The organism is Streptomyces sp. NPDC127068 (genome assembly GCF_042724695.1).
Classification (GTDB): Bacteria; Actinomycetota; Actinomycetes; order Streptomycetales; family Streptomycetaceae; genus Streptomyces.
Map to the genome: position 1 here is coordinate 1 of NZ_JBHXEN010000043.1, position 57,671 is coordinate 57,671.

Sequence of the window (57,671 nt, forward strand, 5' to 3'; positions counted from 1 at the left end):
CGGCTGCTTCTTTTGTTTATATGAGACTGGTCCCTGGTCTGGGGGGTGCCCTTCTCGGTTGTGCACAAGTGGGGGGGGGGCGATCGCCGCCACCACCTACTCAACAACCTCAATCATGATCGAGGTCAAGCCCGTCGAACACCTTGAGCGGGAGGGCCTGTTCGCAACCGAACTGTGGGGGAGCGCCACGTGTAGACGTTGATGGTGACGGAGCGGTGGCCGTTCTCCGTGGCGACGGCTTCGCTGCCGCCATCCGCGGCCCCGCCGCTGTGGCCGTAGACCGTGGTGCCGCAACTGGACGAGATCGTCCAGCGCCCGCTGGGTCGCCTCGTACCGCGCACCCGGACCGGGACCCGTGCCCGGCCCGGCCTGAGCGGGGACGGCGAGGACGCCCGCGGCGATAGGCTGCCGCCTTCGTCGGAGCGCTGGGCCTCTCGACGCTGAACGCGCCGGCCGCCCGGGCCGCGGACACCGGCATCACCGTGTCAAGAAGGCCACCACCAGCCGCGCCGGAGCGTTGAAGGCCAAGGTCACCGCCTCGGCCGACGGCTACTACCGGTGGGTGTACGGCGGCAACTCCGCGACCGGCGCCGCCACCAGCACGGCCGACCACGTCGACGTGCGCTGACACATCCGAGGCGGAGGGCGGGCTCGCCCGCGGCGATCAGGAGCGGGCGGGCCCCTCTGCTCGCGGGGCCGGGGCAGGCGCAACGGTCCGGGCCGAAGCGGTCAGCGCGGGCGTCCCGGCTAGTTCGGGTCGCGGTTGAACTGCGCCGTCGACCAGCGGTATCCGATCGCGATCAGGCCGACGCACCAGGCGATCGCGATCCAGCCGTTGTGGCCGATCTCGGTGCCGAGGAGCAGGCCGCGGAGGGTCTCGATGGCGGGGGTGAAGGGTTGGTACTCGGCGATCGGTTGGAACCAGCCCGGCATCGTGCCGGCCGGGATGAACGCACTGGAGACGAGCGGTAGGAGGATCAACGGCATGGCCGTGTTGCCGGCCGCCTCGGGGTTCGGACTGGCCGCGCCCATCCCGACCGCGACCCAGGTGAGGGCCAGGGCGAACAGCGTGATCAGCCCGAACGCCGCGATCCACTCCAGGGCCGTGGCGTCCGTGGACCGGAAGCCCATCGCCATCCCGACCGCACCGACGAGGACCACGCTCATCACGCACTGCAACACCCCGCCGAGGACATGGCCGACGAGCAGGGAGCCCCGGTAGATCGCCATCGTGCGGAAGCGGGCGGTGAGGCCCTGGGTCATGTCGACGCAGACGGACACGGCCGCCCCGATCACGGTGCTGCCGACGGTCATCAGCAGCAGGCCGGGGACGATGTAGGCGATGTAGTCGGAGCGGTTCGCATTGCCGCCACCGATGCCGGCGCTCATCACGTCACCGAAGATGTAGACGAAGAGCAGCAGCATCATGATCGGCGTGAGCAGCAGGTTCAGGGTCCCCGACGGGTAACGCCAGGCGTGCAGGAGGTTGCGGCGCAGCATGGTCGTCGAGTCGCGTACGGCGAGGGACAGGGCGCTCATCGAACGTTCTCCTTCGGCTGGTGGGGGACACGGGCGGGTCCGGTCAGAGCGAAGAACACGTCGTCGAGGTCGGGGGTGTGAACGGTCAGTTCGTCCGCCTCGATGCCGGCGGAGTCGAGCCAGTCGAGGAGGGACCGCAGTTCGCGCTGACTGCCGTCGCTGGGGATGGTCAGCGACAGCGCCTCGTCGTTGCGGGTGATCTCGCGCAGGGCGTCAGCGGCGGACTGGTACGCGGCCGGGTCGGTGAAGCGGAGCCGGACGTGCCCGCCAGGGACGAGGCGCTTGAGTTCCTCGGCGGTGCCCTCGGCGACGATCTTGCCGTCGTTCAACACGGCGATGCGGTCGGCGAGTTCGTCGGCCTCGTCCAGGTACTGGGTGGTGAGGAGTACGGTCACCCCCTCGGCGACGAGGCCGCGGATGATGTTCCACATGTTGTGGCGGGAGCGCGGGTCGAGCCCGGTCGTCGGCTCGTCGAGGAAGATGATCCGGGGGCTGCCGACCAGCGTCATCGCGAGGTCGAGCCGTCGCTTCATGCCGCCGGAGTAGGTCGAGGCGGGCTTCTTCGCGGCCTTCGCCAGGTCGAAGCGCTCCAGGAGTTCGGCGCTGACCCGCCGGCCCTCGTTCTTGGACAGGTGGTGCAGGTCCGCCATGAGGAGCATGTTCTCCTCGCCGGTGATCAGGCCGTCGACGGCGGAGAACTGCCCGGTGACACCGACCGCGGCACGGACCGACTGCGGGTCGGCGCTCAGGTCGTGCCCGCCGACCCGCAGGTCACCGGCGTCGGCGCTGATGAGAGTGGAGAGGATCTTCACGGCGGTGGTCTTGCCGGCGCCGTTCGGGCCGAGCAGCGCGAACACCGATCCGGCCGGGATGTGCAGATCGATGCCGTCGAGGACGAGCTTCTCGCCGTACGACTTGCGGAGCCCGACGGCGGAGACCGCGATCGGCGACGGATGACCGTCACCCTGCCCGGATGTGGGCATGACAGATGAGGGCATGGTGCATTCCTTTCGGAGGGTGGGGCGCGGGGGGGTGGAAGGTGATGCGCCCGGACGTCCGGCTCCCGCTCCCTTGGGTCTGTCGATATGTGAGGGAGGTGTGGCTGCCGGGGAGGGCATGCGGGTCGATCCTCGGCAACCGGTACTGCGTAGCGCCGAGTACCACTACACCGTACCACCGAGTAGTGGAGGTGTCAGCACGGCAGCCCCGCCTTCTTCGGGGCCGAAGCGTCCACTGCCGCAAGAAGCTGGACGGGACGGCGAAGTCCTCGGTGGCCGGAGCGGGTTGGGCGGTGGTCGCCGGAGGCCACCCCCGGGATGCCGTCAATTCCTCGGCGGGCCACCGGTGCGGGCCCCGCCACCTGGCCTGGATTCCCCCTCGGTCGTTACCGGACCGCGCGCGAGTGGCATGACGGCAGTCGGCGCGCCCGTGTGACCGGGCACGTGGCGGCGTCCTCCCGTTCGCCTTCCCCGTGCGGTCGTACGGTCGCCCCGGCTTCCTCCGGTGGCCGCACGACGAAACGGCTCCCATCGCCCCGTGCCGCTCGCCCGGCCCCGGTGGCTGTCCTTCCCGTCGGAAGGTCCTCGCCATGTCTCCAGCCACCCGTCAGCGCGAGGCGTCGGGCGGCGGAGCGGCACGGCGTGTTCGCGAGCGACGGGGTGGCGACGAGGATGCCGGGGACCGCGGCCGGCAGCGCGCCCGTCGAAGGGGGGCCACGGGGAGTGACGGCAACTGGCGGGCCGGAACTCCGTAGCGGCCCGTTCGCCCGTCATTCCTCACCGGTCCGCAATTCCCGCCACAGGCAGTAGTCGTCGTGCAGCCCGCTACGGTTCCCGGGCGGTGCGTTTTCGTGTGACGGAACAGGACGGGCCGAGGGCCGGACCGGGTGCGCAGACGGGGATTCGGCACGGTTCGTTCCGTGCTCAAGTACGGGCTTCGCAGGAGTGTTTGTGCAGGTCAGAATGTGAACAGGGCTGATGCGGAAGGTGGCTGACGTATCGTATCGGGGCGGCGTGGAGGCCGACCGGCCAGCTGCCGCGGCTTGGGACACCATGTCGCCGGCACCGCTGCCGCCTTGGCCGTGATCACTCTCGGTAGCGAAGAATCCTTTCCCTGGCGACCCGCGCGAAACCCCTTGCTATTGGTATGTACCAATGCGATCCTCGGTGCAGATCACCGTCCCAACACCCCACGTATGGGCCGGTGTTGTCATGACCCTCCCGACGTCCCCTACACGTACGAGAGTGAGCGACTATGTCTGCCACCCGCCGCCGCCTCGCCGCCGCCTCGGTGGTTGTGTCCGCCGCGACATTCGTCTCCCTGGCGCCCTCACCCGCCAGCGCGCACGGCTCCGTCTTCGGCCCGGTCAGCAGGGTGAGTGCCTGCTTCGCCGAAGGCCCGGAGACGCCGAAGTCCAAGGTCTGCAAGGACCTCCTCGCCGACTCGGGTTCCCAGCCGCTCTATGACTGGAACGAGGTGAACATCGCCAATGCGAACGGGAAGCACCAGGAGATCATTCCCGACGGGAAGCTCTGTTCCGCCAACCGTGTGAAGTACCGCGCCCTGGACTGGGCCCGCACCGACTGGCCCGCCACGGCGGTGAACGCGGGTTCCTACAACTTCAACGTGCGGATCACCGCGGCGCACCTGGGCACGATGACGATGTACATCACCAAGCAGGGCTTCGACCCGACGAAGCCGCTGAAGTGGTCGGACCTGGACCCGACCCCGGTGGGCAAGTACGCCACGCCGCGCGCCAGCGACAACGGCTACTACAAGTTCACCGGCGCCCTCCCCGCCCGTACGGGCCGTCACATCGTCTACAAGGTCTGGCAGCGCCACGACAGCCCCGAGGCGTTCTACGGATGCTCGGACGTCGTCTACGGCGGCGGGGGCTCGTCCGCGGCCAAGGCTCCGAACGAGGCGAAGATCGACGCGGGCGCTTCGCGTTCGACCGTCAGCCACGCGGGCCACGGCGGGGACGAGCAGGCCCCCGCACCGGTCTCCGCCGAAGCGCAGTCCACCGGCTCCCCGATGGCCGGAGCCCTGGCCTGGGGTGCGGGCGCCGTCATGTTCGCGGGGGGCGCCCTGTACTTCGGCCGCGGTCGCCGCCAGACGAACTGACCCGGCTTCCCGACGGGGTGACACCACCACGAACGCTCCCCTGAGGACGTCGTGGTAGCGCGGACCCGTTCCGCCACGGCCTTCGTCTTGGTCCCGTGCTTCAGAGGTCGAAGCACGGGACCGGGCGGAGGCCGTGTTCGCGTCCCCGGGCTGCCGCTCCTCCGGTGAACCCCCTTCGCGGACCTCAACCGGACGGACGGGTCGGCGACCACACCCCGAACCACTGCTCGGCGCCGTACTCCTCGAACCGGTCCACCTCGGTGAAGCCCAGCTTCTCCGCGAGACGCACCGAGCGGCTGTTGGCGGTCTGGGTGCAGAGCACCACCGGCTCGCCGGGCAGCGCGTCGGCGAACCAACCGAGCGCTGCCGTGCACGCCTCGGCCGCGTACCCGCGTCCCCATGCTTGCGGCAGGAGCAGGTAACCGAGCTCGGCCTCCTCCGCACCGGGAAGGACGTGACCCGGACGCCCGCGGTCACGTCGGTCGAGCGAGACCGTGCCGATCATCGTGCCGTCGCATTCGATCACGAAGACGCCAGGGCGGCGCCCAGGTACGTCGGGCACCGTCCGTTCGAGTTCGTCGCGCGGTCGGGGGCCACCGAGGTAGGTGCGCACCTCCGGCGATGCGAACAGCTCGATGAACGTCGCACGGTCCCGGGCCGCGGACCGGCGGAGCACGAGTCGCTCGGTCTTCATCGGGGCGGGTGGCCAGGCGACGGGTCCGAGCTCGGTCATGGTGGGCAACCTAGCGCACGGCCACCGGGCGGCACCCGGCCGCGGACCGGCCGTCGGGTCGGGGCAGGTGAGGAGCGCCGCAGGCGTGACCCCGTCACCGCGTACCTTTGCTGTCCGCCGACCCACCCGCCCGAGAGGACCCCACACCCGATGTCCCTATGGCCTTCGATCGTTGCCGTACTCGGTACCCTCGCCGGTGCGCTGACCGCCGGACTCCTCCAGCACCGTTCGGCACGCACCGCACGCATCGAGGAGCGCGCCGACAGCCACCGTCAGGACCAGCTCGGCGCCGTCACCGACTTCGCGGCCGCCCTGGACGCGCACCGCTCGGCGATGTTCCACCGGGAGCGTCTCGCCCTGACCGAGGCGGGCGCCGAGCACGAACTGGAGGCTCAGACGAGGTCCCACGACACCCGGGCGGCGATCACCGCACCCCACATCCGCCTTCAGGTCCTGGTCCCGGAACTGGCCGGACCCGCCCAGCAGGCCGCAGACGCCACGTACGCGGTGCGCAAGGCCGTCGACCGGACCGAGCTGGACGGCCGGCGGCATGCGGCCAAGGAAGCATCCGCCGCCTTCATCGCCACGGCCGCCGCGCTGTTGAGCCCCGACGACCGCTGACCCGCTCGGACCTGGTCGCCGCCGGGTGCCCGGCAGCGCTGGATCAGGCGGCGCCGACCCTGACGGTGAGCGGCCGGCCCCCCCCGCGGCGCAGCGCGTCGAGGAAGAGGGCTCGCGCGGGCCCGTGCTCCGGGCGGCGGCGCGCAGCCCCTCGTCACCGGTTCCCCGTGCCACGCGATGCGGTCGACGGCCTCGGCCGTCCGGGCGTCCACGGGCAGTTCGAGCGTCTCGCGGAGCAGCCTGAGCCGGTGCCCCGTCGGGTGGTCCAGCCGCAGGACGCCGCGTCGTGGCACCACATGGCGGTGCAGCCGGCCGGTGAAGTCGGGCCCGGCGACGGGGGCGAGTTCGCCGGTGAGCCGCTCCAGGTTCTCCAGGGACGGCGCCCGCCACAGGTCGAAGGCCTGTTCGTCCGCGACCTCGTTCCAGCTTGGGTCCTGCTGGCACTGGTGGCCGTGCTGCTGTGGCTTCCCCAGGTGCAGTGGGCCCCGCAGCGTGCTCCGCAGACGAACCGCGGACACCGGTTGCCCTGGGGCTCCGGGCTCGCCCCGGCGGTCACGGCGTTCACGGGGCTCCAGGCCGTCGCGCTGCCGACGAGCCTGGCGGTGCCCGGTGCGCTGTCGGCGATGGCGCAGTCGATCGGCCATCTGCTGGCCGCCGTCGGGCCGGTGCTCTTCGGGCTGCTGCACACCGTCAGTTCCGGCTGGCGCGCCGCTCGCCCTGGTGTGCCTCGCTGCCGTCGCCCAGACGGTGGTGGCGCTGGTCGCCGGCCGCGGTGCGGTCCGCCGCCGGCCGGGTCCCGCCGGTGCCGGGGCGCACTTCCTCGCCCGGGTGACGGGACGGGGCGTACATCGAGAGGTGTACGACCTCGACGCCCCGGCGTCGGAGCGCGTCCGTGGACCCGTATGACGAAGAGCACGTCCGCGCCGAGCTCAACCGCGCGCCCCCGGTCGCGTACGAATACGGCTTCGGGGAGGGCCGGCCGACGATTCCGCCGGTCCGTCCGCATTGCCGGCAGTGCACGTCGGATTCCCCTGCCGGCGTCGGGGCGCTTCGCCGTCCGGGGCGAGGCGGGCGCACCGCCCGCGTCGGCCGCAGGCGGGTGGTCGGGCGAGGTCGCGCGTCGAGCGGTCGACCAGGTCACCGTGGTGGACGGCCGTGTCGTACCGGAGGGTGAACCGGGCTCCTCGGGCTGGGCGCGGGCGGCGGCGGTGGCGGCCGGGAGCGGTCCGCTCGCCATGAGCCGGATCCGTGCGCGTCGGCCGTCCACACCTGCCCCCGCACGGGTCGTTCACGGGCTATTCCCATTACCCGTAGCGAGATATGACGGGCAGTCATATATCACGGAGTCATGAAGGGCACGGCTCGCCTTGCGCATGTCGACGTCTCTGATTAGGTTAGCCTTACTTTAGTGAACGAGGGGGGGATACATGCTTGCCCGGAACGGGGGGAAAGCGGGCTCGACCGCGCTGGTCACCGGAGCGTTCAGCGGAATTGACGCCGTCGTCGCCCATGACGCGGACGACCCGGCGGACACCGTGAAACGCCCCGACGGCCGGGCCGTCCCCTTCACCACCGACACGGCAGGCAGACGGCCGGTGTCACGGTGCGAGGCCACCGAAAGAGAGCCGACCGACAACTCCTCCTTATACAACCGGTGTTGTCGACGTCCGCTGCGAACCGGTCCGCCGACCGGCTCCGTACGGGCGGGCACGTCCCGGCTCGACCGACACCCCGATGCGGCGACCACCGCAGCCGGACGAGAACGACCTCGCGCGGGTGAGCGCGGGAACCCCGAACAGTTCCTGGTGGGCATCACGCTCGGCTGCGACGCCGAGCCGGCCGGCATCACTGACGCCGCCGCGCCGCTGCCGGCTTCCGGCCGGACCCGGTGCACCACCCCGCAGAACGTGTTCGTCGACGGCGGCGCGACCCCGCGCGCCTGAGGAAGGAATCGCTGACGTGTCCATATCCGCGCTGGTGCGCCCGAGTCCCGTGTACCGGGCGGCCGACCTGCTGGCCGCCTACCTGCCCGGCTCGCTGTTCTTCTCCTCGTCCCGGGGAACACTGCTCGCCGACGGCGTACACGCCCGGGTCCGGGCCGAGGACGGGTCGCAAGCACGTGCCGCGGCCCAGGCGCTCGACGCGGCCGCCGCCGCGGGAGTGGTCGACCCCATCGTCGCCGGGGCGGTCGGATTCCGCCCGTCGGCCACGACCGGCCTTGTGGTGCCCTCCGTGGTGCGGCGCGCCGAAGCCCCCGCAGGCGTACGCGCCCCGGATGCGGAGTCCGGCACCTCGTGGACGGTCACGCCGCGTCCCGAGGGTGCGCGCTACGCCGACGGAGTGCGTCGTGCACTGGAGTTGATAGACCGCGGTGACCTGGACAAGGTCGTCCTGGCCCGTTCCCTGGAGCTGACCGCGGACGCCCCGGTGTGGGTGCCCGCGCTACTCGCCCGACTGGTACGGGCGGACCCGGCCGCGTACGGATTCGCCGTCGACGTCACCGCGCCCGGCGACCCCGCCCCGCGCACCCTGGTCGGGGCCAGCCCCGAACTGCTGGTGTCCCGCCGCGGCACGACCGTGGTGGCCAATCCGCTGGCCGGCTCGGCCCCCCGCTCGGGCGACGAGGCGGTGGACCGCGAACGGATCGCCCGACTCCGTGCATCGACCAAGGACTTGGGCGAACACGCCCACACCGCCGCACAGGTGGCCGAGGTCCTCGGGCGGTTCTGCGTGGACCTGGACGTTCCCGCGGAGCCCGAGGTGATCGGCACGCCGACCATGTGGCACCTCTCCACGCGGATCAGCGGACGGCTGGCCGATCCGACCGACCCGGCCAGCTCGGCACTGGGGTTGGCCGAGGCACTGCACCCGACCCCCGCCGTGTGCGGGGTGCCCGGGGCCGGAGCCCTCGCCGCCATCGCGGACCTGGAGCCGGAGGACCGCGGCTACTACGCCGGGATGGTCGGCTGGACGGGACACGACGGCGACGGCGAGTGGGCCGTGACGATCCGCAGCGCCGAGGTCTGGGACCGGACGGTGCGCCTGTTCGCCGGGGCCGGGATCGTCGCCGGCTCGGACCCCGCCGCCGAACTGGCCGAAACGGGCGCCAAATTCGGCACGCTGCTGCGTGCGCTCGGACTGGAGGACGCGGCATGACCGTGGACCACGTGGCCTGGCCGCCGGAGGTCGCCGCGCGCTACCGGGCCGCCGGCCACTGGCGCGGGCAGACCTTCGGGGCGCTGCTCTCCTCGCTCGCCACCGAGCACGCCGGCCGGACCGCCGTCGTGGGCGGGGACAGCCGGTGGACCTTCGCCGAACTGGACCAGCGGGCCCACCGGATCGCGGCCGGTCTGATCGACACCGGACTGGCGCCCGGCGACCGGGTCGTCCTCCAACTGCCCAACATCCCCGAGTTCCTGCCGGTGGTGTTCGGGATGTGGCGCGCGGGCGTACTGCCGGTGTTCGCGCTGCCCGCGCACCGCCGCAGCGAACTGCTGCACTTCGCGACGCACAGCGAAGCCGCCGCGATCATCACCGTCGGCGAACACGAGCGCCACGACCACGCCGCGACCGCCCGCACCGTCGCCTCCCAAGTGGACTCCGTACGCCAGGTGTGGGTGCTCGGATCGGACGAGTTCACCGACCTCGCGGCAACGGCGCCGCGCGAGCTGCCCGACCCCGACCCGGAGGGCGTCGCGTTCCTCCAACTGTCCGGTGGGAGCACGGGATTGTCGAAGCTGATCCCGCGCACCCACGACGACTACCTCTACAGCGTCCGCGAGAGCGCCCGGATCTGCGCCCTGCGTCCCGACAGCGTCTACCTGGCCACGCTGCCCGTGGCGCACAACTTCCCGCTCAGCTCGCCGGGCGTGCTGGGCGCGCTGTACGCGGGCGCCGCCACGGTCATGGCGCCGCGACCGGACGCCGACACCGCGTTCCGACTGATCGAGGCCGAAGGGGTCACGATCACCGGGGTGGTGCCGCCGTTGGCCGCCGCCTGGGTGCAGGCCGCGGCCCGCACCGACCGGGACCTGTCCTCCCTCGAAGTGCTGCTGGTCGGCGGGGCCAAGTGCGGGCGCGAACTCGCCGAACGGATCGGCCCCGCCCTGGACTGCCAGCTCCAACAGGTGTTCGGCATGGCCGAAGGGCTGGTCTGCTACACGCGGTTGGACGACCCCGAGGAGGTCGTGCTGGGCACCCAGGGCAGCCCCATCTCCGACGACGACGAGATCCGCGTCGTCGACCTGCACACCGACGTCGACGTGGCGCCCGGCGAGACCGGGGCCCTGCTCACCCGCGGCCCCTACACGATCCGCGGCTACTACCGGGCCGCCGAGCACAACGCCACGGCGTTCACCGCGGACGGCTTCTACCGCACCGGTGACCTGGTCCGGCGCAGCCCCTCGGGACAACTGGAAGTCGTGGGGCGGGCCAAGGAGCAGATCAACCGGGGCGGGGAGAAGGTCGCGGCCGAGGAGGTCGAGGACCATCTGATGGCCCACCCGAGCGTGCTCGACGCGGCCGTGGTCGCCGTGCCCGACCCCTACCTCGGCGAGCGGATCTGCGCCTACGTCGTGCCCGCCACGGACGTCGTGCCCACCGGGCTGGAACTGCGCACCTTCGTCCGCGAACGCGGGATCGCCGCGTACAAGGTGCCCGATCTGGTCCAGGTCGTCGAGCAGTTCCCGGTGACCGGCGTCGGCAAGACCAGCAAGCGTGAGCTGCGGGCGGCGCTGGCCGCCCTCGCGCGGAAGGAGTGAGGAGCGTGCCCCTGTCCGAGACCCGGCCGTCCGCGCTGCCCCTGACGGCCGATTGCGCCTCCGCCCCGCCCGCCCCGTCCACTCCGTCTGCGTCGACCGCACCGATTCCCGCAGGAGCCACCCGATGAACCAGCCCCTGTCACCCGAGCGGGTCCGCGCCGACGTCGCGGAGCTGCTCGGGTGCGACCCCGCCGAGATCGCACCCGAGGAAGACCTCGTCAACTACGGCCTGGACTCGATGCGGATCATGGTCCTGGTGGAGCGCTGGCGCGATGCCGGGGCGACCACCCTGGAGTTCCCCGACCTGGCCGAGCGCGCCGAACTGGGCCACTGGACGGCGCTCCTGACCGGCGGCCCGGCATGACCCGGGTCGACCACCGGCACCGCCACCTGGAACGGATCGCCGAGGTCCGGGCGGGCCGCGAAGCCGAGAAGGTGGGCTATCCGATCCGGGTCCGGGAGATCGAGGTCCTGCGCACCACGATGGTCGGCACCGGCCTGCTGCGCGTGACCCTGGGCGGAGCGGGCGCCGAGGGCTTCGAAGCCCACGCACCGGACGAACACGTCAAACTGATCTTCCCGGAGGCGGACGGCTCGCTCCGACTGCCCGAAACGAACGGGATGATGCTGAAGTGGCCGCGCCCGGCGCCCACCTCGCGCGAGTACACGGTGCGCCGCTTCGACCCGTCCACGGGCGAGATCGACATCGACATCGCCCCGCACGAACACGGCCTCGCCTCCGACTGGGCGTGCGCGGTCGAGCCGGGTGCCCTCGTGTACGTCGCGGGACCGCCCGGCGGACTGATCGTTCCGCACTCCTACGACCGCTACCTGCTCGCCGGCGACATCACGGCACTGCCCGCCATCGCCCGCTGGCTGGAAGAACTGCCCCGCACCGCACGCGGCTGGGCGTTCATCGAAGTCACCGACCCCGGCGAGGAGATCGAACTGTCCGCGCCCGAAGGGATCGACGTCCACTGGCTGCACCGGGGCGACCGTCCCGCGGGCACCGGCGACGCGCTGGAGCGGGCCGTGACCGCGGTGACCGTGCCCGAGGGCGAGCGCGTGTACCTGTGGGCGGCGGGAGAAGCGGGGCAGGTCAAACCACTGCGCCGCTGGGCCCGGGACACCTTGCAGTTGGCGAAGGCCGACCACGACATCACCGGCTACTGGAAACGCGGCGTCGCCGACTTCGACGACGACCACTGACCTCCGGCACACCGGCCGGACGCACCGGCACGGGCCGCACGGCCCCACCCGGTCGTCCCCTCAACGACGCCTCACACGGGGCGAGTTCCACCTCATCTCAAGGAGTTATGCATGTTCGTGCGCAGATCGTCGGGTCTGGCCGGTGCCTTGGCCCTGAGCCTGGCCCTCACCGGATGCGGCTCGTCCGATGACGAGAAGGGTTCGGACGCGAAGGACAAGACCCGGGTCTTCGCCGCCGACAACGGCAAGATCACCATCCCGGCGGACCCGAAGCGCGTCGTGGCCACCGGCTACGCCGTACCCGTCCTGATCGAGGCCGGCGCACCGCTGGTCGGGATCTCGTCGTGGAAGCGCGGCGAACCGATGATGAACGAGAAGGACCTGGCCGCCTACAAGAAGCTCACCAAGGTGGCCGGCGAGCAGGCCGCCGAGACCAACTACGAGGCCATCGCCGAGGCCGACCCCGACCTGATCGTCATCGGCGTGCCCGCCCCGGTGCTCGGCGACATCGACGTCAAGCGGCTGGAGTCCATCGCCCCGGTCGTCGCGATCGGCCCGACCGTGCCCTCCGCCTGGCGCGAACTGTCCCACAAGCAGGCCGACGCCGCCGGAGCGCTCAAGCAGTTCGACAGCGTGAAGGCCACCTACGAGGCCAAGGCCAGCGAGCTCGCCAAGAAGTACGAGTCGGTGCTGCCCAAGCTCAAGCTGGGCCACGTCGGCGCCTACGGCGAGGTCGCCAAGGGCAACTTCCACCGCGAGTTCGGCCGCTCCTGGGGCTCCAACATCGCGGAGGACGTCGGCGCGAAGTACTACGGCAAGGTCAAGAAGGCCGGCCCCGGTTCGCAGTCGGTCAGCGAGTACCCGTCCATCGAGGAACTCCCCGAGTCGCTCGGTGAGGCCGACGCCATCACCTACTCGGTCCAGGCCGACGGCAGCGTCCCCGAGCCCGTGAAGTACGTCATGGACTCGAAGCTGTGGAAGAACCTGCCCGCGGTGAAGGCCGGCAAGACCTTCGCGTTCCGCTACACCGAGGCCGCGACCTACGGCCAGGGTGTGCAGACCCTGGACGCGATCGACAAGGCGTTCGCGCCGCTGCTGGACCAGTGACCGTCGCAGGCCACGCGTCACGGCAGGAGGGAACCAAGCGGGCCGTGCCGCAGGTCGGCATCCTCGTCGGCGGACTGGTGCTGCTGCTGGCGATCGCCGTGCTCAGCATCGGCGTCGGCGCCCGCTCGGTCCCGCCCGCCGAGGTCGTCCGGGCCCTGGTGGACTTCCGGGGCACCGACGACCACGTGATCGTCCGGGACGTCCGGGCACCCCGCGCGCTGCTCGCCGTCGCGGTGGGCGCCGCGCTGGCGGTGGCCGGCGCCCTGATCCAGACGCTGGCCCGCAACCCACTCGCCGAGCCCGGCATCCTCGGGGTCACCGCCGGCGCCGGATTCGCCATCACCCTCGGCTCGGCCCTCGGCTGGGCCGGGGGGCAGGCCGGCGAGCTGGGCTTCGCGATCATCGGTTCGGTGCTCGCGGCCCTGCTGGTCGCCGCCGTCGGCCGTCGTTCACCGCTGCGCATGGTGCTCACCGGCGTGGCGGTGACGGCGGTGCTCAGCGGTGTCGCCCTGGGCCTGCGGCTGATGCTCCCGGACGTCTTCGACGTCTACCGCTTCTGGTCCGTCGGATCGCTGGCGGCCCGCGAACAGGCACCGCTGGCCATCCCGTTGACCGCGATCGGCGCGTCCCTGGTGGGCGCGCTGCTCCTCAGCCGGTCGCTCAACGCCCTCACCCTGGGGGAGACCGTCGCCCACACCCTGGGCGCCGGAGTGAACCGGGTCCGGGGCGCCGTCCTGGTACTGATCACCGTGCTCAGCGGGGCGGCCACCGCGGTCGCCGGCCCGATCCTCTTCGTCGGGCTGATCGTGCCGCACCTGGTCCGCCGGCTCGCGGCGGGCTCGGTGCCCTGGCTGATGCTCCACACCATGGTCCTCGGACCGATCCTGCTGCTGATCGCCGACATGGGCTCCCGGGTGCTGCTGCCCACCGGCGAGGTGCCGGTGGCCATCGTCACCGCGTTCCTCGGCGGCCCCATGCTGATCTGGGCCGTGCGCCGCTACGGGGCGGGATCGCTGTGAGCGCGCTCACCGGAGTACGGGCCGAACCCCGTACCGTCGTCCTCGGCGTGGTGATGACCGTCCTGCTGCTGGGCCTCGGCCTGCTCGGACTGTGCTACGGCGCGTCCTGGTCGTCGCCCGGTGAAGTGTTCGCCGCGCTGACCGGCGCCGAGCACTCCGTGGTGATCATGGAATGGCGTCTGCCGCGGGTACTCGCCGGGCTGGTCTTCGGCGCCGCACTCGGGGTGGCCGGAGCGATCTTCCAGAACCTCACCCGCAACCCGATGGGCAGCCCCGACGTGATCGGCCTCGACGCCGGCGCGTACACCGGCGCCCTGGTCGCCATCACCGTACTGTCCGGCACCTCCGCCCAGTTGGCCGTCGGCTCGGTGACCGGCGGACTGATCGTCGCGGCCCTGATCTACCTGCTCTCGTTCGACCGGGGCTTCTCCGGACTGCGCCTGGTGGTCATCGGCATCGCCGTCAACGCGATGGTGACCGCCTTCAACTCGTGGATCGTGCTGCGCGCCGAACTCGAAGTGGCGATCGCCGCGGTCGGCTGGAGCGCCGGCTCCCTCAACGGCGTCGGCTGGGACGACCTGTGGATACCGTTCTCGGTGATCGGCGCGCTGCTGGTCGTGATGGCCGCACAGGCCCACTCCATGCACCAGGCGTCCCTCGGCGACTCCATCGCGGTCACCACCGGCGTCGGCCTCGACCGACTGCGCCTGCTGATGGTGCTGGTCGGCGTCGGCTGCACCGCGACGGTGACCGCAGTGGCCGGACCGATCGCCTTCATCGCCCTCGCCGCCCCGCAGATCGGCCGCAGGCTCGCGGGCGCCGCCGGCGTCCCGCTGCTCCCGGCCGCACTGACCGGAGCGGTGCTGCTCCAAGGCGCCGATCTGCTCGCCCAGATGCTGCTGGCGCCCGTCGCGCTGCCCGTCGGCGTGGTGAGCACCGCGATCGGCGGCTGCTACCTGATCTGGCTGCTGACCAAGGAAGTGAGGCGAGCGTGAACGCACGCCTGACCGCGCGGGAGATCACCCTGCGCTACGGAGACCGGGTGGTGTCCACACGGCTGAGCCTCGACGTCCCCGACGGCGCGTTCACCGCCATCGTGGGCCCCAACGCCTGCGGGAAATCCACCCTGTTGCGCGCGTTCGTACGACTGCTGCGCCCCCACACCGGACACGTGCAACTCGACGGCCGGGAGGTCGGCGACTACGGCAACAAGGCCCTGGCCAAACAGCTCGGCTTCCTGCCGCAGGACCCCCTCGCCCCCGAGGACATCAAGGTCAGACAGCTGGTGGGACGCGGCAGGTTCCCCCACCAATCGCTCCTGGCGGTGTGGTCGCCGAAGGACCAGGAAGCCGTCACCGAGGCGATGGCCGCCGCCGGCGTCGCCGACCTGGGCGACCGGCTCGTGCACGAGCTGTCCGGCGGTCAACGACAGCGGGTGTGGATGGCGATGGTGCTCGCCCAGCAGACCCCCTATCTGCTGCTCGACGAACCCACCTCGTTCCTCGACATCACCCACCAGTACCAACTACTCGGCCTCCTGGCCAAGTTGCGTGACGAGGGCCGCACGGTGATCGCCGTCCTGCACGACATCAACCAGGCGTGTCGGTTCGCCGACCACCTGGTGGCCATGAAGGACGGCCGGGTGGTCGCCGAGGGCGACCCCGCGGACATCGTGGACGCCGTGCTGATCAAGGACGTGTTCGACCTGCCGAGCGTCATCGTCCCCGACCCGGTGACAGCTACGCCGATGGTCGTCCCCACACTTCAAGGAGAGTAAGTTGAGCACCCCCCGCGTGCCATCGGACGGACTGCTCGCCCTGACCAGCGCCCAGTTGGGCATCTGGAACGCGCAGCGCCTCGAACCGGATTCGCCGTACTACCTGGTCGGCGACGTGGTGGAGATATCCGGCGACGAACCGGTCGACGTCGACGCGCTCGTCGAAGCGGTCCGGGCCACCACCGAGGAGGCCGAGACCCTGCGCCTGCGGGTCTACGACACCCCCGAGGCACCGCAACAGGCGGTCAGCGACGAACCGGTCGAGCCGCCCCGGGTGATCGACCTCAGCGGTCGCCCCGACCCCCTCGCCGCGGCCCACGCGTTCGTCGACGCCGAGCGGGCGCGGGTGGCCGAGGAATGCCGGGACATGGTGGACCGGCCGCTGTACGCGCGCACCGTCATCCGACTCTCCGACCGCGAGGTCTGGTACACCCAACTCGGCCACCACCTGATCTTCGACGGCTACACCGCGGCGATGCTCGCCCGCCGCACCGCCGCCCACTACACCGCCCGGGTGCGCGACACCGACCTGCCGCCTTTGACGTTCGGACGGTTCGCCGACCTCGTCGCCGCCGACCGCGCCTACCGGGTCAGCGACCGGGCCGCCGAGGACCGCGCCTACTGGGTGGAACGGTTCACCCCGCTGCCCGACCTCGGTGACGTCGACACGGCCGCCGGCCCGCCCGACCGCACCCTGACCGCCCTGGCCGTCGTCACCCCCGAGGAGACGGCCCGCCTGCGCGCCTTCGCCACCCAGGAGGGCGTCACCTGGGGCGAGGCACTGATCGCCGGGTACGCCGCCTTCCTGCACCGCGCCCTAGGCCGCACCGACGTCGTGTTCGCGCTGCCCCTGATGTGCCGCACCGGCTCCACCGAACTGCGCACCCCCGCCATGGCCGTCAACGTGCTGCCGCTGCGCGTGGCCGTCCGCAGCGGGGACGGACTGGGCGAGCTGAGCCGCCGCGTCTCCGCCGCCATGCGCGAGATGCGCGAGCACCAGCGGTACCGCGGCGAGGACCTGCCGCGCGACCTCGGCGTGCCCGGCGCCGGCGCCCTGCTGCACGGACGCGGCATCAACCTCAAGGCGTTCGACCTGGCGATCGACTTCGCCGGAGCCACCGGCGTGATGCGCAACGTCGCCGGCGGCCCGCCCGAGGACATGGGACTCAGCGTCCTGCCCACCCGCGACGGCGGTCTGCTGTTCGGCTTCGAGGTCGACGCCCGGGGCACCGACCAGGCAGCGGTCGACGCCAAGCTCTCCGGCTTCCGCGCCCTGCTCGCCGGACTCGTCGACGGCCTGCCGGTGGGACGCATACCCCTTGTCGACGACGTGGACCGGCTGCTGGCCGACTGGTCCCCACAGGCCCTGCCCGGCACCCCCGTGGACGTACCCACCGCATTCAACGCCATGATCGCCGCCGACCCGCAGCGCACCGCCCTGGTGTGCGGCACCGACCGGCTGTCCGCAGCGACCCTGGCGGACCGGGTGCACCGAACCGCCCGGGCCCTGCGCGCCCGCGGCATCGGACCCGACGACGTCGTGGCCCTGGCCCTGCCCCGCTCCGCCCACACCGTGGTCGCCCTCCTCGCCGTCCTGGACGCCGGCGCCGCGTTCCTGCCGCTGGACTCCGCGTACCCGGCCGAGCGGCTGCGGGAGTTGGTCGACGACACCCGCCCCGCGCTGGTCCTCACCGACGGCCCGGGCCCAGTCGATGGAGAGCCCTGGGCCACCCTGGTCGCCGAGGCCGCCGCACTGTCCGGCGCCCCCCTGATGGCCGACGAACTGGCCGCCCCCCGCCACCCCGAACACCTCGCCTACGTGATCCACACCTCCGGATCGACCGGACGCCCCAAGGGAGTGCTCGGCCGGGTCGGCGGCCTCGCCAGCCTGCTGCACCACCAGCGGTCCACCGTCGTCGCGGAGGCCGAACGCGCCGCCGGCCGACGACTGCGCGCCTCCCACACCTACTCCTTCGCCTTCGACTCCGCCCTCGAACACCTGGTGTGGCTGCTCTGCGGCCACGAACTCCACGTCTACGACGCCGACACCACCCGCGACGCCGACGCCCTGCTCGCCGCGTACACCCGCGACCGCATCGACATCATGGACACCACCCCGTCGATGGCCGCACCGCTGATCGACGGCGGCCTCCTGGACCTGCCGCCCACCCTGCTGCTCCTCGGCGGCGAAGCGGTACCGCCCGCCCTGTGGCAGCGGATCGCCGCATCGGGCACCGCCGCCCGCAACATGTACGGGCCCACCGAGGCGTCCGTCACCAGCAGCACCGCCCGGATCACCGGCGACGAACCCACCGTCGGCCACCCGCTGGCCGGCACCCGCACCCACGTCCTGGACCACGCGCTCCAGCCGGTGCCGCACGGCACGGTCGGCGAACTGTACCTGGCCGGCCCGCACCTGGCCCGCGGCTACCTCGGCAAGCCCGGGGCGAGCGCCGAACGCTTCGTCGCCGACCCCTTCGGTGCGCCGGGGACGCGGATGTACCGCACCGGCGACCTGGCCCGCTGGGTGCCCGGACGCGGCCTGGAGTACCTGGGCCGCGGCGACGGACAGGTCAAGATCCGCGGCCACCGGGTGGAAACCGGCGAGGTAGAAGCCGCGCTCGGGGCGGTGCCCCACGTCACCGCCGCCGCCGCCACGATCCGCTCGTCCCGACTCGTCGGCTACGTCGTCTCCACCTCGACCTCGACCACCGCCGACGCGGTACGCGCCCACCTGGCCGAGCGGCTCCCCGACCACATGGTGCCCGCCGCGGTGGTGGTGCTGGACGAACTCCCGCTCACGCCCAACGGCAAGCTCGACCGCGCGGCCCTGCCCGCACCCTCGATCTCCGGCGGCGGCCGGGAACCCAGCACCGAGCGGGAGCAACTGCTGTGCGCGGTCCTCGCCGAGGTGTTCGAGATCGACCGGGTCGGCGTGGACGACGACTACTTCGCCCTCGGCGGCGACAGCATCACCGCGATCACCGTCAGCAGCCGGCTGCGCGCCCGGGGCATCGACCTGCGGCCCCGCGACCTGCTGGCCCGCCGCAGCTTCGCCGCCCTGGCCGCCTCCGCCGCCCGGGTCGACGACACCCCCGAGCCGCTGGACGACCCCACCGGGCCCGTACCGGCGCCGCCGATCGTCCGCGGCCTGCTCGACCCCAACCCCGACACGGCCGCCGTCGCCGGATACGCCCAGTGGACGGCCCTGCGCATCGACGCCCTCACCCACGACGACCTGGCGGCCGGCGTACAAGCGGTCCTCGACCGACACGACGCGCTCCGACTGCGGGTCATCGACGCCGACGACGGGCAGCACCTGGAGGTACTCGCCCGCGGCGCCGTCCAAGCCGTCGTCAGCGAAACCCGCGGCGAGGACGTGACCGCCCTCGCCCACCGCCTCGCCGGGGAACTCGACCCCCGCTCCGGCGACCTGCTGCGGGCCGCCCTGCTCCGCACCGACGACGACACCCCCGACCGGCTGGTCGTCGTCGTCCACCACCTCGCCATGGACGGCGTGTCCTGGCGCATCCTGCTGCCCGACCTGCACACGGCCTGCACCGGCGGCGCCCTGGACCCCGTCGGCGCCTCCTGGCGGCGGCACGCGACGCTCCTCGCCGAACAGGGGACCTCCGGCGCCCGACGCGGCGAACTCGACTACTGGCGCGCCGCACTCGACGCCGCGCCCCGGCTGGGCGCCCGACCGCTGGACCAGAAGCGGGACACCGTGGCCACCGCCCACCAGTCGGTCACCCTCGCCTCGTCCGAAGCCACCGAAGCGCTGCTGACCACCCTGCCCGCCGCCTACCGCGCCGGCGTCGACGAGGTGCTGCTGGCCGCACTGGTCCTCGCCCTACGGGCCTGGGGCGTGACCGGCGACGCCGTGACCGTCACCATGGAGGGCCACGGCCGCGAACACCTCGACCTGGCCCGCACGGTCGGCTGGTTCACCAGCGAGTACCCCGTCCGCGTACCCACCGCCGGCGACGTGGGGCAGGTACTGCGCGCGGCCAAGGAAGCCAAGCGCGGCGTCCCCGACGGCGGCGTCGGCTACGGAGTCCTGCGCACCCTCGACCCGACGGCCGGACCCGAACTGTCCGCCGTCCCGCCGCCGGACGTCCTGCTGAACTACCTCGGCCGGTTCGGCTCGCTGCCCGGCACCGGCTGGCAACTGCCCGAGCAGGACGCCTTCTCGGTCACCGAACCCGACGCCAAGGCCCTGGAACAGGTACTGGCCCTCAACTGCTTCGTCCACGAGGAAGGCACGCCCCGGCTCGCCGTCGAGTGGACCGCCGCGACCGCCGTGCTCGGCACCGAAACCGTGGCGGCCCTCCAGACCGCCTGGGCCGTGGCACTCGACGCGCTCGTCGCCCACGCACTGGACGACCCCGGCGGCCTCACCCCCTCGGACCTGCCGCTGGTCGACCTCGACCAGGCCGCAGTCGACGCCCTCGAAGGCGCCGACGGGGTCGGCCGCATCGCCGACGTCCTGCCCGCCACCCCCCTGCAGGTCGGCCTCTCCTTCCACACCCTGGTCCGCGACGACCACGACACCGACGTCTACGTCGTCCAGGCCCTGACCACCCTGGTCGGCGAACTCGACCCGGACCGGATGGCCGAGGCGGCACGCGAACTGCTGCGCCGTCACCCCGCACTACGCGTGTACCTCGCCCCCGCCGGAGACGGCGTGGTGCAGGTGATCCCCGCCGACGTCGCCCTGGAATGGCGGCGCGACGACGCCTTCCCCGAGGCGGCCCGCGCCGAGCTGGAGCGCCCGTTCGACCCGGCCCGGCCGCCCCTGATCCGCTTCCTGCTCTCCCGGGTCGGCCCCGCCGAACACCGACTGGTGATCACCAACCACCACGCCCTGCTCGACGGCTGGTCGATGCCGCTGGTCGGCCGCACCCTGCTGGCCCTCTACGCCGAACTCGGCGGCGGCCCCGCCGCCCCCGTCGCCCCGCCGCTGTCGGAGTACTTCCGCTGGCTGGCCGACCGGGACCACGAGGCCTCCCTCGACGCCTGGCGCAGCGCGCTCGCCGGCGTCGACGACGCCACCCGACTGGCACCCGCCAGCACCGAGACCGGCATCGAGCGCCCCGGCCGCGTGAGCGTCGACCTCGGCCGGGAGTTCAGCGACCGGCTGCGCGGCTTCGCCCGCGAACAGGGCGTCACCCTGACCACCGTGCTCCAGACGGCCTGGGGCCTGCTCCTCGGCCGCCTCACCGGCCGCCGCGACGTCGTCTTCGGCTGCCCGGTGTCCGGGCGCCCCGCCGAGGTCGACGGAGTCGAGTCGATGATCGGCCAGCTCGGCACCACCATCCCGGTACGCGTCCGCCACACCCAGGACCGGACCGCGCGGGACCTGCTGGCCGACGTGCACGCCGACAGCGTCGCCCTGGCCGAACACCACCACGTCGGCCTGCCCGACATCCAGCGGGCGGTCGGCATCGGCGAACTCTTCGACACCATGCTGGTGATGGAGAACTTCCCGCTGTCCAGCCGCAAGCGCACCCCCCTCGCACCCGGCCTCGACCTGGCCGGCGTGGACATCACCGACGCCACCCACTACCCGCTCACCGTCATCGTCATCCCCGACGACGCGATCACCATCGGCCTCGGCTACCAGCCGCGCGCCTTCGCCGAGGACACCGTCCGCGACTACGGCCGCTGGCTGCACCACCTGCTGCACGAAATCGTCGAGGACCCCGACCGGCCGGCGCTCCGCATCCCCGCACTCGACCCCGACGAGCGCGCGCGGATGCTGCGCACCGGCACCGAGGTCGTGCCCGCGAAGCAACGCGGCCACTGGCTCACCGAGTTCGCCGCCTGGGTGCACCGCAAGCCCGACGCCGAGGCCCTGGTCTGCCGCGACCGCAGCCTCACCTACGACGAACTGGACCGCCGCGCCAACCAGTTGGCCCACGCGCTCATCGCCCGCGGAGTACGCCCCCAGGACCCGGTCGCGGTCCTGCTCGGCCGCGACGTCGAGATGACGGTGGCCCTGTTCGCCGTGGCCAAGGCCGGCGCCGTGTACGTACCGCTGGACCCGAGCTACCCGCAGGACCGACTGGCGTACATGTTCGACGACATCGCCCCGGCCGCCGTGGTCACCAGCGGCGCCGCACTGCCCGTCGACCGGGAGGTCCCCGTCCTGCGGCTGGACGACCCCGCCACCCTCGCCTCCGCACCGGACACCGACCCGGCCGAAGCGCGCGCCACCCTCACCGAGGACGCCCTCGCCTACGTCATCTACACCTCCGGCACCACCGGGCGCCCCAAGGGCGTCGGCGTGACCCACCGCGGCGTGCCCGACCTGATCGCGCTCCAGGAAGAAGTCGTCCAGGTCACCGAACACGACCGGTACCTGCACTTCGCGTCGACCAGCTTCGACGTCGCGTTCTGGCAGACCATGGTGCCGCTGCTGTCCGGCGGCACCTCCGTCATCGCCCCCGAGGAGGTCCGCGTCTCCGGCGACGAACTCCTCGACTACATCGTCGAACACCGGGTCACCGGAGTGAACCTGCTGCCGTCGTTCCTGGCCGCGATGCCCGACGACCGCACGGTCCACCCCGACGTGTTCTTCGTCGTCGGCGCCGAGCGACTCGACCCCGAACTCGCCCGACGCTGGGGCCAGGGCCGCAGGGCGCTGTTCAACGCCTACGGACCCACCGAGGTCACCATCAACTCCACGCTCTGGCGGTACGACCCGGACGACCCCGGACCGCTGCCCATCGGCCGGCCCGACCCCAACGTCCGCGCGTACGTGCTCGACGGGGGCCTCCAGCCCGTCGGCGTCGGCGTGACCGGCGAGCTGTACCTCGGCGGACCTAGCCTGGCCCGCGGCTACCTCGGCCGCCCCGCGCTGACCGCCGCGGCGTTCGTCGCCGACCCGTACGGCCCCCCGGGCGAGCGGATGTACCGCACCGGAGACCTGGTGCGCTGGCGGCCCGACGGACAGCTCGTGTTCCTCGGGCGCGTCGACCACCAGGTCAAGGTCCGCGGCTTCCGCGTCGAACTCGGCGAGATCGAGTCCGCCCTCACCCGTCACCCCGACGTGCGCGCCTGCGCCGTGATCGTGCGCGACGGCCGACTCCTCGGCTACGTCATCCCGACCGACGACGCCGCCCTGGACCCCGCCCGGGTCCGCGCCCACCTGGCCGCGGAACTGCCCGACCACATGGTGCCGACCGTGCTCGTACCGATCGACCGGCTGCCGCTGAGCCCCAGCGGCAAGCTCGACACCGCCGCGCTGCCGGCCCCCGAGATCGCCGCCAGCGTCCGCCGCGAACCCGCCACCGAAGCGGAAGCAGCGCTGCTCACCGTCTTCCAGGACATCCTGGGCTCCGACGACGTCGGCCTCGACGACGACTTCTTCGCCATCGGCGGCGACAGCATCGTGTCCCTCCAGGTCGTGTCCCGCGCCCGACGCCGCGGACTCGGCCTGACCGCGCGGGACGTGTTCGAGGGCGAGACCGTCGCCGGGATCGCCGCCCGCGCCCGCACCCTCGTCGAAGAGGAAGCACCCGCGGTCGGCGACGCACCGCTCACCCCGATCATGCGGGACCTGCTGCGCCGCGCCGGAACCGCCGCCGACGGCTTCAGCCAGTGGATCGAGATCTGCGTCCCGCCCGGCGGCGACGAGGCCACCTGGCGCACCGTGCTCGACGCGGTGCTGGCCCGACACGACGTGCTCCGCGCCCACCTCGCCGACCACGTGCTGCGCATCCCCCCGATCGGCGCCGTCACCGGAGCCGACGTACTGACCCGACGGACCGCGACCGACGACCCGCGGGCCCTGGTCGACTCCTGGACCGCCGAAGCCCGCGACACGATGGACCCGCGCACCGGTCCGCTGCTGCGCGCGCTGTGGGTGGACGCCGGGCCCGGCCGCCCGGGCCGACTCGTCCTGCTCGCCCACCACCTCGTCGTCGACGGCGTGTCCTGGCGCGTGCTCCTGGACGACGTGCAGCACGCCCACTCCGGGGGACGGCTGACCCGGCACGGCCAGTCGTTCCTCGGCTGGGCGCGCTCGCTGCACGACGCCGACCGACGGGCCGAACTGCCGCACTGGCAGGGCACGACCGCCGCCACCCCGGCGCTCACCCGCCCGCTCGACCCCGCCCGGGACACCGTGGCCACGGCGACCCACCACGAGATCCGGCTCGACCCCGACGCGACCCGCGCCCTGATCACCACCCTGCCCGCCGCGCACCGCACCACCCCGGACGCCGTACTGCTCACGGCGCTCGCCCGTGCGGTACGCGCCTGGCGCGGAACGCCCGAACTGCTGGTCGCCCTGGAGAGCCACGGCCGCCCGACGCAGGTCGACCTGTCCCAGACCGTCGGCTGGTTCACCGCGGTCCACCCGGTACGGCTGCACGCCGACGACGACGTGCGGGCGGTCCGGGAACGGCTGCGCACCCAGGGCGACGGCCTCGGGCACGGCATCCTCACCGCGGCGGGCCTGCTGGACCCGGTGCCCCTGGAGGTCGCCTGGAACTACCTCGGTCAGTTCCCCGGCGCCCCCGCCGAGGAGACGCCGTGGCAGGCACCCCCGGACGCCGACCCGCTCGGCTCCGGCGGCACCGACGCGCTGCCCCTGCCGCACAGCCTGATGGTCAACGCCCTGGTGCGCGACGACGCACTCGGCGTCAGGATCACCTGGCCCGCCGCGCTGTTCACCGCCGCCGAGGTCGAGGAACTGGCCGAACACCTGCGGAGCGCGCTGCTGAGCACCGCCGCCGCGCCGGAGGTCCTGGCCCTCGCCGGCGACCGCCCGGTCGCCGAGGTGCAGCCGCTCGCCCCGCTCCAGGAAGTGATGCTGCGGCACTCGCGCACCGAACGCCCCGACCCGTACACCGTGCAGTCGACCTTCTCCCTGGCCGGCCCGCTCGATCCCGAGGCGCTGCGCGGAGCGGGCACCGAGCTGCTCGCCCGCCACCTCAACCTGGGCGCCGTGTTCCCGGCCGACCTCGCGGTGATCCCCGAGACGCCCGGGCTGGACTTCCGGGTGGTCGACGGGCCGGCCGAGGAGGCGCTGGCGGCCGACCTGGCCGAACCGTTCGACCTCGCGGGCGGGCCGCTGTTCCGCCTGACCGTGATCCGCCGCGGCCCCGAACTCGCCGACCTGGCCATGACCAGCCACCACCTGCTCTCCGACGGCTGGTCGGCCCCGCGCATCCTCACCGAGTTGTTCGCCCTCTACACCGCGCGGGTCCGCGGCGAGGCCCCGGACCTGCCCGCTCCCGTGCCGTTCGGCGACTACCTGCGCTGGCACGCCGACCACGAACCCGACCTCGACGTCTGGGCGACCGAGCTGGACGGGCTGGCCGAGGGCGACTACCTCGGCGGCGGCGACCCCGGACCGGCCTGGCAGGAGCCCGCGCTCCTCACCTTCGACGCGGCCCTGGTGGCGGAGCTCGGCCAGCAGGCCGCCCGGCGCGGACTCACCAGGAACACGCTGCTGCAAGGGGCCTGGTCCGTCCTGCTCGCCCGGCGTTCCGGTCGCACCGACGTCTGCTTCGGCGCCATGGTCGCCTGCCGGCCCCCGGAGCTGGAGGGCGTCGAGGAGATCATCGGGCTGCTGGCCAACACGGTGCCGGTCCGCGCACGGCTCGCCGGCACCCTCGCCGACACCCTGGTGGACCTCCAGGCCCGCCAGCAGGCCCTGGTGGAGCACCAGCACGTGGCCCTCCCCGACCTGGAACGGCGTACGGGACGGCACCGGCTCTTCGACAGCCTGGTGGTGTTCGAGAACTACCCGGTCGACCCGGACCGCCTCCGGGAACCCGCCCCCGGGCTCACGGTCGTCGGAACCCGGTTCCGCGAGGCCACCCACCATCCGGTGACCCTGACGGTCATGCCGGACGGCGACGGCTGGACCGGTGTGCTCGCGCACCGGTCCGCAGTGGACGTCGACGGGCTGGCCGAAGAACTGCTCGACCTCCTGCGGTCCCTCGGCGACCACCTCGACGAGGACGTCCTCGACCTCCTGGAGCGTCCATGAGCAAGAACGCCGCGCCGCCGACCGACCGGGTCGACGGACAACTGCTGCGGATCGCCTTCATCCTGGTCCTCGGCACGTTCATGGCCACCGTGGACGCCACCATCGTCAGCGTCGGTATCGACACCCTGACGGAGGAGTTCAACGCCTCCGTCGCCGAGATCCAGTGGGTGTCCACCGCCTACCTGCTGGCCGTCGTCGCCGCCGTGCCCGCCTCCGGCTGGCTGGCCGACCGGTTCGGCGGGCGCCGGACCTGGCTCGTCGCGGTGGGGGTGTTCCTGCTCGGCTCGCTGCTGTGCGCACTGGCCTGGTCGGCGCCCAGCCTGATCGTCGCCCGGGTCGTCCAGGGCCTCGGCGGCGGGCTGTTGCCCGCTACCGGACAAGCCCTGCTGGCCCGCGTCGCCGGTCCCGGCCGCATCGGCCGGGTCATCAGCATCGTCGCCGTCGTGCCGCTGCTGTCGCCGGTGCTCGGCCCGATGGTCGGCGGCTCCATCCTCGGGGTGGCGTCCTGGCCCTGGCTGTTCCTGGTCAACCTGCCGATCGGGCTGGCCGCGGTGCTGCTCGCCCGCCGCTACGTGCCCGTGGTGCCGCCGTCGGACCGTCGGACGGCCTTCGACCTGCGGGGGGCCCTGCTGCTTTCGCCCGGCCTGGCCGTGCTGGTGTACGGGCTGACCGAGGTCGCCCACGAGCGCACCCTGCCCGCAGTGATCGGTGTGTCCGCCGGTTCGGCGATGCTGGCCGGGTTCCTCGTGCACGGGTTGCGGACCCGTGGCACTCCGCTCGTCGACCCCCGGCTGTTCTCCCGACCGCCGTTCGGTGCCGCCGCGCTCTCGCTGGTCGTCCTGGGCGCCTCGGTGTTCGGCACGATGTTCCTGCTGCCGCTGTACTTCCAGACCGCTCGCGACCTGTCGGCGTGGGAGGCCGGGATGCTGCTGGCCCCCCAGGGGCTGGGAGCGGTGGCCGGTTCGGTCCTGGTCAACCGGGCCATCGACAAGGTGGCCCCCCGGTCCCTGGTGGTCATCGGCATCGTGCTGATCCTCGTGGGCACCGTCCCGTTCACCCAACTCGGCCACGAACCACCGGACCTGGTGATCGTCGCGGGGCTGGCGGTCCGCGGTTTCGGCATGGCGATGATCAGCGCACCGATCATGAACATCGTCTACACCCGCATCGAGCCCGCACACCTGCCGCGCGCGGCGGGAGCGCTCAACCTGCTGAACACCGTGGGCGGTTCACTGGGCACCGCGGCGCTCGCCGTGGTGCTGCAGGACCGGTTGGCCGCCCGCGGGGCGGACGTCTCCTGGGCGTTCGCCGACACCTTCTGGTGGGTCCTCGGATTCGGTCTGCTGGCCGCCGCCGGGGCGACGCGACTCCCCCGAACCCAGCCGAAGGGACGCTGAGTTCCGTGCCGGATGCCGCGCGCCTTCGGGTGCGCGGCACCCGGCACGCGGCAACGCGGAAGCCCCCCTGCGGTGCGCAGGAGGGCTCCGTCGAGTGGAACGGGTCAGCCGTCAGGGACGGCCGGTCAGGTAGCCGCCCATCGAGGTGAAGTACTCGGTGGCGGGCAACTCGCGTCCGTCCTCGGTCCGTACGCGGGTGATCGCCAGGCCGTGGTTGCGTCCGGTGCGGGCATCGGCGCCGGCGACGATCACCACCCCGTCGCCCTCGCGGTAGAAGACCCGGCCGGGCGTGCCCCCGTAGCGCCCCTGGGACACGACCGCGGACAGCACCTCCAGGCGCTTGCCCCGGTGGAAGGTGAAGGCACTCGGGTACGGCGCGGACTGTGCGCGGACCAGTCGCTCCAGGGCGTCGGCGGGCCAGCTCCAGTCGATGCGGATGTCCTCCTCGGCCCGCTTGTGGAAGAAGCTGGCCTGGGAGCGGTCCTGCCGGGTGAACTCGGTCTGCCCGGAGGCGATCAGGTCCAGTGCGCCTATCGTCACCGGCGCGATGAGGTCGACGGTCTTGTGGAACAGGTCGGTGGCGGTGTCCGTGGGCTCCACCGTCACCGCGCGCTGGTCCACGATGTCGCCCGCGTCGAGCGTCTCGTCCATCATGTGGGCCGTGACGCCGACTTCCTGCTCACCGTTGATGAGGGCCCAGATCAGCGGGGAGAAGCCCGCGTACTTCGGCAGGAGCGAGTCGTGGACGTTCAACGTGCCGTGCCGGGGGAGGGCGTAGATCTGCGGCGGGATCCAGGTGCGCCAGTTGTTGGCCACGATGATGTCCGGCTCGGCCTCCTTGAGACGCTGCAACAGCTCCTCGTCGTCGGGCCGGTTGCGGATCACGACCGGAACGTCGTGCGCGGCGGCCAGATCGGCGACCGAGTCGCTCCAGATCTTCTCGTAGGCGTGCTCGCTCTTGGGATGCGTCACGACCAACACCACGTCGTGCTCGGAGTCCAGGAGGGCTTGCAGGGTGCGATGGCCCCAGGTCTGGTAACCGAACATGACGACCCGCATGGGGTTCCTCCTTGGGAGAGCGAATGACTGCGCCAAGTAAAGCAAGCCTTACCTAACGGTGCAACGCCCCCAAGTTTCGGGCCCGTTGAGAGATGTGATTTGCCACATGCCCGATCCGTCCCGTCGACAGGCCGGTTCAAGTAAGGTTAGCTTTACCTAAATTCGGGGGCGTGGCGTCCATGAGCGGGCTCGGCGCCTCGTTCATTTCATCCACGCCTGACAGGCGGCTGTCCCGCACGATGGGAGTGACATGTCACAGGTTCTTCCTGGCGACGCACCTCTGATCCACGACCTCATAGGCATCGGCTTCGGGCCGTCCAATGTGGCCATGGCGATTGCGCTCAGCGAGCACAACGCACGCGTCGAGAGGCAGGATGCCGTCACTGCCCACTTCTTCGAGCGCCAGCCGAGCTTCGGCTGGCACCGCGGCATGCTGATCGACGACGCCACGATGCAGGTCTCCTTCCTCAAAGACCTCGTCACCCTGCGCAACCCGTCCAGCGAGTACACCTTCCTGTGCTACCTCCAGAGCAAGGGCCGGCTGGTCGACTTCGTCAACCACAAGAGCTTCTTCCCGCTCCGCGTCGAGTTCCACGACTACCTGGAGTGGGCCGCGGCGAAGGTCGACGACATGGTCTCCTACGGCCACGAGGTCATCGCCGTCGAACCCGTCGTGCGCGACGGCGTGGTGGAGTACCTCGACGTGACGGCCCGCTCCGGGGCCGAGACGGTGGTCCACCGCGCCCGCAACCTCGTCATCGGCACCGGCCTGCGGCCCTTCGTGCCGGACGGCATCGAGCGCAGCGACCACATCTGGCACACCTCCGAGCTGCTGACGAAGCTCGAACAGCTCGACGGCCTCGAAGGCGCCGACCCCTCCCGCTTCGTCGTCGTCGGCGCGGGGCAGAGCGCCGCGGAGAACGTGGCCTATCTGCACCGCCGCTTCCCCGAGGCCGAGGTCTGCGCGGTGTTCTCGCGCTACGGCTACAGCCCCGCCGACGACAGCAGCTTCGCCAACCGCGTCTTCGACCCCGCCGCGGTGGACGAGTACTTCACGGCGCCCGAGGACGTCAAGCGCAAACTGATGGACTACCACGGCAACACCAACTACTCCGTGGTCGACGTCGACTTGATCGCGGATCTCTACCGGCAGGTGTACCAGGAGAAGGTCCTCGGCACCGAGCGGCTGCGCTTCCTCAACATGTCGCGGCTCACCGGCGTCGAAGAGGCGGGCGACAAGGTCCGGGCGACCGCCACCTCCTCCGTCACGGGGGAGGACACCACCCTGGAGGCCGATGTCGTGGTGTTCGCCACCGGTTACAGCCCGGTGGACCCCTTCGGAGTCCTCGGCGAGGTCGCCGAGCGTTGCCACCGCGACGACCAGGGGCGCGCTCGGGTCGAGCGGGACTACCGCCTCGCCACCGAACCCGAAGTGCGGTGCGGCATCTACCTCCAGGGCGGCACGGAGCACACCCACGGCATCACCTCGTCGCTGCTGTCCAACATCGCGGTCCGGGTCGGTGAGATCCTGGACTCGATCGTCGAGCGCGGTGCGGAGCCCGCCGAGGGCGAGCCCGAGCCCGTTGCCGACGGCATCGGCTCGGTCCGCTGAGGCTCCCCCCACCTCACGAGCAGTCGTCCACGTTGTCCACCGCACGTCCACGAGGAGTGACCACCGCATGACCACCAACCCGTTCGAAGACCCGGAGGGCGGCTTCCTCGTCCTGGTCAACGACGAGAACCAGCACTCGCTCTGGCCGTCCTTCGCCGAGGTGCCGGCCGGGTGGCGGACCGTCTTCGGTGAGGACACGCGCGATGCGTGCCTGGCGTACGTGGAAGAGCACTGGACGGACCTACGCCCGGCGAGCCTCATCGCCCGACAGGGCTGACCGGCCGACGTACGACGCGTCGCCCGTGGAGGGGGTTCTCCACGGGCGACGCGTCATGCGTGTGCCGCCCGCGATCGTCACCGGCCGTCGTGCTCCCGATAAAGTGCGCGCACGCGAAGGGAATTGCCCTTCGGGAATCCCGCCCCGCTGCCCGGCCGGGGGCGCCGGCCCCATTCCTGGGATTCCCTTCGAATGCCCCGTCCACCTCGACCGCGGGGGCAAGTGGACGCGGCGATCACCGATATACCCCAGATCTCCACGCCCGTCGACCCATGGGATTCTGAACTCCACGCAAAGGAAAGGTCGCTGGCCATCAAAGCGGAGTACGCTCTTTTCGAAGCGCCGGTAACGGCCGGCTCACCGGTCAATGGCGCCGGCCCGTTCGGTGCGGGACGCGTACCCTTCCGCCTGGAGGGTGAAGAGCCTTTCGTACGCGCCGCCGGCCGCCATCAGCTCCCCGTGCGTGCCCTGTTCGGTGATCCGGCCCCCGTCGAGCACCACGATCACATCGGCCTCCCGCACGGCGCCGAGCCGGTGCGAGACCAGCAGGCTCGTAGCTCCGGCGCGGTGCGTACGCAGCCTGGTGTGGATCTCGTGTTCGGCCCGGGCGTCCAGTCCCGCGCTGGGCTCGTCGAGGATCAGGAGGTCCCGGCCCTGCCGGAGCAACGCCCTCGCCAGGGCTAGCCGTTGCCACTGCCCGCCCGAGAGGACCACGCCCGACTCGGGATCGTCGGCGTCCTCGCCCTCCCCGTCGTCGAAGAACATCCGGCTGAGCAGGGTGTCGTAGCCCCGGGGGAGCGCCGTCACCATGTCGTGCACCCCGGCGAGTCCGGCCGCCTCCCGCACCCGCGCCGGGTCCTCGATCCACTCCAGGTCGCCGACGCCGATGTTCTCGCCTGCGGTCAGGTCGTAGCTCATGAAGTCCTGGAAGAGCACCCCCATGCGGCGTCGCAGCTCTTCGGGCGGGACGTCCCGCAGGTCCGTGCCGTCCCAGTGGACCGAGCCCCGTACCGGGTCGTAGAACCGGCACAGCAGCTTGATCAAGGTGCTCTTGCCCGCACCGTTGAGGCCGACGAGGGCGACCGACTGCCCGAACGGCACGAACAGGTCCACGCCCCGTAGGACCCAGGGATGCTGCTCGTCGTAGCGGAACCAGACGTCCCGGAGCTCCACGCCGTGGCGCAGGGCCGGAAGGTCGCGTGCCGCACCCGCGGGCAGGTGCCGCCGGGGCGGGGCCAGGTCGTCGGGCAGTTCGGTCACCGAGACGTGGTACGAGAACATGAGCAGCGCCGCATGGGCCTGTGCGAGGTTGGCGACCAGCCCGACCAGCGCCATCTGCACTCCGGTGACGGCAGCGACGAAGGCCGTCACGTCACCCGGTGTCAACCGCCCCGCCGTCGCCGCGTGCACCGCCCAGACCAGCCCGGCCCCGGCCACCACCGCCGACAGCGCCGACAGGGCGCTCTGCACGACCGCGTCCTTGCGGTCCATGCGGCGCTCCGCCGCCTGGATGCCGACGAGTTCACCGAGCATCCTCGTCTTGAGGAAGGTGCCGAGACCGAACAGACGCACCTCCTTGGCCGCCCGTTCCTCGGTCAACAGGGCCGAGTAGAACAGTTCCTTGCGCATTGCGGTGGACGTCGCGGCCAGCATGCCCACCCGCTGCCGTGAAAGCGCCAACTGCCCGAACAGGACGGGCACCGCGGCGACCACCACCAGCCCCGCCATGACGGGGCTGAGGACGAACAGGGTGATCAGCAGACCGGTCAGGGCGATGGCGTTCCGGCCGGTGTCCGCCATGCCCCCGGTGACCGGTTGGAGGGAACCGCCGGACGCCTGGGTGGCCATGCGCAGCCGGTCGAGGTGGCGCGGGTCCTCGAAGCGCGAAAGACCCTGGAACCCGTTGACCGCGGTGTGCAGCCGGTCCTGGAGGAAACGGTCCATCCGGCGGCCCAGTTCACTGCGCAGGTACTCGGTGACTTGCGGGGCGACGCCGGCGATGACGCCCAGCGCCGCCAGACCCGCCGCGTAGGACACCGTGTGCTCGCCCCCGCCGACCGTGAGGTCGTCGACCACGAGTTTGGTCAGCCAGGCCGTCGTCATCGGTACGAGACCGGACACCACCGCCAGCGGCAGGTGCGCCGACCACACCCAGGGGGCGGCTGCCCAACAGTGCCCCCAGACCGTGCGCAGATGACGTCCGAGCCGTTCCTCCCGGAGCCCACCGCTCACAGCGCCGGTGCCGCAGCCGGCAGTTCTGCCAGGTCGACGCTCGCCCGCACGATCACCCCGTCCGCGTCCACCTCCACGAACGTCGGGAACGCCTGGATGTCGACCGCGTTCGCCAACGCCTCTCCCTCCGCGCCCACGATCACCGTCGGTACGTCCGCCAGCAGCCCGGCGAACTCCCTTGCGGGGCTCCCGAGCACGACCGCCGAGGCGTTCCGTTCCGCGGCGGCTGCGGCGAACCCCGGCGCCTGCTCGTGGCAGGCGTCGCAGTCCACCGAGAAGAACCCGAGCAGCTGCGGAGCCCCGTCCGTCGCCCCGGCGAAGCCGGGAAGCCGGCGGCCCACCAGTTCGGCACCGTCGTAGGTGCTGAACCCGGCTGCCCCGCCCAACTGCTCCAGGCGGGACTCGTGTTCGCGCAGCCGCCGGAGCACGGCGAGGACGAGCACCAACTGGAAGCAACAGAGTGCGGCGACGAGCACCAGCGCCACGACGAGAAAGCCCATCACATACTCCAGTCAACGAGTGGACCGGCCGACGGGCCGGCCGGGTCGGCCCGCCGGTGAGCCCGGCGGCCGTCGGGGGTTCGGGGCGAGAGCCAGGAGGAGGTCGTCCATGCGCACCACCAACAAGGCAGCGACGGCCGCGGCGAGGGCCGCGATCACCACACCACCGGGGTGCGGAGCGACGGACGCACCGGTCAGGGCCTCGGCCACCAGACCCATTGCTGCCACCGCCGCGAGCAGGAGGTTGCGGATCACGTGCGGCACGCCCAGGGGGCCGGCGGTGCTGCCGCCGAAGCAACGGCACGGGACCTGGCGTCCGCCGCGCCGCGCGGCCAGGATGCCGGCGATGAACACGGCCAGCAACGCGATCGACAGGGCGAACCCCGATCCCGCGGTGGCGGGCACGGCCAGCAGGACGACGACGACCGCCTCGGCGGCGATCGTGGCCACGGCCACCGGCGTGGACAGCCGGCGGGGGAAGAGCCGCAGCGCGCTCAACGACGCGACGAAGGCGTCGAAGGACGCACGCCGCCGGGACTTGCCCACGGCCGTGGCCACGAAGACGAGGATCAACAGGAGGCGGGCGGCGAGCGCGAGGTAGTGCATCCGTCCCTCCTTGGGGTCCGCCACGGAAGGTGCCGGTCCGCCGACGGGTCAGCGGCGGCGGACCGGCGGGTTCAACGTGTCAGCGCGTCACGGCTGACGGCGTGCGCACCGGTCACCCGGTCGCACGGTGCTGACGAGCGCCTTCTAGCACTCGCCGGTGCGGCGACACGGGCCACAGGCTCCGCCGTTGTAGGGGCAGAGCTTCCAGTAGTCCATCCGCCCGTTGCAGTAGCAGTGCTTGTAGAACCCGACGGTGGCATCGGCGGTCGTGTTGGGAACCAGACGCTCCAAGGCGCGGTCGCCGATCTTCCTGAGCAGCTTGTTCACGGCATTCCCCTTCCATGCATCGGTGAAATGGCTGAGGTCAGACACTATGAGGACCTCGTACACGGAGGCGTACAACGGGAATACAGCGGTGTGTGTGGCCGATGACACACCAGGTCAGCTCCGTTTCGCCGGGGGTGTTGACACTCGATCCCGCCCCACGCAAGATCCCTTTGTTGACTGAGTGAAAGCGTTCGGTGAACAAGGAGGATGCCTGCCTGTGGGGGGATGGAGTACTGCCGGATTGTGCACGCTGTTGACCGCAGCGGCACTCACGACAGCACACGTACGGAAATCGTTCCGCGTGGTCGCCGTGCGCGGCGACAGCATGGCGCCGACCCTGCAAAACGGGGAACGAGTCGTCGTGCGATGCCGGACACTGGCCGAAGTGGGCCGCGGTGACGTCGTCGTGCTCAAGCCGCCGCGGTCCTCGGGACCGTCGGCCCACCGCCCGGACGACCCGGGCTGGAACATCAAACGGGTGGTCGCGCTCCCGGGCGATCCGGTGCCCGCCGACACCGCGGGGGGCGACGCGCGCGACACCGTGCCGCCGGGGTCCCTCGTCGTCTTCGGTGACGGCCCGGACAGCATCGACTCGCGCCACCGCGGATTCTTCGACGGCGACCGCCTCCTCGGGATCGCGGTGCGCCGACTCGGCGGAGCACCCCTGTGATCGCGGGCACGATCGGTGGCGTGCCGGGGCCGCCCGCCGTGGCCTTCCGCGCCCTCGGGGCACTGGAGCTGAGCGTGTCGGGCGATCCCGTCCACATCGGCGCGGACAAACAGCGCGTCCTGCTGGCACTGCTCCTCGCTCACGACGGGCGGACGGTGCCCACGCCGGTGCTGGTGCGGGAGATCTGGGGCGATGAACCGCCCCCGTCGGCGGTGGCCAACCTCCGGACGTACGTCATGAAGCTCCGCCGCTGGTTGCACGCTTCCGACACCCGGCTGACCACCTCACGCTCCGGATACCTGCTCCAGATCGGCGAGGCCGACTTCGACCTGCCGCGTTTTCGCGCCACGGCCGCCCGCGCGAACCGCGCCGCCGCCCAGCGGCGTCTGCCCGAGGCCGCCGAACTGTACGCCCAGGCCCTGAACCTGTGGCGCGGCCTCCCCCTGGAGAACGTCACCCCCGGGACGGCGCTGCGCGAGTTCACCCAACATCTGACCGAGCTCCACCTGAACACCGTCGAGGAGCAGGCCGGAGTCGAGACGGCACTCGGACGCCACGGAACGGTCGTTCAGCAACTGCGCCAGGTCATCGAACTGCACCCGCTGCACGAACGCCTACGGGGACGCCTGATGCTGGCGCTGTACCGCAACGGCGACATCGCGGGCGCCCTCGGGGCGTTCGGTGCCGCCCGCGCGACCTTGCGCGACGAACTCGGCATGGACCCCGGCCCCGAACTCTCCCGACTGCACCAGGCCGTCCTCAGCCGTGACCCGACCCTGCTCGTTCCCCAGACCCCGACCGAAACGGCCCACCGCGCCACCCGCAGTGCCCTGGCCCGCGGACCACGACAACTCCCCGCAGAATCCACGGTGTTCGTCGGTCGACATCCGGAGACCGAACGGGCCGACCAAGCCCTGCGCGCCGCCACCTCGACCGCGAATGCAGGGGCCACCCGCGCCGCGACCCTCGTCTTCCACGGACAGGGCGGCTTCGGGAAGTCCGCCCTCGCCCTGCACCACGCGCACACCCTCGCCCCGTGGTACCCCGACGGCCAGCTCTACACCGACCTCGCCGAGACCGCACCACACGGCCCACCACAGACCATCGAGGTCATCACCGGCTTCCTCCGTGCGCTCGGCGTGCCACCCGCACGGATCCCCGGCTCCGCCACCGAAGCCGCCATGTGCTTCTCCTCGGTGCTCGCGGGCCGCCGGATGCTCATCCTCGCCGACAACGCCCGCCACGCCTCCCAGATCCTCCCGCTGATCCCCGCGAACAACGACTGCGCCGTCCTCGTGACCAGCCGCTCCAGCCTGCCCACCCTGGTCGCCACGCGCATCCCCGTGGGCGCCCTCGACGAAGCCAGCTCGGTCCGGCTGCTGGCACAGCTCGGCGGCGGCGAACGGTTCGTCCGCGAGGAAGCCGCCGCGGTGCGACTGGCCGGGCTCTGCGGACACCACCCGCTGGCGCTGCGGATCGCCGGAGCGCGTCTGGCCGGAAGACCCGAATGGACGCTGACCGGCTTCGCCGAACGCCTCCGCCACCGCGCCCACCGACTGGACGAACTACAGGCCGAGGGGCTGTCGGTGCGCGCCTGCATCCACCAGAGCTACCGTCAACTCCTGGGCGCCGCACGCACGGGCTCCGCGCGCCTCGCGCCCACGCTGCGCCTGCTGCGCCTGCTCGGTCTGCACGGCGACGACGAGTTCGACGTGGCCCACGTGGCCGCGCTCCTGGGCTCCGACGAACGCCGTGCGGCGGACGCCCTCGACCAACTGGTCGAGGCCCAACTCATCGACCCCGTCACCGAGGACACCTTCCGCATCCACGAGCTGACTCGGCTGTACGCGGCAGAGCTGGACCTGCCCGACCTCACCGTCCGGACCCCTCACCTGACCGTCGCAGCGGGCGCGGCTTCGTGATCCGGACGACCGGAGCCGGTCGGCCACCACGGAGCGCGCGTGCGTCCACGGGGCCGATCCGACGGGCATGTCCGGAAAGGAGCAGGGCAGGGGAGAACTGACGGCGAAGATGGGCCGTCACCCCCCCCGCCCCGGAGGGGCCGTGCGACCGGGTCGCCCTCACCCCGCGCGGGGTCCCACGGGAAGGGACTCCCGCTGCACGAGGACGCCTGGAACTACTCCTCATCCCCGCGGGCGCCGGGAGACCCCCTACGATCTGTGTGCGGTCGCCTCGTTGAGGAGCCTACGGACTGCGGGGCTAAGGCTTGAAGGCGTCCTTGGCCTTCTCCTTGGCCGCTCGGGCGTGACCTTCCGCTTCCTTGGCCCTGCCCTCGGCCGCCAAGCGTTCGTTGCCCACGGCGTGTCCGGTCCCCTTCTGGACCTTGCCCTTGATCTGTTGCGCTTTCGCGCGGGCCTTCTCGTCCTTCGCCATGACACGTCCTTCCTCTCGTGGCAGATTCCTCGCTCTTCACCATTACACGGCGAACGGCGGAGGTTGTCGCCCCGAGGAGGGCCGGGGCCGCTCCTCACAGCTGGCTGCGGGCCGCGGCCAACGCCTCCTCGACGGAGTAGGTGCCGGTCGACACGCACAGGGTGTACTCGGTGTCCAGGAGCTGCCGCCACGCCTGCAGCGGTACGACGTCACCGGACACCTCATGCCGCAGGGCGGCATGGATGGCCAGCAGGTTCCGCAGTACGGCCGGGTGCGCCTTCAGCATGAAAAGCCTCCACCTCCGGGGGGCACCGGGAGCGGTGCCGCGCCCGGTGCGGCGGCGAACGAGCAAGGCCACCTCGTCCCCGGGTACCCCCGAACCGCGACCCCACCCGCCCCGGCTTGGGGGGCCGTGCAGCCCGGCCGCGGAGGGGAACCTTCCGCGACCGCCGTCCGTCGTGGGTTACGGAGCCGGAACCCCGGCTCGTGCCCTTCGACGGAGGCGGATCCGCCATGCAGACGAACGACACGGGCCGACTGGAGGCCACCCTGGGCGGCCAGCGGGTGACGCTGTCCCTCCAGCCGACGGACGCACCGTGGGCCGCGGGCGGCATCGGAGTGCTGCGCGCCGTCCCGGCCACCCACACCGATCGGGGCGAGGGCCCACCGGCGCTCCCCGAGGAGTCCCCGCTCCCCATGTCCGTGGCGATGCTGGGCCTGGGGCTCTGAGGCGAGCGCGGGTCTCCGCAGTCGCGCGTCGCGGCGAGGGTCCCTCGTTGGAGTGGGGCTCAAGGGAACCCCTCGACACATCCGTCACAGATGGTGATTCTTTGTGTGCATAGCGACACTTGTGCTCACTTCGGGCGCTATCTGTTGAAGGAGTGGTTGCGATGAACACGCGTTCAGTGATGTGTGCCGTGGCGGCGGTACTGGCCCTCGCCGGTGCGGGGAGCGCCCACGCGGTGACCGCGCTGGGTCCGGCCGGTACGGTCCCGGCCGCCGAGCGGGCGGTGAACGCACGGCCCACCAGCGACACCATCATCCGGCCGCGGGCGACGATCTGTAAGAACCAGGCATGGACGTCGGGCAACGGCCGGGCGGTCCTGCGCCTCCAGGAGGACGGCAACTTCGTCCTCTACAAGGACGGCCGCGCCGCGTGGCAGGCTCCCAACACGTGGAGCCGCGGCAACTGCGCCGTCTTCCAGGAGGACGGCAACTTCGTCGTCTACGACAGCGCCGGCCGGGCCGTCTGGGCGGCCGGCACCTGGAACAAGGGCGCCTATCTCGCCGTGCAGGACGACGGCAACGTCGTCGTCTACGACAGCAGCCGTCGCCCCGTGTGGGCGACCAACACCGGCGACTGAGCGCCGCTCCGACCGCCGGCAGCGCGCGGCACGGAGGCACCCCCGGACGGGATTCCCGTCCGGGGGTGCCTCGTTCGGCGCGGTGCCGGCGCTACGGTGCCCCGACGGGAGCCTTCGGCGCACCCGCTTCGGTCATGGTCCAGCCGAGCAGCCCGTACAGGAGCTGCGTCGCACCGGGCATGAAGGCGGAACCGTGGTGGTAGACGGGGTCCATCGTGGTGACGACGAGACGGCCCGGGGTGGAGACGCGGTCCTCGTAGAGGAGGACTTCCGCGGGACCCGGGCCCTCCTTCTCGGTGAGGGCCAGGACGCTGGCGCCCTCCGGCGGGTGGAGGAGGCCGTGGTAGTGCCAGCGGACCGAGCGCTCGCTGAGGTGCCGCCAGGCGGGGTGGTCCGGCGAGCGCCGCCGCACCCCCGGGTCCGCGCCGGTGCGCCACCACCAGAAGTCGGTCTCCGCGGGCCGGTGGGACCGCAGCCCGGGGAGCCAGGGCGCGATCTCGTTCTCCCCCAGGACGATCACCGTGCCGCCGCGCTCCGTGACGGTGAGGATCTCGGGTGCGGCAGCGGTGAGTCGGGCGCCGTGCAGCCGGTCGCAGACGAGGAGGACGTCCAGGTCCGCGAGGTCACCCGCGGCGAGCTCGGGCAGGTAGTGGGCGCGCGGTCGCCAGAGGTGGACCGCGGGGTCGTCGAGGGCGGCGAGCTGGAAGAAGCTGCCCCCGTGGAGGATGCCCAGACGGGCGGGTTCGGGGCTCATCGGGGTCCCTCCAGCCAGTCGAGCAGTCGCGCCCCGAGGTGGCGGGTCGTGCGGTCGTGGTCGCTGAAGGACAGCAGGTCGTTCCCGGCGTGGGCCAGGACCGCCCCGGCGCCCAGCGGGTAACTGATGTCGATCGGGAGCCGGTACGGGCCGATGCCGTTGATGACCGTCGCGTCCTCGGGCAGCGCACCGTGGTAACCGCGTCCGTAGAAGCCGGCGACGCCGACGCGCGCGAGTTCCTCGCCGGTGGGAGTGCCGGGGACCCCGGTGCGGTAGAGGAGTTCGTCGAAGTCGACGCCCGCCCAGACGGGGTGCGGGGTCACCGGGGTGATCCGCAGGTCGCGCGGACCGCGGTGGTCGAGGCGTCGCCAGGGGGCGAGACCCGGCAGGAACGGCCGGTTGACGTGTCCGTTGACGAGGACGCGCCCACCGGCGCGTACCCAGTCGGCGAGCAGGTCGGCCCGCGCACTGAGGAAGACCTGGTCGCAGTCGAGGGAGAGGATCAGCCCGCGGCAGCCGTCGAGACGGGCGGCGGTCAGCTCGTAGAGGTCGAAGGTGGAAACCGGTCGGTCGGGGACCGTGCGGTCGACCGTCGAGGGGCCCATCGTCGCCTTGAGGACCCGTGGCGCGGGTTCGCGCGGCGGGGGAGTGCCGGGGACGGGGGAGCCGGTCATGGGGCGCCTTCAGTGGTGCGGGTGGGGCGTTCGGGCCCCAGATCGGGAACGACGAGGGTGCGTGGTCCGCGCGGGCCGTCGGCCCGGGGGGTGGTGACCGGCAGGCCGTACACCTCGGTGAGGGTGGAGGCGGTGAGGAGATCGGCGGCGGGGCCGGTCCGCACGTCCTCGGGGCCGAGCACGAGGGTGACGTCGTCGGCGAGGTGCAGGGCGTGGTCGGGGTGGTGGGTGGTGAGCGTGATGCCCATGCCGTCCGCGGCGAGCGACTGCAACAGGGTCAGGACCCGCGCCTGGTTGCGCAGGTCCAGGGCGGACACCGGTTCGTCCAACACCATGATCCGGCACTGTGCTGCCAACGCCCGTGCTATCAGAACCAGTTGGCGTTTTCCGCCGCTGAGGTGCGCGTAGTCCCGGTCACGCATGGCGGTGATGCCGACGCGTTCCAGGGCCTCGTCCGCGAGTCGTCGGTCACGGCGCCCCGGCGACGCGTACGCCTTGAGCTGTCGGGAGCGCCCCATGAGGACCATGTCGGCGACGGGGTAGGAGAAGGCGGTGCTGTGCGACTGCGGTACGTACGACACCGGACTGTCGCTGGCCACCGTCCCCTCCGTGGGGGTGAGCAGCCCGGCGAGACAGCGCAACAGGGTCGTCTTGCCGCGGCCGTTGGGCCCCAGCACGGCGTGCACGCGGCCTTCGTGGGCGGCGACGGTGACCTCGCGGAAGACGAAGTCGTCGCGGGTGTAGCGGTAGCCGAGGGAACGTGCCTGGATCATTCGTTGGTCCACAGTCGGTTGCGGGAGCGGGCCAGGATCGCGACGAAGAAGGGGACACCGATGACGGCGGTGAGGATGCCCAGCGGCATCTCGGCCTCGGTGACGGTGCGCGACAGGGTGTCGACGAGGGTGAGGTAGGCGCCGCCGACGAGGAACGCGGCCGGCAGTTGGATCCGGTGGTCGGTGCCGACCCAGAGCCGGGCGAGGTGCGGTACCACCAACCCGACCCAGCCGATCAGCCCGGAGACGGCGACCGCGCCGGCGGTCATCAGGGCGACCGCCGCGAGCAACCACACCCGGGTGGTGCGCGGCGGCACCCCGAGGGCCTGGGCGTCCTCGTCCCCCAGGGAGAGGACGTTGAGCCGCCACCGCAGCACCAGGACCACCGCGGCACCCGCCACGACGGGCACGGCAGCCACCAGGACCTTTCCGTAGTCGGCGGTCGACAGGCTGCCCAGCAGCCAGAACACGATCGACGGCAACTCCGAGTAGGGGTCCGCGACATAGGTGGTGAAGGAGACCAGCGCGGCGAAGAAGGCGCCGGTGACGGTACCGCCGAGCACGATCATCAACAGCGGGGAGCCGGTGGAGAGCCGTCCGATCATCAGGACCACCGCGAGCGCCGCCAGCCCGCAGACGAAGGCACTGCTGACCAGGCCGATCGAACCGAGCCCCAGCACCAGGGCGAGCACGCCGCCGAAGGACGCCCCCGAGGAGACGCCGATGACGTCGGGGCTGACCAGCGGGTTGCGGAACACGCCCTGGAGCGCCGCGCCGCCGAGCGCCAGCCCGCCGCCGACGAGCACCGACAGGATCAGCCGGGGCAGTCGGACGTCGAGCACCACGGTCTGCTCGGTGGCCGTCCAGGTCTGGTCGATCGGGACCACCTGTCCGAGCAGCATCCGTACGATCTCGTTGGGCGGGACCACGTACCGCCCCACGGCGAGCGCACCCAGGGCGACGAGCAGGCACACCGCACCCAACAGGGGCAGACCGCGGGTCCACGTACGGGACGGCCGGTCCCCGCGCACGTCCAGGGTGCGTTCAGGCGCGGAAGCCGTCATGGCCGCTGCTCCTGGAGTTGAGGTCGAGCCGGAGGACGTCGTCGACCTGGGCGGCGGAGATCCGGTAGCCGTAGAGCCGGTCGAACGCGCCGGTGAGCTGGGCGCGGAGCCCGCCTGCCCGGGCGGTCGACGGGTACAGGACCTGCGTCATCCACCGCCACATCAGGGGGGACTCGGCGCACGGCGGGTCCCATCGGTATCCGCCCAGCGGGATCTTGTACACGCGCCGGTCGCGCACCGCCCGCACCCGGGCGAGCTTCGGGTCGCCGTACAACGCGGCCGGCGGCTTCTCGTCGAAGGCGCTGAGCAGGATGACGTCGGGGTCCCACTCCAGGATCTGTTCCGTGGACACCTGGGGGCTCGCCGCCTTCAGGTCCTTGGCCGGGTTGACCCCGCCGACGAGCTCCGTGCAGAAGTTCATGTAGCCGCTGCCGTTGTACGAGGTCCACCCGTCGGCGGCGGCCCGCAGGTACAGCACTTTCTGGCCCGTACGCTGCTGCCCGCGGACGAGCGCGCTCACCGCGGTCTTCTCGGCGTGCATCCAGGACACGAGGTCGTCGGCGCGGCTCTCGTTCCCGGTGAGTTTGCCGAAGAGGGAGATCCAGGTCTCCAGCTTCTCCTGGGTCCCGTACGTCAACCCGATGACCTTGAAGCCGGCGTTCTCCAAGGGGGCGATGACTTCGTCGCCCATGTCCCCCCACTGGATCACGACATCGGGCTTCAGCGAGAGCAGCGTCTCCACGTTGGGGACGAAGTCGCTTCCGGACACGGTCCGGGTCTTCGTGGAAGCGGGGAACATCTCGCCGAAGATGCCCTGCTTGTTGGCGACGAGGGTCGACTCGTTGATGCCGACGATCCGGTCGACACCGCCGTCCACCGCGGCGAGGATCGACGGCGAGGGGATGACCGTGGTGGCGATCTTGGAGACGGGACCGTCGAAGGAGACCTTCACGCCGCGCTGGTCCGTCACCGTGAACCCGGCCGAACCGCTCGGTGCGGCGCCCTTCCCGTCCTGCACGTCGCGGGACGAGCAGCCGGCGAGCGCACCACCGGCGGCCACGGCCACGCCCCCGGCACCGAGCAGCTTCAGGAGTCCGCGCCGATCGGTGCTCCTCCGGGTGCTTCCGTGATGCGCTGGGGAGCCGTTGGGCAGGGGTGGCACGGGGGCGGGCATGACGAACCTCCGGACAGGGAAGGTGTTACTTAGGTAAGGCTTACCTTATGTCCACGGGGGTGCGGGATGGGGTGGCGTGTGGGGCGTGAGGGGATTCGCAGGGCGCAACATGTCTCTGCATGGCGGGAGTTGGAATTGAATCGGACGATATGTGCACTTGATCACATGCATTCCGGGGTGACCCCGTCCGAGGCCGCTCGGCCCCGTCATCGCCCACCGCCCCGTCACCGCCCACCCGCCACACTCGCAGCCCGCCGACACCCCGGAGCCCGGCGCGGACGCGACGCGGCGTGGTGACGACCCTTGACGCGGCCCGACGACCGGGCTTCCCTGGCACCATGTCCGCCGAGCCCCGGGGCGATGCCCCGACCCACGGCCTGAACGGGGTGTCCGTCACCCTGCTGACGCCGCTGTACGGCCGCGCACACGCCGCCGACCTCCTCCCCGGCACCACCTTCCGCGACCCCCTCGCCGCCCGCCTGCTGGCCCGGATCGACTACCGGCTGCCGGAGGTCCTCACCGACCGCGGCAACGCCGTCGGATCGGTCCACCGAGCGATCGTCCTCGACGGCATCACCACGGAGTTCGCCGCGCGCCACCCCGACGGGGTCGTCCTCTCCGCGGGCATCGGCCTCGACACCCGGGCCCACCGCCTCGACGACCGCATCCCGGACTCCGTCACCTGGCTCGGCGTCGACCTGCCCGACGTGGTCCGACTGCGCCGCACCCTGCTGCCCGACGACCCCGTGACGCTGCTCGCCGCGTCCGTCACCGAACCCGGCTGGCACGACACCCTCACCGCGCGGACCTCCGACCGCCCCGTCCTGGTCCTCGCCGAAGGCCTACTGATGTACTTCGCCCCCGACCAGGTGCGCTTCTTCCTCGACTCCTGCCGCACGGCCTTCGGACCCGGCACCGAACTCTCCGGCGACTACTTCCACCCCCGGATCGCGCTCAGCGACCGACACCCCATCGTCAAGGCGACCGGCGCCCGCTTCCGTTCCGGTGCACCCGACGGACGCCACCTCGCCGCGACCGCACCCGGCTGGCACGTCGTCGCCGAGCACCCGGTCATGGAACGCATCGGCCCCGTCCACCGCGCCGTCGCCGGACTGTTCCGCCTGGTCACCCTCGGCTCGCGCCCCTACGCCGTCGCCCACCTGAAGGCGGACGCCCCCGACTGAGCCCCGGCGCACCGCGGACACCGGCCCGACACCCGGGCCCCTCAGCGCGGATCGAGCAGCGACGGCCACCCCGCACGGTCCCGGACGTGGTCGAACTCCACGACCTGCGCGGCCAGCACGTCGAAGTGCGGCAGCGGTGCCCACAGCTCGCGTTCACCTATGACGTAGAGACGGCGCTTGGCCCGGCTGGCGGCGACATTGAGCAGGTGCGGGGTGCGCGCCGCCCAACTGCGGGCACCCGGACGGTTGCCGCCGAGGACCAGGACGACCACGTCCGCCTCCTTGCCCTGCGCCCTGTGGACCGTGGCGCAGCGCTCCGCGAGCAGGGCGCGCGTCCACCCCGGACGATCGCCGCAGACCCTCTGACACTCACGGACCAGCGCCCGGAACGGCGCGATGATGCGCAGCCGTTCCAGGTCCACGCCCTCCCGGTCGAGGTGATCGAGGACGAAGGTGAAGGCCCGACGGTCCCGCTCGCCCCACGCGGCGTCAGCCGGCCGCGCGGGATCGTCGGTGTTGAGCCAGCGGCTCGGCAACAGACCGTCGCGGGCCTCGTCCGGGAAGGGCCGCCCGCTGGTGCCGTAGACCATCAGTCCGTCATAGGCGACCTCGTTGCTGACGGTGAACATCGGCTCCTCGCACCGGCGGTGGACCCGCAGCGGCGAGCCCACCCAGACGTGGTCGTCGTCACCCCCGGCCGGCCCCGGGAGAGAGGTGCCGTAGCGGTTCACCCGGTCGGCGACCGCCTGCGCGGACGTCGCCGAGGGCAGCCATTCCTCGTCCACGCCGTAGGCACGCAGCAAGCGGCGCTGGAGCGCCGAGGGCATGGTGACGACGGGTTCGAGTTGCAGCGGGTCGCCCACGAGGACCGCACGCTTCGCCCGCCAGAGCGCGCCGACCGCGGCCTGCGGCGTGGCCTGGCCGGCCTCGTCCACCAGGACCCAACCGATCGACCCCTGCCCGAGGCGGGCGAACATGCTGCCGATGGAGGAGAAGGTGGTGGACACCACCGGAACGAGGAGGAAGAGCGTCTGCCAGGCACGCAGGACCTCCTCGTCCGGAACGGGGCCACCGGTCCCGGCCATCGACTCCATCAGGACCTGGAGATTGCCGCGCACCTTCAACGCGGTGCCCGCGACCAGGGCCCGGTGGAGGTCGAGGGCACGCAGGAACAGATCGCTACGGGCCGTCGCCCACGCCTCGTCGGACCACGGCGAGCTGAGCTCCTGCGCACCGTCCGGGAGCGCCAGCCAGTCCAGCGGCAACGAGGGCAGGCCGTCGGCCGCCTCCCGCAACCCGGTGCGCTGGGCTTCGAGGGCGTTCAACGCGGCGGCCAGGTCCTGCCGGGCCGTCACCGCCTCGCGGCGTGCCCGTCCGGTGGCCTCCCGCGCTGCCGCCTCCGCCCCGCGGGCCGCCTCCTCACGTGCCAGGGCAGTGGCGGCGGCGCTGGTGGCGGCGTCCTGCCCGGCCGAGCACCGAGCATGGCCGTCGACCGCCATGGCCTCGGCCTGCACACACGCACTGACCTGCGTCATCGCCGTGTCCAGCGCAGCCCGCTCCTGCACCAGCGCGATCGCGATCTCGGCCTGGCTGCGCTCGCGCTGCTGCTCGACGGCCTCCCGTTCGGCGCTGGTCTGGAGCAGCCGCCGCAACCCACCGCGCAGACCGCGCTCCACGACCACCGGTGCCTCGTGCCGGGCCGTCAGCGCCTCCACGTACTGACGGCGCTGCGCGGCCAACTCGCGGGCGGCCGACACCCGGGCACGGGCGGTGGCCAGTTCCTGGCGAGCGGCCGGAACCAGCTCCTCCGCGGTTCGTCGGTTGACCGCGGCGGCCCGGCACGCGGCGCCCGCCGCGGCCACGGCCGCGCCGGCCGCACCGTGGCGCGCGTCGGCGGCGGCCACCCCCTCATCCGCACGGCCGACCGCGGCCCGCAGCACCTCGATCCGCTGCGCGGCCCGCCCCGACGCGACCTCGCTCAGTGCCGCGTCCAGCCGGACCCGCTCGGCGCGCAGCCGGTCGACCTCGGCCTGCGCGGCCCGGAACGCCGCGACGGCCCCCTCCCAGGACGGCACCGGGAAGGCCGACCCCACGGGCGGCGCCGCCCCCGTCGACACCCCCGCGGCGGGGGCGGTCGACGTACCGGCGACGGAGACGGTCGACGTACCCGCGGCGCGCGGGGCACGCCCGCCCCGCCCCGCGGAACGCGGCGGCACCCAGTCGCTCAGGATGCTCTGCATCCCGCGCAACCGGGGAAGACCGGCAGCCGACCGCGCCTTGCTCTCCTTCTCGGGCAGCCGCCCCCACCAGAAGCGCTCCCCGAACTCCCGGCGGTTGCCCTTGTTCCCCAGCACCGCCGCCACCAGCCCCCAGGCAGGCGCACCGCCGAGTAGGGCGGACGCGAGGTCCGAGAAGTGGTCGGTGCCGTCGTGCCAATGCTCGTCGAGCGCGTCCGCCCCGGGCAGCTCGGCGGTGATGTTCTCCACCGCTCCGTTGTTCGACGAGGTGACCACGATCTCGAACCCGGTCAACCGCGGGTCCAGCTTCGCGACGAAACGCTTGTGCCGGCCCTGACGGTCGTTGCCCTGCCACGCCCGACCGGTGAACGCCTGCTCCGGACGGTCGAAGGTGGCCATCACCGCGGCACGTTCGACCACGAGCGCGGCGACCAGGTCCCGCAGCATCGTGGTCTTCCCGGTACCGGGCGGGCCGTTGACCGAGAACAGCCCGCCCGCCGAGCCGGCCAGGTCGGCGAGCACACGGTTGACGGCGAACTGCTGACTGAGGGCGAGCGGGTGCTGCGCCTTGGCCGGCCAGCGCCCCGCCGGCACCAACCGGGGGGCGACCCCCGCCAACACGTTCCGCCGGTCGTGCCGCAGATCGGTCCGGGCCTCGGGATCGATCGACTGCCGCGCCGTGAGGTAGCCCTCCAGGGCCGGCCCCGGGCCCTGGGGGAGCGCGTCGCGCACCCGGGCCAGGTCCGGGGGCAGCAGACTGTTGAGGAACGGCTGTGCGGCGGTGCTCTTCTGCGCGTCGCGCGGACGGTGGACCAGCAGGCTGCGCACCCGGATCACCCGGGGATCGAGACGGTCCTGGACACCGCACAGATCGGCGATCTGCGCGGTCAGGGCCACCAGGTCGGCGAGTGCGACCGGCCGGGGACCGCCCACCACCGAGCCGGCGGGGACATCGGTCACCGGTGCCGCACCGCCTCCCTCGGCGGGGGCGCCGTCCGACTCCGGCGACCCGCCCGCCTCCGAGGCGCCCCGCGCGGTGGGGCGCGCCGCCCAGTCGGCGGCGCGCCGCACCAGCGGCTCGGTGGCGCCCCGCACCGCAGCGCCGGTGACGTCCCCGAACAGTGCACCGACCGCACTGGCCGCGGCGCCGCCCAGGATCTCGGTGAGCAACTCCTGCCACCCGCGTGAGGCCGCCCCCGCCTCCGGCCCCGGGGGAACCGTCGACGATCCGGCGGACGCGTAGGGCATCGGGGTGGCGGTCAGCTCGTCGACCGCCCGGGCGAACGCCTCGCTCAACTCGTCGAAGCCGTCCAACCAGCCCGGAGCGGACGGGCCCGGGTCGAAGAGGCGGCCGGTGGCCCAGCCGCACGCGGACACCACGGACGTGTCCTCGACCAGGAGCCCGTGCTCGTCCACGACGAGGGCGAACATCGCACTCTGGCCCGACAGCACCAGCTCGTCCTGCGGCACCCCCGGGTCCGGGTCGGAGTCGGCGGGCAGGACGGCGATCATCGCCTGCCGCAGCAGCTCCAGGTCGAAGACCCCGCCGTAGACCTCGTGCCGCCACATCATCCCGGACGGCGCCCGGCGCGCGGCGGTGTCCGGGTGGTCGGGCGCCCAGGGCAGCTCCCGAGCGCTCTGCCCGGCAGCCGGAACCAGGTCCAGGACGTGCTGGTCGGAGGTTCCGGACCGGGCCGCACTCCGGCGTCGAGGAACCTCGGGAATGCTGGGAGGACTGAACAGTTCGACCGCCCGCCAACAATCGAGCAGGACCGCCTGCCGTCGGCCGTTCTTCTTCCCGGTCCGCACCCGCCGCCCCCGTGTCGCACATCCGGCGCACAGCCGCTTCGCGCGCCGATCAACTGCCGGGAAATCTACCCGACCGACGGTGTCCACCCGGCACCGTCGGCCGCGTCGCCGACCCCCGCGCGGGCGGCCACGCCCACCCCGTGCCGGCGGGGCCCGTCGACGTCGGACGGACCTCACCGCACGGTCCCGGGCGCCGGTCCGAGGGTGCGGCCGGGCACGAAGACACCGGGCAGCAGTTCCTGTGCGGCGGGCGTCCGGACCCGGTCGTCCCGCAGGGCCCGCATGACCTCCACCGCGCGCCCCGCCGCCCGCTCCACCGGGATGCGCACGGTGGTGAACCCCAACAGGTCGATGCCGGGCAGGATTCCGTCGCACCCGGTGAGCGACAGGTCCTCGGGAGCCCGGACGCCCGCCGCCTGGGCCAGCGGGAGGAAAGCGAGCAGACGCCAGTCCGAGGGGAACATCGCCGCGGTGATCCGGCCCGCGCGGTAGAGGTCGATGACCTCCCGTCCGCCCTCCTCGGCCCGCCCGAACGTGGGGGAGTCGATCGTGTGCACCCGGATGCCGTGCTGGCGCAGCCGGCGGGCCATCGCCACGCCGCGCCGGTGCTCGGGCACGGAGTTGTCGGCACCGGGCGTCACCACCGCCACGCAACGGTGCCCCTGTGCCCCTACGGCGTCGGCGAGCTGCGCCGCGTTGTCGTCCTCGTCGTAGGACACGCTGTGGATGCGCGGATGGGGTTCCGGCCGTCCGACCACGACGACCGGCACGAGGTCGAGGAACGGTTCCAGCATCTGGGCCCGGATCACTCCGGTGGCCACGAACATGCCGCCGACGCGAAGCCCGAGCAGCCGGTTGAGCGCCTGACGCTCGTACTGGGCGCCCTCGTTCCGGGAGGGCGCCACCGTCACCATCTGGAGTCCGGCCCCGCTGACCCGGGCCTGCAACTCGCTGAACAGCAGCCCGTACGCCGCATTGGTCGGATCGCGCACCAACAGGCCCAGGATGTCGGAGCCGTGCGCGGCCAGCGAGCGGGCCATCGTGTTGGGTACGTATCCGAGGCGCTCCGCCGCGGCGTACACCGCCGCCCTCGTACGCGGGGCCACCGGCGTCGAGCCGTAGAACACGCGCGAGGCGGTCGCCCGGGAGACCCCGGCCGCGGCGGCGACGGTTTCCATGGTGACCTTCAGCGGGGAAGCGTCGTCGGAGTCGGAACGCGATCGCACCTGCTCACCCCGTCCGCCGCGCACCCGCGGCCGGTCCGTGGTCACGGCGGTACTGCCGCGGAAGGGTGCCGCGGACCTGCTGCCGGTAGCGGGCCAGGAGGTCCGGCCAGTCGGTCTGGACGATGTCCGCACCGTGTTCCATGAGCCACCCCCAGCCGTCGTCCGGGTCACCGAAGACGGAGGTGTGGTCGTCGTGCCCGGCGAAGAGGGGCACGCCGTTCGCGAGGTTGAGTGCGTTGAGGAGGCAGGCCAGCCCCGCCCCGTGCAGGTCCCGGACGACGGAGGGACGGGCCAACTCGTCGTCCTCGCCGACGGCGAGGAGTTCGACGCCCACCAGGTTGACGTCGGGGTCACCGAGCACGGCGTCCACGTCCGCCAACGAGCGCGCCATCGGGATGAACGGGTACTTGACGGGATGCCGTCGCAGCTTCTCCAACCACACCTCCTCCACGGGGCTCTTGAAGACGAGTTGTCCGGCCATGTCGTAGCGGTCGGCGAACCGCAACAGGTCGTCCCAGTACCACCACGACCGGTCCACGTTGAACAGCACCTCACCGCGGAACCGTTCGCACACGGCGTCCAGTTCCGTGACCGGGGAGTCATGGCGGGTCCAGCGGTACCGCAGGGCCCGGATCTCCTCGGCGCGCAGGGTGCGCAGATCGAGGTCGAGGTCGAACGCATGGCGTTCGTAGCCGTCGTGGAGGAGGAAGAACACGCCGTCGACCGATCGGACGACGTCGAACTCGACCATGTCGGCGCCTTGCCGCAGGGCCGCCTCCACGGCGTCGGCGGTGTTCTCCTGCACGTTGCCCAGCCCCGTACCGCGGTGCGCCGAGATCAGCGGGGTGCGCTGCGCGAGGTGGGCGTTGAACAGCGCGTTGACGTTCCGGTACTGCATCTGTCCGAACACGGGGGAGGTTCCTTCCCTCAGACGGTCGACGCCGTCGAAGCGGTGGTGGCAGGGGTGGTGGCCCGCACGCCGGAGGCCGCCGGCCGACGCCGCCTCCAGCGGGGTGAACGTCGTCTCCCGGTACCGCTGTTGCGGCCGTACACGAACCACATGGCGAGGGACGAGATGACCATCAGCAGCACGGTGTAGACGAAGGTCAGGGCCGTTGCGTCGCTGGTGCCCTCACCCCGCGCGGCGTTCTGGATGGCGATGCCGAGCGGCTGGTAGAGCGGGTGGGCGAGGAAGACGGCCGTGTCGTAGTCGTCGAGCAGACTGGTGAAGTTCAGCGCGCTGACGGCCGCCGCGGCCGGGAGGACCAACGGCAGCAGCACCCGACGGTAGGTGCGCAGCGTGCCGGCGCCGAGGAGGGCCGCCGCCTCCTCCAGCGAGACCGGGATGCTCGCGTAGGCGGCCTTGAGCATGCGCAAGGTGAACGGGATCTTGGCCGTGACGTACGCGACGGCCAACAGACCGACCGTTCCGCTCAACACCGCGCCGCCCACCGCGAGTCGGGGTACGGAGTACGTGATGATCAATCCCAGTGCCGTCAGGGTGCTCGGCAGCACCCACGGGATGTGCAGCAGGTACTCGACGGTGACGGTGACGGCGTTGACGAACTTCTGGAGGATCCGGGCGACGAACAGCATCATCACGAGGACGACGACCGCGGTCACCGCCGCGTACCCGACGCTCACCACGAACGGCCAGGACGCCGCCGCATCCGTCAACACCCGCTCGTAGTGGGCGAGGGTGAAACTGCTCGCGCCGAGGTCGCCCGAGGCGATCGTCGCGGCATCGGTGAACGAGAAGAGCACGATCAGCAGCGGCGGGACGAGGTACACCACGAACAGGGCGTAGGCGAGCACATGGACGACCCCGTTCGCCACCGGACGGCCGATGCGCTGCTTCTTCAGCGCCGTGGACACCTTCGACACCGAGAAGTACGTGCCCTGCGCCTGGAGCCGGTTCAGCACGGCGAGCAGCAGCAGCGTCGCCAGCCCGAGCACCAGGGCGAGGGCTGCGGCCAGGTCGCGGGAGCCCGGATTGCCGGAGAACGTCAGGATCATCGGGGTGATCGTCTGGAACTCCCGGCCGCCGAGGACCTGGGGCGCGGCGAAGGCCGCCAGCCCGCCGAGGAACGTCAGGACGGTGACCGCGAACAGGGTCGGCTTGAGCACGGGCAGCACGATCGTGCGCAGGATGCGCCACGGCGAACTCCCCAACTGCTGCGCCGCCTCGATGGTCTGGTAGTCGATCCGGGCGAGGGCGGAGGACAGGAACAGCATGTGGTACCCGGTGCCGGTGAGGGTCATCACCACCACGACCGCGAACATCCCCGAGAACCACGCGGGATCCCACCCCGGTACCACCCGCAGGAGCAGCCGCGTCACGAAACCCGTCTCGCCGTAGACGAAGGAGTACCCCGAGACGGCGACGACACCGCCGTACACCAGGGTCGTCGCGTACCCGAGCCAGAGCAGACGGGCGCCACGGACCGCGAAGTAACGGGTGACGAGGACGATGAACACCCCGAGCACGTTCACCGTGACGGTCAGGACGGCCGCCAGCACGAAGCTGTTGCGCAACGAGTCCAGCGCGCGCTCGGACGACCACAGCTTCTGGAAGGCGCGCCCGCTGAAGGAGCCCCCGGGCGCGAAGACCTCCTTCAACAGCACCGCGTTCGGATGGATCAGGAAGGTGAACACGAACCACGCCAGGGCCACACCCGCGACGACTGCCAGGGGCGAGCGGAGCATCGTCCGCAGGGCGCGGCTCATCCCCGCCCCCCGGCCGCCGACGCACCGCGGTACCGCATCAGGGACGCCGGGTCGAAGACGAGGTCGACCTCCTGACCCGCCGCGAGGTGCGGCCCGTCGCCGTCGCCCAGCACGGCCCGCAACTCATCGTGCTCGGTCCGCAGGCGGTACACGCTGTGCGTCCCGTGGTAGGTGCGCGACATGACGGTCCCTCGGACGGACGGCCCCCGGTGCGGCCGGCCCTCCCGCACCAGGCCGACCTTCTCGATCCGGACGTAGGTGGACTCGGCGGGGTCGAGTTCCGGGGCGCCACGGGCGGCGAGGGCACCCACCAGCCGCGGGCTCAGCCGATTGACCTCACCGATGAACGTGCACACGAACTCGCTCGCCGACCGCTCGTAGACCTCCTCGGGCGTGCCGACCTGCTCGATCCGCCCCCGGTCGAGCACCGCGATCCGGTCACTCATCGACAGGGCCTCGTCCTGGTCATGGGTGACGTAGACGGTGGTGATCCCGAACTGGCCCTGAAGGTCCTTGAGCTGACTGCGCAGCTGGCGGCGCAGCTTCGCGTCGAGGTTGGACAGCGGCTCGTCGAGGAGCAGCACCTTGGGCCGCATGACCAGGGCGCGCGCGATCGCCACGCGCTGCTGTTGACCGCCGGAGAGTTCCGCCACCCCCTTGACGAGCTGCTCCTGCGAGAGGTCGACCTGGTCCGCGATCTCGTTGACCCGCCGGTCGATCTCGCTGCCCGGCCGCTTCTGCGCGCGCAGCCCGAAGGCGATGTTCTCGCGCACGTTCATCCCGGGGAACAGTGCGTAGTTCTGGAAGACCATCCCGACCTCGCGCTTGCCGCTCGGAAGGTGGGTGACCTTCTTGCCACCGACGCGGACGTCCCCGGCGCTGAGGTCGACGAACCCGGCGACCGCGCGCAGCGCCGTGCTCTTCCCGCATCCGGAGGGTCCGAGCAGGGTGAAGAACTCCCCTTCCGCGATGTGGAGGGAGAAGGAGGGCAACGCTTCGAAGGTGCCGAACCTCACCGAAACGTCATCAAAGGTGATCATAGTGGTCCTTGGGCCGGGTCGGGGGCGACGGACAGCGGAGACCGAACGCCCGGGGAGCGGGGTCGGGGTCAGTTGGGGAGGTATTCGAGTTCGATCTTCTCGGTCCACCGGTCGAGGTTGCCCGCCACGAACGACCAGTCGATGTCCTGCTCGGTGAAGGAATCGGTGACCTCGAGCGCCTCGGCGTCCGCCCCTGCCAGCGCGCCCTCGTTCGTCGGCGCGGTGTGGAACTCCGCGGACCAGGCGGCCTGGACGTCCGCGCTGCCGAACCAGTCGATGAACTCCTTCGCCGCGTCGGCCTTCTCGGTCCCCTTCACCAGTCCGACGTGTTGCACCACCATCGGAACGCCCGTCTTCGGCTTGACGGCCTCCGTCTCGATCCCGTACTGCTCCTCGCGGGTGGCCTTGCCGGACAACCACATCTGGCCCGCGGCGACCTTGTCGGCGGCCATCTGCGCGTACAGGTCCGTGTTCGGCACGGAGGGCACGCCGTGTGCGAAGTAGGACTCGACGGCGTCCCAACCGGCCTGGCTGATCCCGAGGTCGCCCCGGTCGTCGCGGTGCCGGCTGAGGATGCCGGCCAACACCATCTGCGTGGTGGCGCCGCCGAGTTCGGTGGGTACCTCGTACTTCTTCCGGAACTCCTCCTCGGTCCACAGGTCCGGCCAGTCGGACGGGGCCCGGGCGGCGTCGGAGTAGGCGCCCTTGTCGTACACCAGCATGATCGGCTCGCGGACGATGGGCCAGAACTGCTTGCCTTCGGCGTCCCCGAGCGAGGCGTCGACCTCCTCGGACCAGGCGGGGGTGTAGCCGTCGAGGACCTCTGCCTCCTTGAGCTTCTCGAAGTACACGTTGTTGAGGCCGAAGGTGACGTCCGCCACCGGGTTGGCCTTTTCGGCGAGCAGCCGGTTCTGGATGTCACCGCCGCCGAGGTCGACGAACTGGAGGGTGTGGCCGGCCTTCTCGGCCTCCTTCTTGAGCCACTCGCCGCGTCCGTCGGACACCGAGTTGCTGTAGACGACGAGGCTCTCCGAGCCGCCCGAACCGCTCGCCCCGGACGGCGAGCTGCACCCGGTGGCGATCAGCGCGGTGGCCAGCGCCGCAACGGCGGCCGGGATGGTCTTGCGCATCGTTTCGTTCCGTTCCGGCCCTGGTCGCTCATGGCGCCGGGCCCGTTCGATGGAGGGATGAACGCGCGTTCATGGACCTCGGGGCGGCCGGCAGATGAATGAACGGCATCCGCACGCCGAAGGTCGCCCACTCCGGCTTCCCTCGCACACGGTGGTCGCCCCGTCGCTCATGGTGAAGATCGCGCCTCGGCTTTTGGTCCGGTGCTGTGATAGGCAGGGCCGATGATCAGCCGCCTCCCCCTCGACGAACAACTCGGCTGCCTACGCGCGACGCTGTCCCGCAATGACGTCCTGATGGAGGTACTGGCTCGGACCGCGGGGTTGCAGCTTCCCGGCTGGTACGTGACGGCCGGATGCCTGTTCCAGACGGTGTGGAACGTGGTCACGGACCGTCCGCCGACCAGGGGCATCAAGGACTACGACGTCTTCTACTTCGACGACCACGATCTGTCCTGGGAAGCGGAAGACGCGGTGATCCAAGCCGGCCGACGGCTGTTCGCCGACCTACCGGCCGAGGTCGAGATCCGGAACGAGGCCCGGGTCCACCTCTGGTACGAGGAGAAGTTCCAGGTGCCGTGCCCGCCGTACACGTCCACCGAAGCCGCCATCGACAGCTTCGCCGCCACGACCTGCTGTCTGGGAGTGCGGGTGGAGCCGGACGGCCGGTGGCGCGTGTACGCACCGCACGGCTTGTCCGACGTGTTCAACCTCGTCGTCCGTCCGAACCCGGTGCTCGCACCGCGCACGGTGTACGAGGCCAAGGTGGCGCGGTGGCTCGGACAGTGGCCCGAGCTGACCGTGTGGGATTGGCCCACGGCCGGCGGCCGCGCTCGGTCCTGAGCCGTTGAGGGCGGGCGAACGCGACCGTGCGCGATGGTGGTGCCAATGCGAAGGGGCGCGAGGGGCCAGGGCGCCGACCCGTCCGCGCAGGCACGTCGGTGCACGGCTGCCCCCGGGTGCAGGACGTCCTGCACCCGGGGGCAGCCGTCAGGCTGCCGAACCGTCAATCACCGGACTGCTCGGGCCGGTTCGTCTTCACGGGCGGCCAGGGCCAACCCGACCGCTGCGACGATCACCCCGATCAGCGCCCACAGGAAGGCGGTGCGGAAACCGTCGACCCCCGCTGCCCCGACGGCGACACCCACGAGCACGGCCAAGCCCAGCGCACCGCCGAGTTGGTCGACCGAGCGCTGCACGCCCGCGGCGGTCCCCGCGTCGTGTTCCGTGACACCGAGCAGCGCCGCGTTCTGGAGCGAGATCAGGCCCATTCCCATGCCCGCGGCGACGCCGACCATCCCGGGCAGTACGTCGAGGACGTAGCCGCCCTGGTCGGGGAGCCGGACCAACCAGGCCAGGCCCAGCGCCGTGCAGACCAGCCCCACCAGCGCGGTGTGCTTCGTACCGAGGGCGGACATCAGCCGGGCGGTCAGCGAAATGGCCAGGAGCAGCGCCGCGCAGAACGGCAGGAAGGCCGCGCCCGCCCGCAACGGGCCCCACCCCATGACCTCCTGCAAGTAGAGGGTGAGCAGGAAGAACACGGTGGAGAGTGCCGCGCTGAGCAGCACGGTCGCGGCGTTCGCCACGGCACGGGTGCGGTGGGTGAAGAAGGAGAGGGGCACCAGGGGGTGTCGGGTGCGTGCCTCCACGGCGACGAAGGCGGCCAACAGCACCACGCCCGCGGCGATCGCCCAGGGGCTCGACTCCAGGACGCCGTACACCAAGCTCAGGGGGCCCGCCGTCAGCAGTGCGGCTCCCGGGAGGTCGAGGCGCTCACTGCGGAGGCGTGGCCCGTCGGCGGGGACCAGCCTCGGTGTGATCAACAGCACGACGGCCGCGAGGGGAACGTTGACGCCGAAGATCCAGCGCCAGTGCAGCAGTTCGGTGATCACGCCGGACAGCAGCAAGCCGACGACGAGCCCGCTGGCGGAGATCCCGCCCCAGACGCCCAGTGCCTTGGCCCGCTCGGTGGGCTCGGGGAAGAGCAGGGCGATCAACGACATCGCCGCGGGCGACGCCAGTGCTTCACCGGCACCCTGGGCGAAGCGGGCGACGATCAGCGTCGGTAGGTCGGGTGCCAGACCGGCGACGAGTGAAGCGAGGGCGAACAGGCCGGCGCCGAGCAGGAACATCCGCCGCCGGCCGAGCAGATCGGTGACCCGGCCGCCGAGGAGCAGCAGGCCCCCGCCGACCAGGGTGTAGCCGGTGACGACCCAGGAGAGCGACGCGGTCGGCGTGTGGAAGTGGGTGCCGATGGACGGCAGCGCCACATGGACGACGGTCACGTCCACGGCGATGAGGAACTGGAGGAGGGAGAGCAGTGCGAGAGCCGGCTTCCGCCGGTCGACGGGACGGCGGACGCGTGTCCGCGGCAAGGGGTTCACGGGGGTGGGTACTCCAGGCAGAGGAAGGCACGACCACGCGGTCGTGAGGACGCTTCCGTGCCGGTACGACGAGCGCACCCCGCCGGTCGGACCGACGTGGCTCAGCCGTGGTACGGCACACCTGGACTACTTGGTTACTGCGATCCCCATGCCGGCAGGCTATCAGCGGGTGGTCGGAGCCCGGTCCGCCACGGGACGACTGCGCGCCCGGGGTCCGGGTAACTCGGCTACCACCAAGCCCACTTGTTGACTCCCGCCCCGCTCCCTCACGGAAGCCCGTCGGGATACCACGCAGCACGGGAGACACCCGAAGCGATCACTGTCCGTTCGAAACCGGAAATCCTCCGTGGTCGCGCCCGTGCGGGGGTCCGGCGGCATGTCGTCATCTGCTCGGGAAACGACACCCGGAGCAGCGTAGGCGTCCCTATGATGCTGCTACGTTCCTGGACCGGTAGTCGACTCAGGGCGGGATCCTGCTGTGCGCCCCAAACACGGTCGCGCTCACTGCCACCGGGGCCGAAGGGATCCCGACCCGCCTTCCGCGTCGATAGCACCCCTGGAGGTGCCGGTATTGATTCTTGTGAAGTGCGCGTATAGCCTGGGATTCTGTTAATGAATGAACTAATACGGCGGAAGGTGGGTGGCATGAAAGAAGCAGGCGAAGCAAAGGCGGCAGAATCAGATGAAGAAACGCTGACCAGGCTTACCAGTGCTATCGGACAGCCTCCACTCAGCATGCTGGACAACGCGAAGGCGTTGTTCGCGCTCCACCACGGTGGTAACGAGGATCGAAGTGCGGAATCCGTTTCCGCTGAGCGGGCGGCAGCGGCCGACCAGGTGCGCGGCTGACCGTACGGAGAGAGACGAGGCCGTGGGGGTCGCGTTCGTCGGCCCGGGGGTGAAGGGTGCGGTGATGGCGCCCGCAGGCGTCATGACGCCCCTGCGGGTCCGGTGCCATGAAGTACTCGGTGTCATGAAGTAGGGGTCCCCGACGGCCCGTTGAGAGGTTCGTACGCAGGCACTTCGTCGGACCCGGTGTGGCGAGCGCCGTCACGCGCCCTGACGGGGCTCCCTGCGAGTGGACTGCCGTCGCGCCCGTTGCGCGGGCGACGAGGTGCGCGCTGCCGTGCCCCGGTGGTGCCCGGGCACCCGCTGCTGACGTGGTC

Annotated in this window: 45 protein-coding genes and 1 pseudogene; 22 read left to right on the forward strand and 24 right to left on the reverse strand. The window is 71.8% G+C overall.

What is annotated here, in order from left to right:
- Positions 1–747: 747 nt before the first annotated feature.
- Together ACFWIA_RS24915 and ACFWIA_RS24920 are read right to left on the reverse strand one after the other, a co-directional pair.
- On the reverse strand, positions 748–1,539 hold the full coding sequence (locus tag ACFWIA_RS24915; RefSeq protein WP_387008682.1) for an ABC transporter permease: 792 nt from the start codon (positions 1,537–1,539) through the stop codon (positions 748–750).
- The gene (locus ACFWIA_RS24920; protein ID WP_387008769.1) at positions 1,536–2,522 is read right to left on the reverse strand and encodes an ATP-binding cassette domain-containing protein; all 987 of its coding nucleotides are present in this window, start codon (positions 2,520–2,522) and stop codon (positions 1,536–1,538) included. Before ACFWIA_RS24920 ends, ACFWIA_RS24915 begins: the two co-directional genes overlap by 4 nt.
- A 1,270-nt stretch (positions 2,523–3,792) precedes the next feature.
- Here ACFWIA_RS24920 and ACFWIA_RS24925 point away from each other — a divergent pair.
- Entirely contained in the window at positions 3,793–4,662 is an 870-nt protein-coding gene (locus ACFWIA_RS24925) for a lytic polysaccharide monooxygenase (RefSeq protein WP_387008684.1), read from the forward strand.
- Between the two features lie 184 nt (positions 4,663–4,846).
- Here ACFWIA_RS24925 and ACFWIA_RS24930 read toward each other — a convergent pair whose 3' ends face one another.
- Complete coding sequence (locus ACFWIA_RS24930) at positions 4,847–5,395, reverse strand: GNAT family N-acetyltransferase (RefSeq protein WP_387008686.1); 549 nt, start codon at positions 5,393–5,395, stop codon at positions 4,847–4,849.
- 150 nt (positions 5,396–5,545) lie between these two features.
- Between ACFWIA_RS24930 and ACFWIA_RS24935 the strand changes: the two genes are divergently transcribed.
- Positions 5,546–6,016, forward strand: a complete 471-nt coding sequence (locus tag ACFWIA_RS24935; protein WP_387008688.1) for a hypothetical protein — start codon at positions 5,546–5,548, stop codon at positions 6,014–6,016.
- A 176-nt stretch (positions 6,017–6,192) separates the two neighbouring features.
- Here ACFWIA_RS24935 and ACFWIA_RS24940 read toward each other — a convergent pair.
- A pseudogene (locus ACFWIA_RS24940) lies at positions 6,193–6,441 on the reverse strand (transcriptional regulator); the annotation flags it as partial.
- Between the two features lie 265 nt (positions 6,442–6,706).
- A complete protein-coding gene (locus tag ACFWIA_RS24945) occupies positions 6,707–6,865 on the reverse strand; it encodes a hypothetical protein (protein WP_387008690.1) in 159 nt (52 codons plus the stop codon).
- Positions 6,866–7,443: 578 nt separating this feature from the next.
- On the opposite strand from ACFWIA_RS24945, the gene ACFWIA_RS24950 reads away from it, so the two are divergent.
- From ACFWIA_RS24950 to ACFWIA_RS25000, 11 genes are all read left to right on the forward strand, one after another.
- A complete protein-coding gene (locus ACFWIA_RS24950) occupies positions 7,444–7,959 on the forward strand; it encodes a hypothetical protein (RefSeq protein ID WP_387008692.1) in 516 nt (171 codons plus the stop codon).
- Between the two features lie 16 nt (positions 7,960–7,975).
- Entirely contained in the window at positions 7,976–9,172 is a 1,197-nt protein-coding gene (locus ACFWIA_RS24955; RefSeq protein WP_387008694.1) for an isochorismate synthase, read from the forward strand.
- Positions 9,169–10,776 carry a (2,3-dihydroxybenzoyl)adenylate synthase gene (locus ACFWIA_RS24960; RefSeq protein WP_387008696.1) on the forward strand — a complete coding sequence of 536 codons (1,608 nt, stop codon included), beginning with the start codon at positions 9,169–9,171 and terminating at the stop codon, positions 10,774–10,776. The genes ACFWIA_RS24955 and ACFWIA_RS24960 overlap by 4 nt, the downstream gene beginning before the upstream one ends.
- 124 nt (positions 10,777–10,900) lie before the next feature.
- The gene (locus ACFWIA_RS24965; RefSeq protein ID WP_387008698.1) at positions 10,901–11,140 is read left to right on the forward strand and encodes a phosphopantetheine-binding protein; all 240 of its coding nucleotides are present in this window, start codon (positions 10,901–10,903) and stop codon (positions 11,138–11,140) included.
- Entirely contained in the window at positions 11,137–11,985 is an 849-nt protein-coding gene (locus ACFWIA_RS24970; protein ID WP_387008700.1) for a siderophore-interacting protein, read from the forward strand. Before ACFWIA_RS24965 ends, ACFWIA_RS24970 begins: the two co-directional genes overlap by 4 nt.
- 111 nt (positions 11,986–12,096) lie before the next feature.
- Positions 12,097–13,092: an ABC transporter substrate-binding protein gene (locus ACFWIA_RS24975; protein ID WP_387008702.1), complete on the forward strand. Its 996-nt coding sequence runs from the start codon at positions 12,097–12,099 to the stop codon at positions 13,090–13,092.
- Positions 13,089–14,111, forward strand: a complete 1,023-nt coding sequence (locus ACFWIA_RS24980; RefSeq protein ID WP_387008704.1) for a FecCD family ABC transporter permease — start codon at positions 13,089–13,091, stop codon at positions 14,109–14,111. Before ACFWIA_RS24975 ends, ACFWIA_RS24980 begins: the two co-directional genes overlap by 4 nt.
- A gap of 53 nt (positions 14,112–14,164) precedes the next feature.
- Positions 14,165–15,106: a FecCD family ABC transporter permease gene (locus tag ACFWIA_RS24985; RefSeq protein WP_387008771.1), complete on the forward strand. Its 942-nt coding sequence runs from the start codon at positions 14,165–14,167 to the stop codon at positions 15,104–15,106.
- Positions 15,103–15,888 carry an ABC transporter ATP-binding protein gene (locus ACFWIA_RS24990; RefSeq protein WP_385490547.1) on the forward strand — a complete coding sequence of 262 codons (786 nt, stop codon included), beginning with the start codon at positions 15,103–15,105 and terminating at the stop codon, positions 15,886–15,888. Before ACFWIA_RS24985 ends, ACFWIA_RS24990 begins: the two co-directional genes overlap by 4 nt.
- A 1-nt stretch (position 15,889) precedes the next feature.
- Entirely contained in the window at positions 15,890–25,894 is a 10,005-nt protein-coding gene (locus tag ACFWIA_RS24995; RefSeq protein WP_387008707.1) for an amino acid adenylation domain-containing protein, read from the forward strand.
- Positions 25,891–27,291, forward strand: coding sequence for an MDR family MFS transporter (locus tag ACFWIA_RS25000; RefSeq protein WP_387008708.1), 1,401 nt, complete (start codon positions 25,891–25,893; stop codon positions 27,289–27,291). The genes ACFWIA_RS24995 and ACFWIA_RS25000 overlap by 4 nt, the downstream gene beginning before the upstream one ends.
- 111 nt (positions 27,292–27,402) lie before the next feature.
- Here the strand turns inward: ACFWIA_RS25000 and ACFWIA_RS25005 are convergent, their stop codons facing one another.
- Positions 27,403–28,350 (reverse strand): methionyl-tRNA formyltransferase, encoded by a 948-nt coding sequence (locus ACFWIA_RS25005; RefSeq protein WP_387008710.1) that lies wholly within the window; start codon positions 28,348–28,350, stop codon positions 27,403–27,405.
- Positions 28,351–28,600: 250 nt separating this feature from the next.
- On the opposite strand from ACFWIA_RS25005, the gene ACFWIA_RS25010 reads away from it, so the two are divergent.
- Together ACFWIA_RS25010 and ACFWIA_RS25015 are read left to right on the forward strand one after the other, a co-directional pair.
- Positions 28,601–29,962 (forward strand): lysine N(6)-hydroxylase/L-ornithine N(5)-oxygenase family protein, encoded by a 1,362-nt coding sequence (locus tag ACFWIA_RS25010; RefSeq protein ID WP_387008712.1) that lies wholly within the window; start codon positions 28,601–28,603, stop codon positions 29,960–29,962.
- A 67-nt stretch (positions 29,963–30,029) separates the two neighbouring features.
- Complete coding sequence (locus tag ACFWIA_RS25015) at positions 30,030–30,239, forward strand: MbtH family protein (RefSeq protein ID WP_385490560.1); 210 nt, start codon at positions 30,030–30,032, stop codon at positions 30,237–30,239.
- Between the two features lie 357 nt (positions 30,240–30,596).
- Here the strand turns inward: ACFWIA_RS25015 and ACFWIA_RS25020 are convergent, their stop codons facing one another.
- The 4 genes from ACFWIA_RS25020 to ACFWIA_RS25035 all read right to left on the reverse strand — a co-directional run bounded on the left by ACFWIA_RS25020 (position 30,597) and on the right by ACFWIA_RS25035 (position 33,904).
- Positions 30,597–32,471 (reverse strand): ABC transporter ATP-binding protein, encoded by a 1,875-nt coding sequence (locus ACFWIA_RS25020; RefSeq protein ID WP_387008714.1) that lies wholly within the window; start codon positions 32,469–32,471, stop codon positions 30,597–30,599.
- Positions 32,468–32,971, reverse strand: coding sequence for a hypothetical protein (locus ACFWIA_RS25025; RefSeq protein ID WP_387008716.1), 504 nt, complete (start codon positions 32,969–32,971; stop codon positions 32,468–32,470). Before ACFWIA_RS25025 ends, ACFWIA_RS25020 begins: the two co-directional genes overlap by 4 nt.
- A gap of 12 nt (positions 32,972–32,983) precedes the next feature.
- A complete protein-coding gene (locus tag ACFWIA_RS25030) occupies positions 32,984–33,577 on the reverse strand; it encodes a MauE/DoxX family redox-associated membrane protein (protein WP_387008718.1) in 594 nt (197 codons plus the stop codon).
- Positions 33,578–33,721: 144 nt separating this feature from the next.
- Positions 33,722–33,904, reverse strand: coding sequence for a hypothetical protein (locus tag ACFWIA_RS25035; protein WP_387008720.1), 183 nt, complete (start codon positions 33,902–33,904; stop codon positions 33,722–33,724).
- Positions 33,905–34,121: 217 nt separating this feature from the next.
- On the opposite strand from ACFWIA_RS25035, the gene ACFWIA_RS25040 reads away from it, so the two are divergent.
- Together ACFWIA_RS25040 and ACFWIA_RS25045 are read left to right on the forward strand one after the other, a co-directional pair.
- Positions 34,122–34,574, forward strand: coding sequence for a S26 family signal peptidase (locus ACFWIA_RS25040; protein WP_387008722.1), 453 nt, complete (start codon positions 34,122–34,124; stop codon positions 34,572–34,574).
- Entirely contained in the window at positions 34,571–36,496 is a 1,926-nt protein-coding gene (locus ACFWIA_RS25045) for a BTAD domain-containing putative transcriptional regulator (RefSeq protein WP_387008724.1), read from the forward strand. Before ACFWIA_RS25040 ends, ACFWIA_RS25045 begins: the two co-directional genes overlap by 4 nt.
- A 298-nt stretch (positions 36,497–36,794) precedes the next feature.
- Here ACFWIA_RS25045 and ACFWIA_RS25050 read toward each other — a convergent pair whose 3' ends face one another.
- Both ACFWIA_RS25050 and ACFWIA_RS25055 read right to left on the reverse strand, forming a co-directional pair.
- Positions 36,795–36,968, reverse strand: coding sequence for a CsbD family protein (locus ACFWIA_RS25050; RefSeq protein WP_387008726.1), 174 nt, complete (start codon positions 36,966–36,968; stop codon positions 36,795–36,797).
- A gap of 94 nt (positions 36,969–37,062) precedes the next feature.
- Positions 37,063–37,254 (reverse strand): DUF5133 domain-containing protein, encoded by a 192-nt coding sequence (locus tag ACFWIA_RS25055; RefSeq protein ID WP_387008728.1) that lies wholly within the window; start codon positions 37,252–37,254, stop codon positions 37,063–37,065.
- 227 nt (positions 37,255–37,481) lie between these two features.
- Here ACFWIA_RS25055 and ACFWIA_RS25060 point away from each other — a divergent pair, with 227 nt between their 5' ends.
- Both ACFWIA_RS25060 and ACFWIA_RS25065 read left to right on the forward strand, forming a co-directional pair.
- The gene (locus ACFWIA_RS25060; RefSeq protein ID WP_387008730.1) at positions 37,482–37,697 is read left to right on the forward strand and encodes a hypothetical protein; all 216 of its coding nucleotides are present in this window, start codon (positions 37,482–37,484) and stop codon (positions 37,695–37,697) included.
- A 161-nt stretch (positions 37,698–37,858) separates the two neighbouring features.
- Positions 37,859–38,332 carry a hypothetical protein gene (locus ACFWIA_RS25065; protein WP_387008732.1) on the forward strand — a complete coding sequence of 158 codons (474 nt, stop codon included), beginning with the start codon at positions 37,859–37,861 and terminating at the stop codon, positions 38,330–38,332.
- Positions 38,333–38,423: 91 nt separating this feature from the next.
- On the opposite strand, the gene ACFWIA_RS25070 is transcribed toward ACFWIA_RS25065, so the two are convergent.
- From ACFWIA_RS25070 to ACFWIA_RS25090, 5 genes are read right to left on the reverse strand one after another with little or no spacing between them, the layout of a single operon-like run.
- Complete coding sequence (locus ACFWIA_RS25070; RefSeq protein ID WP_387008734.1) at positions 38,424–39,086, reverse strand: hypothetical protein; 663 nt, start codon at positions 39,084–39,086, stop codon at positions 38,424–38,426.
- Positions 39,083–39,760, reverse strand: a complete 678-nt coding sequence (locus ACFWIA_RS25075) for a hypothetical protein (RefSeq protein ID WP_387008735.1) — start codon at positions 39,758–39,760, stop codon at positions 39,083–39,085. The genes ACFWIA_RS25070 and ACFWIA_RS25075 overlap by 4 nt, the downstream gene beginning before the upstream one ends.
- Positions 39,757–40,533: an ABC transporter ATP-binding protein gene (locus ACFWIA_RS25080; protein WP_387008737.1), complete on the reverse strand. Its 777-nt coding sequence runs from the start codon at positions 40,531–40,533 to the stop codon at positions 39,757–39,759. The genes ACFWIA_RS25075 and ACFWIA_RS25080 overlap by 4 nt, the downstream gene beginning before the upstream one ends.
- Positions 40,530–41,597 (reverse strand): FecCD family ABC transporter permease, encoded by a 1,068-nt coding sequence (locus ACFWIA_RS25085; protein ID WP_387008739.1) that lies wholly within the window; start codon positions 41,595–41,597, stop codon positions 40,530–40,532. Before ACFWIA_RS25085 ends, ACFWIA_RS25080 begins: the two co-directional genes overlap by 4 nt.
- A complete protein-coding gene (locus ACFWIA_RS25090; RefSeq protein ID WP_387008741.1) occupies positions 41,578–42,771 on the reverse strand; it encodes an ABC transporter substrate-binding protein in 1,194 nt (397 codons plus the stop codon). Before ACFWIA_RS25090 ends, ACFWIA_RS25085 begins: the two co-directional genes overlap by 20 nt.
- A 338-nt stretch (positions 42,772–43,109) precedes the next feature.
- Between ACFWIA_RS25090 and ACFWIA_RS25095 the strand changes: the two genes are divergently transcribed.
- Entirely contained in the window at positions 43,110–43,955 is an 846-nt protein-coding gene (locus ACFWIA_RS25095) for a class I SAM-dependent methyltransferase (RefSeq protein ID WP_387008743.1), read from the forward strand.
- Between the two features lie 41 nt (positions 43,956–43,996).
- Here ACFWIA_RS25095 and ACFWIA_RS25100 read toward each other — a convergent pair whose 3' ends face one another.
- The 6 genes from ACFWIA_RS25100 to ACFWIA_RS25125 all read right to left on the reverse strand — a co-directional run bounded on the left by ACFWIA_RS25100 (position 43,997) and on the right by ACFWIA_RS25125 (position 54,124).
- Entirely contained in the window at positions 43,997–48,001 is a 4,005-nt protein-coding gene (locus ACFWIA_RS25100) for an AAA domain-containing protein (protein ID WP_387008745.1), read from the reverse strand.
- A gap of 173 nt (positions 48,002–48,174) precedes the next feature.
- Positions 48,175–49,227, reverse strand: coding sequence for a LacI family DNA-binding transcriptional regulator (locus tag ACFWIA_RS25105; RefSeq protein WP_387008747.1), 1,053 nt, complete (start codon positions 49,225–49,227; stop codon positions 48,175–48,177).
- Between the two features lie 4 nt (positions 49,228–49,231).
- On the reverse strand, positions 49,232–50,137 hold the full coding sequence (locus ACFWIA_RS25110) for a glycerophosphodiester phosphodiesterase family protein (RefSeq protein ID WP_387008749.1): 906 nt from the start codon (positions 50,135–50,137) through the stop codon (positions 49,232–49,234).
- Between the two features lie 17 nt (positions 50,138–50,154).
- On the reverse strand, positions 50,155–51,954 hold the full coding sequence (locus tag ACFWIA_RS25115) for an ABC transporter permease (protein ID WP_387008751.1): 1,800 nt from the start codon (positions 51,952–51,954) through the stop codon (positions 50,155–50,157).
- Positions 51,951–52,994, reverse strand: a complete 1,044-nt coding sequence (locus ACFWIA_RS25120; RefSeq protein ID WP_387008752.1) for an ABC transporter ATP-binding protein — start codon at positions 52,992–52,994, stop codon at positions 51,951–51,953. The genes ACFWIA_RS25115 and ACFWIA_RS25120 overlap by 4 nt, the downstream gene beginning before the upstream one ends.
- A 68-nt stretch (positions 52,995–53,062) precedes the next feature.
- Positions 53,063–54,124 (reverse strand): extracellular solute-binding protein, encoded by a 1,062-nt coding sequence (locus tag ACFWIA_RS25125; RefSeq protein WP_387008754.1) that lies wholly within the window; start codon positions 54,122–54,124, stop codon positions 53,063–53,065.
- Between the two features lie 222 nt (positions 54,125–54,346).
- Here ACFWIA_RS25125 and ACFWIA_RS25130 point away from each other — a divergent pair, with 222 nt between their 5' ends.
- Positions 54,347–54,964 carry a nucleotidyltransferase family protein gene (locus tag ACFWIA_RS25130; RefSeq protein WP_387008755.1) on the forward strand — a complete coding sequence of 206 codons (618 nt, stop codon included), beginning with the start codon at positions 54,347–54,349 and terminating at the stop codon, positions 54,962–54,964.
- 167 nt (positions 54,965–55,131) lie between these two features.
- On the opposite strand, the gene ACFWIA_RS25135 is transcribed toward ACFWIA_RS25130, so the two are convergent.
- Positions 55,132–56,505 (reverse strand): MFS transporter, encoded by a 1,374-nt coding sequence (locus ACFWIA_RS25135; protein ID WP_387008757.1) that lies wholly within the window; start codon positions 56,503–56,505, stop codon positions 55,132–55,134.
- Between the two features lie 645 nt (positions 56,506–57,150).
- Here ACFWIA_RS25135 and ACFWIA_RS25140 point away from each other — a divergent pair.
- Positions 57,151–57,354 (forward strand): hypothetical protein, encoded by a 204-nt coding sequence (locus ACFWIA_RS25140; protein WP_387008759.1) that lies wholly within the window; start codon positions 57,151–57,153, stop codon positions 57,352–57,354.
- Positions 57,355–57,671 lie beyond the last annotated feature (317 nt).

Coding starts and splice junctions, on each gene's coding strand:
- ACFWIA_RS24915 (WP_387008682.1), bottom strand. CDS start 1,539: ATGAGCGCCCTGTCCCTCGCCGTACGCGACTCGACGACCATGCTGCGC.
- ACFWIA_RS24920 (WP_387008769.1), bottom strand. CDS start 2,522: ATGCCCACATCCGGGCAGGGTGACGGTCATCCGTCGCCGATCGCGGTC.
- ACFWIA_RS24925 (WP_387008684.1), top strand. CDS start 3,793: ATGTCTGCCACCCGCCGCCGCCTCGCCGCCGCCTCGGTGGTTGTGTCC.
- ACFWIA_RS24930 (WP_387008686.1), bottom strand. CDS start 5,395: ATGACCGAGCTCGGACCCGTCGCCTGGCCACCCGCCCCGATGAAGACC.
- ACFWIA_RS24935 (WP_387008688.1), top strand. CDS start 5,546: ATGTCCCTATGGCCTTCGATCGTTGCCGTACTCGGTACCCTCGCCGGT.
- ACFWIA_RS24945 (WP_387008690.1), bottom strand. CDS start 6,865: ATGTACGCCCCGTCCCGTCACCCGGGCGAGGAAGTGCGCCCCGGCACC.
- ACFWIA_RS24950 (WP_387008692.1), top strand. CDS start 7,444: ATGCTTGCCCGGAACGGGGGGAAAGCGGGCTCGACCGCGCTGGTCACC.
- ACFWIA_RS24960 (WP_387008696.1), top strand. CDS start 9,169: ATGACCGTGGACCACGTGGCCTGGCCGCCGGAGGTCGCCGCGCGCTAC.
- ACFWIA_RS24965 (WP_387008698.1), top strand. CDS start 10,901: ATGAACCAGCCCCTGTCACCCGAGCGGGTCCGCGCCGACGTCGCGGAG.
- ACFWIA_RS24970 (WP_387008700.1), top strand. CDS start 11,137: ATGACCCGGGTCGACCACCGGCACCGCCACCTGGAACGGATCGCCGAG.
- ACFWIA_RS24975 (WP_387008702.1), top strand. CDS start 12,097: ATGTTCGTGCGCAGATCGTCGGGTCTGGCCGGTGCCTTGGCCCTGAGC.
- ACFWIA_RS24985 (WP_387008771.1), top strand. CDS start 14,165: ATGACCGTCCTGCTGCTGGGCCTCGGCCTGCTCGGACTGTGCTACGGC.
- ACFWIA_RS25000 (WP_387008708.1), top strand. CDS start 25,891: ATGAGCAAGAACGCCGCGCCGCCGACCGACCGGGTCGACGGACAACTG.
- ACFWIA_RS25005 (WP_387008710.1), bottom strand. CDS start 28,350: ATGCGGGTCGTCATGTTCGGTTACCAGACCTGGGGCCATCGCACCCTG.
- ACFWIA_RS25010 (WP_387008712.1), top strand. CDS start 28,601: ATGTCACAGGTTCTTCCTGGCGACGCACCTCTGATCCACGACCTCATA.
- ACFWIA_RS25015 (WP_385490560.1), top strand. CDS start 30,030: ATGACCACCAACCCGTTCGAAGACCCGGAGGGCGGCTTCCTCGTCCTG.
- ACFWIA_RS25025 (WP_387008716.1), bottom strand. CDS start 32,971: ATGGGCTTTCTCGTCGTGGCGCTGGTGCTCGTCGCCGCACTCTGTTGC.
- ACFWIA_RS25030 (WP_387008718.1), bottom strand. CDS start 33,577: ATGCACTACCTCGCGCTCGCCGCCCGCCTCCTGTTGATCCTCGTCTTC.
- ACFWIA_RS25050 (WP_387008726.1), bottom strand. CDS start 36,968: ATGGCGAAGGACGAGAAGGCCCGCGCGAAAGCGCAACAGATCAAGGGC.
- ACFWIA_RS25055 (WP_387008728.1), bottom strand. CDS start 37,254: ATGCTGAAGGCGCACCCGGCCGTACTGCGGAACCTGCTGGCCATCCAT.
- ACFWIA_RS25060 (WP_387008730.1), top strand. CDS start 37,482: ATGCAGACGAACGACACGGGCCGACTGGAGGCCACCCTGGGCGGCCAG.
- ACFWIA_RS25065 (WP_387008732.1), top strand. CDS start 37,859: ATGAACACGCGTTCAGTGATGTGTGCCGTGGCGGCGGTACTGGCCCTC.
- ACFWIA_RS25070 (WP_387008734.1), bottom strand. CDS start 39,086: ATGAGCCCCGAACCCGCCCGTCTGGGCATCCTCCACGGGGGCAGCTTC.
- ACFWIA_RS25075 (WP_387008735.1), bottom strand. CDS start 39,760: ATGACCGGCTCCCCCGTCCCCGGCACTCCCCCGCCGCGCGAACCCGCG.
- ACFWIA_RS25080 (WP_387008737.1), bottom strand. CDS start 40,533: ATGATCCAGGCACGTTCCCTCGGCTACCGCTACACCCGCGACGACTTC.
- ACFWIA_RS25085 (WP_387008739.1), bottom strand. CDS start 41,597: ATGACGGCTTCCGCGCCTGAACGCACCCTGGACGTGCGCGGGGACCGG.
- ACFWIA_RS25090 (WP_387008741.1), bottom strand. CDS start 42,771: ATGCCCGCCCCCGTGCCACCCCTGCCCAACGGCTCCCCAGCGCATCAC.
- ACFWIA_RS25095 (WP_387008743.1), top strand. CDS start 43,110: ATGTCCGCCGAGCCCCGGGGCGATGCCCCGACCCACGGCCTGAACGGG.
- ACFWIA_RS25115 (WP_387008751.1), bottom strand. CDS start 51,954: ATGAGCCGCGCCCTGCGGACGATGCTCCGCTCGCCCCTGGCAGTCGTC.
- ACFWIA_RS25120 (WP_387008752.1), bottom strand. CDS start 52,994: ATGATCACCTTTGATGACGTTTCGGTGAGGTTCGGCACCTTCGAAGCG.
- ACFWIA_RS25125 (WP_387008754.1), bottom strand. CDS start 54,124: ATGCGCAAGACCATCCCGGCCGCCGTTGCGGCGCTGGCCACCGCGCTG.
- ACFWIA_RS25130 (WP_387008755.1), top strand. CDS start 54,347: ATGATCAGCCGCCTCCCCCTCGACGAACAACTCGGCTGCCTACGCGCG.
- ACFWIA_RS25140 (WP_387008759.1), top strand. CDS start 57,151: ATGAAAGAAGCAGGCGAAGCAAAGGCGGCAGAATCAGATGAAGAAACG.